The organism is Pseudomonas caricapapayae, assembly GCF_001400735.1.
Taxonomy (GTDB): domain Bacteria; phylum Pseudomonadota; class Gammaproteobacteria; order Pseudomonadales; family Pseudomonadaceae; genus Aquipseudomonas; species Aquipseudomonas caricapapayae.
Genome location: NZ_LJPW01000108.1, coordinates 1 through 55,803 on the forward strand (window position 1 = coordinate 1; position 55,803 = coordinate 55,803).

The 55,803-nt window shown below is 60.1% G+C and carries 55 protein-coding genes and 1 riboswitch; of the genes, 36 read left to right on the forward strand and 19 right to left on the reverse strand.

What is annotated here, in order from left to right:
- Positions 1–59: 59 nt before the first annotated feature.
- The 3 genes from ALO80_RS15200 to ALO80_RS15210 all read right to left on the reverse strand — a co-directional run bounded on the left by ALO80_RS15200 (position 60) and on the right by ALO80_RS15210 (position 3,884).
- On the reverse strand, positions 60–467 hold the full coding sequence (locus ALO80_RS15200) for an META domain-containing protein (protein ID WP_054986310.1): 408 nt from the start codon (positions 465–467) through the stop codon (positions 60–62).
- Positions 464–901, reverse strand: a complete 438-nt coding sequence (locus tag ALO80_RS15205; RefSeq protein WP_055006454.1) for a hypothetical protein — start codon at positions 899–901, stop codon at positions 464–466. The genes ALO80_RS15200 and ALO80_RS15205 overlap by 4 nt, the downstream gene beginning before the upstream one ends.
- Positions 902–1,130: 229 nt before the next feature.
- Positions 1,131–3,884 (reverse strand): response regulator, encoded by a 2,754-nt coding sequence (locus tag ALO80_RS15210; RefSeq protein ID WP_055009587.1) that lies wholly within the window; start codon positions 3,882–3,884, stop codon positions 1,131–1,133.
- 253 nt (positions 3,885–4,137) lie between these two features.
- Between ALO80_RS15210 and cysM the strand changes: the two genes are divergently transcribed.
- The 5 genes from cysM to ALO80_RS15235 all read left to right on the forward strand — a co-directional run bounded on the left by cysM (position 4,138) and on the right by ALO80_RS15235 (position 10,226).
- Positions 4,138–5,040, forward strand: coding sequence for a cysteine synthase CysM (gene cysM / locus ALO80_RS15215; RefSeq protein ID WP_055009588.1), 903 nt, complete (start codon positions 4,138–4,140; stop codon positions 5,038–5,040).
- A complete protein-coding gene (gene rlmD, locus ALO80_RS15220; protein ID WP_055009589.1) occupies positions 5,040–6,395 on the forward strand; it encodes a 23S rRNA (uracil(1939)-C(5))-methyltransferase RlmD in 1,356 nt (451 codons plus the stop codon). Before cysM ends, rlmD begins: the two co-directional genes overlap by 1 nt.
- 156 nt (positions 6,396–6,551) lie before the next feature.
- A complete protein-coding gene (relA, locus tag ALO80_RS15225) occupies positions 6,552–8,795 on the forward strand; it encodes a GTP diphosphokinase (protein ID WP_004657204.1) in 2,244 nt (747 codons plus the stop codon).
- Positions 8,796–8,822: 27 nt separating this feature from the next.
- Entirely contained in the window at positions 8,823–9,656 is an 834-nt protein-coding gene (gene mazG, locus ALO80_RS15230) for a nucleoside triphosphate pyrophosphohydrolase (protein ID WP_055009590.1), read from the forward strand.
- A gap of 30 nt (positions 9,657–9,686) precedes the next feature.
- A complete protein-coding gene (locus ALO80_RS15235) occupies positions 9,687–10,226 on the forward strand; it encodes a DUF2058 domain-containing protein (RefSeq protein ID WP_054986317.1) in 540 nt (179 codons plus the stop codon).
- A gap of 82 nt (positions 10,227–10,308) precedes the next feature.
- Here the strand turns inward: ALO80_RS15235 and ALO80_RS15240 are convergent, their stop codons facing one another.
- The 4 genes from ALO80_RS15240 to purM all read right to left on the reverse strand — a co-directional run bounded on the left by ALO80_RS15240 (position 10,309) and on the right by purM (position 13,419).
- Complete coding sequence (locus tag ALO80_RS15240; RefSeq protein WP_002554613.1) at positions 10,309–10,488, reverse strand: hypothetical protein; 180 nt, start codon at positions 10,486–10,488, stop codon at positions 10,309–10,311.
- Positions 10,489–10,988: 500 nt separating this feature from the next.
- Positions 10,989–11,702 (reverse strand): DUF3108 domain-containing protein, encoded by a 714-nt coding sequence (locus ALO80_RS15245; protein WP_054986318.1) that lies wholly within the window; start codon positions 11,700–11,702, stop codon positions 10,989–10,991.
- 8 nt (positions 11,703–11,710) lie between these two features.
- Positions 11,711–12,361 carry a phosphoribosylglycinamide formyltransferase gene (purN, locus tag ALO80_RS15250; RefSeq protein ID WP_055009591.1) on the reverse strand — a complete coding sequence of 217 codons (651 nt, stop codon included), beginning with the start codon at positions 12,359–12,361 and terminating at the stop codon, positions 11,711–11,713.
- Positions 12,361–13,419, reverse strand: coding sequence for a phosphoribosylformylglycinamidine cyclo-ligase (purM, locus tag ALO80_RS15255; protein ID WP_055009592.1), 1,059 nt, complete (start codon positions 13,417–13,419; stop codon positions 12,361–12,363). Before purM ends, purN begins: the two co-directional genes overlap by 1 nt.
- A 342-nt stretch (positions 13,420–13,761) precedes the next feature.
- Here purM and ALO80_RS15260 point away from each other — a divergent pair, with 342 nt between their 5' ends.
- From ALO80_RS15260 to ALO80_RS15285, 6 genes are all read left to right on the forward strand, one after another.
- Positions 13,762–14,862 (forward strand): DUF2066 domain-containing protein, encoded by a 1,101-nt coding sequence (locus tag ALO80_RS15260; protein ID WP_055009593.1) that lies wholly within the window; start codon positions 13,762–13,764, stop codon positions 14,860–14,862.
- A 39-nt stretch (positions 14,863–14,901) separates the two neighbouring features.
- Positions 14,902–15,975 (forward strand): AI-2E family transporter, encoded by a 1,074-nt coding sequence (locus ALO80_RS15265; RefSeq protein WP_054986325.1) that lies wholly within the window; start codon positions 14,902–14,904, stop codon positions 15,973–15,975.
- A 215-nt stretch (positions 15,976–16,190) separates the two neighbouring features.
- The gene (gene hda / locus ALO80_RS15270) at positions 16,191–16,895 is read left to right on the forward strand and encodes a DnaA regulatory inactivator Hda (RefSeq protein WP_055009594.1); all 705 of its coding nucleotides are present in this window, start codon (positions 16,191–16,193) and stop codon (positions 16,893–16,895) included.
- Complete coding sequence (locus ALO80_RS15275) at positions 16,889–17,653, forward strand: NAD-dependent deacylase (RefSeq protein ID WP_162491680.1); 765 nt, start codon at positions 16,889–16,891, stop codon at positions 17,651–17,653. The genes hda and ALO80_RS15275 overlap by 7 nt, the downstream gene beginning before the upstream one ends.
- A 75-nt stretch (positions 17,654–17,728) precedes the next feature.
- Complete coding sequence (locus ALO80_RS15280; RefSeq protein ID WP_055009595.1) at positions 17,729–18,457, forward strand: C40 family peptidase; 729 nt, start codon at positions 17,729–17,731, stop codon at positions 18,455–18,457.
- Positions 18,458–18,547: 90 nt separating this feature from the next.
- Positions 18,548–19,093: a C40 family peptidase gene (locus tag ALO80_RS15285; RefSeq protein ID WP_054986324.1), complete on the forward strand. Its 546-nt coding sequence runs from the start codon at positions 18,548–18,550 to the stop codon at positions 19,091–19,093.
- A gap of 515 nt (positions 19,094–19,608) precedes the next feature.
- On the opposite strand, the gene ALO80_RS15290 is transcribed toward ALO80_RS15285, so the two are convergent.
- A complete protein-coding gene (locus tag ALO80_RS15290) occupies positions 19,609–20,937 on the reverse strand; it encodes a PQQ-dependent sugar dehydrogenase (protein ID WP_055006448.1) in 1,329 nt (442 codons plus the stop codon).
- A 119-nt stretch (positions 20,938–21,056) separates the two neighbouring features.
- Positions 21,057–21,271: riboswitch (cobalamin riboswitch) on the forward strand.
- 91 nt (positions 21,272–21,362) lie between these two features.
- On the opposite strand from ALO80_RS15290, the gene cobO reads away from it, so the two are divergent.
- The 13 genes from cobO (at position 21,363) to ALO80_RS15350 (ending at position 32,215) form a co-directional block, all read left to right on the forward strand.
- Positions 21,363–21,974: a cob(I)yrinic acid a,c-diamide adenosyltransferase gene (gene cobO / locus ALO80_RS15295; RefSeq protein ID WP_055006447.1), complete on the forward strand. Its 612-nt coding sequence runs from the start codon at positions 21,363–21,365 to the stop codon at positions 21,972–21,974.
- Between the two features lie 25 nt (positions 21,975–21,999).
- Positions 22,000–23,295 (forward strand): cobyrinate a,c-diamide synthase, encoded by a 1,296-nt coding sequence (locus ALO80_RS15300; protein WP_055009596.1) that lies wholly within the window; start codon positions 22,000–22,002, stop codon positions 23,293–23,295.
- On the forward strand, positions 23,292–23,942 hold the full coding sequence (gene bluB / locus ALO80_RS15305) for a 5,6-dimethylbenzimidazole synthase (RefSeq protein ID WP_055009597.1): 651 nt from the start codon (positions 23,292–23,294) through the stop codon (positions 23,940–23,942). Before ALO80_RS15300 ends, bluB begins: the two co-directional genes overlap by 4 nt.
- The gene (gene cbiB / locus ALO80_RS15310) at positions 23,939–24,847 is read left to right on the forward strand and encodes an adenosylcobinamide-phosphate synthase CbiB (RefSeq protein ID WP_055009598.1); all 909 of its coding nucleotides are present in this window, start codon (positions 23,939–23,941) and stop codon (positions 24,845–24,847) included. The genes bluB and cbiB overlap by 4 nt, the downstream gene beginning before the upstream one ends.
- A complete protein-coding gene (gene cobD / locus ALO80_RS15315; RefSeq protein WP_055009599.1) occupies positions 24,840–25,844 on the forward strand; it encodes a threonine-phosphate decarboxylase CobD in 1,005 nt (334 codons plus the stop codon). Before cbiB ends, cobD begins: the two co-directional genes overlap by 8 nt.
- Complete coding sequence (locus tag ALO80_RS15320) at positions 25,841–27,301, forward strand: cobyric acid synthase (RefSeq protein ID WP_055009600.1); 1,461 nt, start codon at positions 25,841–25,843, stop codon at positions 27,299–27,301. The genes cobD and ALO80_RS15320 overlap by 4 nt, the downstream gene beginning before the upstream one ends.
- Before the next feature lies 1 nt (position 27,302).
- Entirely contained in the window at positions 27,303–27,824 is a 522-nt protein-coding gene (gene cobU, locus ALO80_RS15325; protein ID WP_055009601.1) for a bifunctional adenosylcobinamide kinase/adenosylcobinamide-phosphate guanylyltransferase, read from the forward strand.
- Positions 27,821–28,873: a nicotinate-nucleotide--dimethylbenzimidazole phosphoribosyltransferase gene (cobT, locus tag ALO80_RS15330; protein WP_055009602.1), complete on the forward strand. Its 1,053-nt coding sequence runs from the start codon at positions 27,821–27,823 to the stop codon at positions 28,871–28,873. Before cobU ends, cobT begins: the two co-directional genes overlap by 4 nt.
- Positions 28,870–29,442, forward strand: a complete 573-nt coding sequence (cobC, locus tag ALO80_RS15335; RefSeq protein ID WP_055009603.1) for an alpha-ribazole phosphatase family protein — start codon at positions 28,870–28,872, stop codon at positions 29,440–29,442. The genes cobT and cobC overlap by 4 nt, the downstream gene beginning before the upstream one ends.
- Before the next feature lies 1 nt (position 29,443).
- On the forward strand, positions 29,444–30,175 hold the full coding sequence (locus ALO80_RS15340; RefSeq protein ID WP_054987862.1) for an adenosylcobinamide-GDP ribazoletransferase: 732 nt from the start codon (positions 29,444–29,446) through the stop codon (positions 30,173–30,175).
- Between the two features lie 98 nt (positions 30,176–30,273).
- Positions 30,274–31,482, forward strand: coding sequence for an MFS transporter (locus ALO80_RS15345; RefSeq protein WP_055009604.1), 1,209 nt, complete (start codon positions 30,274–30,276; stop codon positions 31,480–31,482).
- Positions 31,479–31,601, forward strand: a complete 123-nt coding sequence (locus ALO80_RS32195) for a hypothetical protein (protein ID WP_061447440.1) — start codon at positions 31,479–31,481, stop codon at positions 31,599–31,601. Before ALO80_RS15345 ends, ALO80_RS32195 begins: the two co-directional genes overlap by 4 nt.
- Before the next feature lie 62 nt (positions 31,602–31,663).
- Complete coding sequence (locus tag ALO80_RS15350) at positions 31,664–32,215, forward strand: glutathione peroxidase (RefSeq protein ID WP_055009605.1); 552 nt, start codon at positions 31,664–31,666, stop codon at positions 32,213–32,215.
- A 257-nt stretch (positions 32,216–32,472) separates the two neighbouring features.
- On the opposite strand, the gene ALO80_RS15355 is transcribed toward ALO80_RS15350, so the two are convergent.
- The 3 genes from ALO80_RS15355 to ALO80_RS15365 all read right to left on the reverse strand — a co-directional run bounded on the left by ALO80_RS15355 (position 32,473) and on the right by ALO80_RS15365 (position 35,000).
- On the reverse strand, positions 32,473–33,756 hold the full coding sequence (locus tag ALO80_RS15355; RefSeq protein WP_082441248.1) for an OmpP1/FadL family transporter: 1,284 nt from the start codon (positions 33,754–33,756) through the stop codon (positions 32,473–32,475).
- A 238-nt stretch (positions 33,757–33,994) separates the two neighbouring features.
- Positions 33,995–34,213 carry a hypothetical protein gene (locus ALO80_RS15360; RefSeq protein ID WP_002554588.1) on the reverse strand — a complete coding sequence of 73 codons (219 nt, stop codon included), beginning with the start codon at positions 34,211–34,213 and terminating at the stop codon, positions 33,995–33,997.
- A 481-nt stretch (positions 34,214–34,694) separates the two neighbouring features.
- A complete protein-coding gene (locus ALO80_RS15365) occupies positions 34,695–35,000 on the reverse strand; it encodes a hypothetical protein (RefSeq protein WP_055009606.1) in 306 nt (101 codons plus the stop codon).
- A gap of 749 nt (positions 35,001–35,749) precedes the next feature.
- Here ALO80_RS15365 and rmuC point away from each other — a divergent pair.
- Together rmuC and ALO80_RS32200 are read left to right on the forward strand one after the other, a co-directional pair.
- A complete protein-coding gene (rmuC, locus tag ALO80_RS15370; RefSeq protein ID WP_162839044.1) occupies positions 35,750–37,114 on the forward strand; it encodes a DNA recombination protein RmuC in 1,365 nt (454 codons plus the stop codon).
- Between the two features lie 196 nt (positions 37,115–37,310).
- A complete protein-coding gene (locus tag ALO80_RS32200; protein WP_003418154.1) occupies positions 37,311–37,433 on the forward strand; it encodes a PA1414 family protein in 123 nt (40 codons plus the stop codon).
- Positions 37,434–37,520: 87 nt separating this feature from the next.
- On the opposite strand, the gene ALO80_RS30810 is transcribed toward ALO80_RS32200, so the two are convergent.
- A complete protein-coding gene (locus ALO80_RS30810; RefSeq protein ID WP_055009608.1) occupies positions 37,521–37,829 on the reverse strand; it encodes a hypothetical protein in 309 nt (102 codons plus the stop codon).
- A gap of 212 nt (positions 37,830–38,041) precedes the next feature.
- On the opposite strand from ALO80_RS30810, the gene ALO80_RS15380 reads away from it, so the two are divergent.
- On the forward strand, positions 38,042–38,641 hold the full coding sequence (locus tag ALO80_RS15380) for a tRNA-uridine aminocarboxypropyltransferase (RefSeq protein ID WP_055009609.1): 600 nt from the start codon (positions 38,042–38,044) through the stop codon (positions 38,639–38,641).
- Positions 38,642–38,741: 100 nt separating this feature from the next.
- Complete coding sequence (locus tag ALO80_RS15385; protein WP_055009610.1) at positions 38,742–39,701, forward strand: DMT family transporter; 960 nt, start codon at positions 38,742–38,744, stop codon at positions 39,699–39,701.
- A gap of 3 nt (positions 39,702–39,704) precedes the next feature.
- On the opposite strand, the gene ALO80_RS15390 is transcribed toward ALO80_RS15385, so the two are convergent.
- Complete coding sequence (locus ALO80_RS15390) at positions 39,705–40,319, reverse strand: NAD(P)H-dependent oxidoreductase (RefSeq protein WP_055009611.1); 615 nt, start codon at positions 40,317–40,319, stop codon at positions 39,705–39,707.
- Positions 40,312–41,706, reverse strand: a complete 1,395-nt coding sequence (locus ALO80_RS15395; RefSeq protein ID WP_055009612.1) for a class II fumarate hydratase — start codon at positions 41,704–41,706, stop codon at positions 40,312–40,314. Before ALO80_RS15395 ends, ALO80_RS15390 begins: the two co-directional genes overlap by 8 nt.
- Positions 41,707–41,875: 169 nt before the next feature.
- Between ALO80_RS15395 and ALO80_RS15400 the strand changes: the two genes are divergently transcribed.
- From ALO80_RS15400 to ALO80_RS15430, 7 genes are all read left to right on the forward strand, one after another.
- Entirely contained in the window at positions 41,876–42,403 is a 528-nt protein-coding gene (locus tag ALO80_RS15400) for a DUF2059 domain-containing protein (protein WP_003314637.1), read from the forward strand.
- A gap of 15 nt (positions 42,404–42,418) precedes the next feature.
- The gene (locus ALO80_RS15405) at positions 42,419–42,712 is read left to right on the forward strand and encodes a BolA family protein (RefSeq protein ID WP_055009613.1); all 294 of its coding nucleotides are present in this window, start codon (positions 42,419–42,421) and stop codon (positions 42,710–42,712) included.
- 186 nt (positions 42,713–42,898) lie between these two features.
- Positions 42,899–43,837 (forward strand): oxygen-dependent tRNA uridine(34) hydroxylase TrhO, encoded by a 939-nt coding sequence (gene trhO / locus ALO80_RS15410; protein WP_055009655.1) that lies wholly within the window; start codon positions 42,899–42,901, stop codon positions 43,835–43,837.
- 3 nt (positions 43,838–43,840) lie between these two features.
- On the forward strand, positions 43,841–44,473 hold the full coding sequence (locus tag ALO80_RS15415) for a DsbA family protein (RefSeq protein WP_054987873.1): 633 nt from the start codon (positions 43,841–43,843) through the stop codon (positions 44,471–44,473).
- Positions 44,466–46,292, forward strand: a complete 1,827-nt coding sequence (locus tag ALO80_RS15420) for an ABC transporter ATP-binding protein (RefSeq protein WP_055009614.1) — start codon at positions 44,466–44,468, stop codon at positions 46,290–46,292. Before ALO80_RS15415 ends, ALO80_RS15420 begins: the two co-directional genes overlap by 8 nt.
- 123 nt (positions 46,293–46,415) lie before the next feature.
- Positions 46,416–48,878, forward strand: a complete 2,463-nt coding sequence (locus ALO80_RS15425; RefSeq protein WP_055009615.1) for an EAL domain-containing protein — start codon at positions 46,416–46,418, stop codon at positions 48,876–48,878.
- Positions 48,879–48,905: 27 nt separating this feature from the next.
- The gene (locus ALO80_RS15430; protein ID WP_055009616.1) at positions 48,906–49,691 is read left to right on the forward strand and encodes a TenA family transcriptional regulator; all 786 of its coding nucleotides are present in this window, start codon (positions 48,906–48,908) and stop codon (positions 49,689–49,691) included.
- 29 nt (positions 49,692–49,720) lie between these two features.
- Here ALO80_RS15430 and ALO80_RS15435 read toward each other — a convergent pair whose 3' ends face one another.
- The 5 genes from ALO80_RS15435 to ALO80_RS15455 all read right to left on the reverse strand — a co-directional run bounded on the left by ALO80_RS15435 (position 49,721) and on the right by ALO80_RS15455 (position 54,403).
- Positions 49,721–50,647, reverse strand: coding sequence for a GGDEF domain-containing protein (locus ALO80_RS15435; protein WP_054987877.1), 927 nt, complete (start codon positions 50,645–50,647; stop codon positions 49,721–49,723).
- 213 nt (positions 50,648–50,860) lie between these two features.
- Positions 50,861–51,601, reverse strand: a complete 741-nt coding sequence (locus ALO80_RS15440; protein ID WP_055009617.1) for a YciK family oxidoreductase — start codon at positions 51,599–51,601, stop codon at positions 50,861–50,863.
- Between the two features lie 12 nt (positions 51,602–51,613).
- Positions 51,614–52,285, reverse strand: a complete 672-nt coding sequence (gene mupP / locus ALO80_RS15445) for an N-acetylmuramic acid 6-phosphate phosphatase MupP (RefSeq protein ID WP_055009618.1) — start codon at positions 52,283–52,285, stop codon at positions 51,614–51,616.
- Positions 52,286–52,288: 3 nt separating this feature from the next.
- Positions 52,289–52,987 (reverse strand): bifunctional 2-polyprenyl-6-hydroxyphenol methylase/3-demethylubiquinol 3-O-methyltransferase UbiG, encoded by a 699-nt coding sequence (ubiG, locus tag ALO80_RS15450; RefSeq protein ID WP_002554570.1) that lies wholly within the window; start codon positions 52,985–52,987, stop codon positions 52,289–52,291.
- Positions 52,988–53,071: 84 nt separating this feature from the next.
- The gene (locus tag ALO80_RS15455) at positions 53,072–54,403 is read right to left on the reverse strand and encodes a TRZ/ATZ family hydrolase (RefSeq protein ID WP_054987881.1); all 1,332 of its coding nucleotides are present in this window, start codon (positions 54,401–54,403) and stop codon (positions 53,072–53,074) included.
- 120 nt (positions 54,404–54,523) lie between these two features.
- Here ALO80_RS15455 and mtnA point away from each other — a divergent pair, with 120 nt between their 5' ends.
- Positions 54,524–55,600 (forward strand): S-methyl-5-thioribose-1-phosphate isomerase, encoded by a 1,077-nt coding sequence (mtnA, locus tag ALO80_RS15460; protein WP_055009619.1) that lies wholly within the window; start codon positions 54,524–54,526, stop codon positions 55,598–55,600.
- The last annotated feature ends 203 nt before the right edge of the window (positions 55,601–55,803 follow it).

The following is a 55,803-nucleotide window of genomic DNA, read 5'->3' on the forward strand; positions in this document are numbered from 1 at the left end:
ATTCCGACGCGGAGCGTCGGAACGATAGTCATCTAACTGACATCTCAAAATCGCAAGCGTCAGCTATCTTCCAGCCAGAAACGCAGCGGCTTACCCTGAGCAGGCCACAAGCGCAGTTGCTCGATGGGCGAAATGTCCCAGCGTTGCACACTGCTGATGGCTTTGATAAAGCGCTGCTCTTGCTCCATCAGCGCGGGGGCGCACATCTTGCGGGTCTTGCCCACCGGGCCGAAGCTGATACTGTGGTCGTTCAGCGTATAAGGCGCGAACCAGTGGTTGCAGCCTGCATTGCCATACGCTCGGCCATCGGCACCCAGGGTCATGGTCAGGTGACTGTTGTCGATCAGCGGACGTTCGCCGATCCATTCCATTACGTAGCTGTGGTCCTGGCGGATCGGCAGCGGGTCAGCGGTACAACCGGCCAGCAGCGCGCCGCCGATCAGGCTCAGGAGCGCAAACTGTTTCATGCCGCTTGCTCCTGGCACTTCTTGCACAAGTGCTTCTCGCCTTCGGTTTTCCAGCCCAGTTCCGCGATGCGCGCAATGGCCGCGGGTTTCTGCGCCTTGACGCCCAGCTTGCTCTCTACCATGAATTCGAAGTTCAGTTCGGCGGCGCAGCTGTCGCAATTCACTTTCCACTGATGAATCGCCAGCTCGTCGAATACCGGGCCCTTGGCCACTGCGATCCACTGGCCGGGCGGGTTGATCAGGTGCCGGACTTTCTCGACTGTCAGGCGCATGTGCAGGCTTTTGCTGCCCTTGATGGTCACCAGCAGCTGGTCACTGTCATGAATCGAGCCGCCGTTGCCGGTGACCTGATAGCGACCGGGGGCCAAGGTCCGGCATTCGGTCAATGTGTGCTGCGGGTTGAGCATGCTGTAGCGAAAATCGTGTTCGACCATGGGTCCTCCAAAATTGCGCGCATCCTATCACGCTCCGCGCCGATCGTTTCCTGGCGTGAGGCTATGACTGTGGTGGCAATGCTGCGCGTCACACCATGACCTAAGAATCGGACGCCGAGTGGTCAGAGCAGCATTTCTGCGCTGCGGACATCCCGGGACGTGTGTGTAGTGCAGGGCGCTGGCGCGTGAGGAACGACAGGTGTCAGTCCTGAGCGTGAGAGGTGATCCGTCACGCCGTCACCCGCGCCTCGGCTTCCAGACGAATGATGGCCTTGTCCAGATCGTCCAGAGCGTCCTCGGTGTGCGCAGCGTTCTGCTTGAGCAGGGTCTCGGCGCGCTGGCAGGCGGTGCGCAACTGCGGGACACCGCAGTAACGCGTTGCGCCGTGCAGACGATGAATGCGTTCGATCAGCGCCTGTACATCCTGACTGGCTCGCGCCACACGGATAGCCTCGCGGTCGGCGTCCAGCGAGGCCAGCAGCATGGCCAGCATGTCGGCGGCAAGATCCGGCTTGCCTGCGGCCAGGCGCAGCCCTTCTTCAGGGTCCAGCACCAACGGCCCGACATGCACTTCAAGCGCTTCATTCTGGCGTTCCGGTGCCGGGTTGCGCAGCGCCAGCCCCGTCCACTTGAGAACCACTTGCGCCAGTTGCCGTTCGCTGATCGGCTTGGTCAGGTAGCCGTCCATGCCGCTTTGCAGCAGCGAGCGTTTTTCATTGGCCATCGCGTGGGCCGTCAGCGCCACGATCGGCAGCGAGCTTTGATTGCGCTCGGCCTCCCAGGCGCGAATCGCTTCGGTAGCCTGGCGTCCGTCCATGCCGGGCATCTGCACATCCATCAACACTAGATCGAACGCCTCCTGCTGCACGGCATTGACCGCCGCATAGCCGCCCTCGACAGCCACGACTTCTGCGCCCATGTCCTCAAGCAGGGTCTGCACCAGCAACAGATTGGCCGGGTTGTCGTCCACGCACAGTACCCGCGGCGCACGGCTCGACAGTGGCGGGCCGATGTCGGCGCGGATCGCTCGCGGCGCGATCAGTTCGGACAAGGCTTTTTGCAGCTTGCGGGTACAGGCAGGCTTGGCCTGTAGCTGGGTATAGACATCGTGAACGGCCAACTGGAACAGCGCGTGCTCGGTGGTCGGGCACAGCACCATGACCTTGCAGTTGAGGTTTTCCAGGTCCCAGATGTGCTGGCGTAGCCGTTCCGGGGATATTTCCAGTGCGGTCACGCCGAGCACCGCCAGATCGATGGCTGCCGGAGTTTCGTGAGCCGCCGTCACCCCGTTGAGCAGGTTTTCGAGGTTGTTGAAGACGATGGTGTGCAGGCCGCAGTCTTCCAGTTGGTGCTCCAGCGCCTGACGCGCCAGGTCATGATGTTCAAGCACCGCGGCACGCAGCCCTTCCAGCGGAATATTGAGCGATTCTTCCTTGTCTTCACGGGCCTTGGGCAGTTTCAGGCTGATCCAGAATTCCGACCCTTCGCCCGGTGTGCTGTCGACACCGATTTCGCCGCCCATCTGTTCGATCAGACGCTTGGAAATCACCAGCCCCAGCCCGGTACCGCCCGGCTGGCGCGAGAGCGAGTTGTCGGCCTGACTGAACGCCTGGAACAGCGCCCGCACGTCCTGACTGGACAGCCCGATCCCGGTGTCCTGCACGCTGATGCGCAGTTGCGCGTGCTCTTCGGTTTCGTCCTCGAGCATGGCGCGGGCGACAATGGTGCCTTCACGGGTGAATTTGATGGCGTTGCTGACCAGATTGGTCAGGATCTGCCGCAGGCGCAGCGGGTCGCCGGAGAGCGCCAGTGGCGTGTCGCGGTACACCAGACTGACCAGTTCGAGCTGCTTGGCATGCGCCGCCGGGGCGAGGATGGTCAAGGTGTCCTGGAGCAGATCGCGCAGGTTGAACGGGATGTTATCGAGCACCAGCTTGCCGGCCTCGATCTTCGAGAAGTCGAGAATTTCGTTGATGATGCTCAACAGGTTGTCGGCGGACTTCTCGATAGTGCCCAGATAATCGAACTGACGCGGCGTCAGCTCGCTTTTTTGCAACAAATGGGTGAACCCCAGAATGCCATTCAGCGGCGTACGGATTTCATGGCTCATGTTGGCGAGGAATTCGGATTTGATGCGGCTTGCTTCAAGGGCTTCCTTGCGTGCCAGATCCAGCTCGATGTTCTGGATTTCAATGGTTTCCAGGTTCTGCCGGACGTCCTCGGTCGCCTGATCGATGCTCAGTTGCAGTTCTTCCTGCGCGTTCTGCAAGGTGGCTGCCATGCGGTTGATGCCCGACGCCAATTCGTCCAGCTCCCGGCTGCCCAGCGGCGGCAGGCGGGTTTCGAGATTGCCGTCCTTGAGCTGCGACACAGCCTGCTTGATCTGGCTCATTGGCCCGTTGATGGTACGGCTCATGCGTACGGCAAGGGTGGCGGTGCACGCCAGTCCGGCGAGGATCAGCAGCAGGCTGGCAAACAGGCTTCGATAGCCGCGCAGCAGCGTGCCGTTATGGGATATTTCCAGCTCGACCCAGCCCAGCAGCGTATCGGCTTCGGCTGGAATGATCGGGCTGGTCAGGTGGCGTTGATTGCCGAATACCGGCAGCAGGTAGCGCGTGGCGTCGGTCCCGGTCGAACTGAGCAACTGCGAGCCGCTGCCGATCGGTGACGGACTGATCATGGTCGGCCCGGCGTGGGCCAGTGGCGTGCGATCGACATCGAGAAACGACACGGCGCGCACGTCGCTTTGTTCCAGAGTCTGGGTCGCGATGCGACTCAGCAGCACCTTGTCCTTGCGCCCCAGTGCGTTGGCTGCCAATGGAGCAAGATCCTGAGCGATCATTTCGCCACGTTGCAGTAACTGACTTTGCAGCTCGCTCAACTGCATCCAGGTGAAATAACCACCGAGCATCGCAGCCATCAGGCTGGCGGGCAGGATTGTCAGTAGCAGCACACGGCCTTTTATACCCAGCTTGGTCAGCACGCTTTTTCTCCGGCAACACGTATCAGTCCGTCGATATCAGGCATCGGCTGCCCGGCGGTATCGGCACAAGGGGCTGAGTTTAGCCATTTACCGGGGGGTGGGCATATAACTCTGTGCTCAACGGCCAGCTGTCGGGGTTGGAAATACCTATGCTTATTCTTTTTGGGAATAAACAGCGCACTTTGCGTGATATGGGCTTTGGGCGTTTGCCGTTATGATAGGCACCCCCCGCAGTCTGGATTGCGAAGACGCCATGACCCTGCAGTATCAAACCATTGCCGATTGCGTCGGCAACACCCCGCTGGTGCGTCTGCAACGCATGGCGGGTAACACCAGCAATACCCTCTTGTTGAAGCTTGAAGGTAACAACCCCGCTGGCTCGGTAAAAGACCGCCCGGCATTGTCGATGATCACCCGTGCCGAGTTGCGCGGCCAGATTCATCCGGGCGACACGCTGATCGAAGCCACCTCCGGCAATACCGGCATCGCACTGGCCATGGCTGCCGCGATCAAAGGCTACCGCATGATCCTGATCATGCCGGACAACTCCAGTGCCGAGCGCAAGGCGGCGATGACCGCCTATGGCGCCGAGCTGATTTCGGTCAGCAAGGACGAAGGCATGGAAGGTGCTCGTGATCTGGCCGAGCGCATGCAGGCCGAGGGCCGCGGCAAGGTGCTCGATCAGTTCGCCAATGGTGACAACCCCGAGGCGCATTACACGTCCACCGGTCCGGAAATCTGGCGGCAGACGGCGGGTACCATTACTCATTTCGTCAGCTCGATGGGCACTACCGGCACCATCATGGGCACTTCACGCTACCTCAAGGAGCAGAATCCCGAGGTGCAGATCGTCGGTCTGCAACCGATGGAGGGCGCTTCGATCCCGGGTATTCGCCGCTGGCCGCACGAATACCTGCCGAAGATTTACCAGTCGGACCGCGTCGACCGCATCATCGACATGGGCCAGACCGAAGCCGAAGACACCATGCGCCGACTGGCACGCGAAGAGGGCATCTTCTGTGGCGTTTCGTCGGGAGGCTCAGTCGCTGGAGCATTGCGTATTTCCCGCGAAGTCGAAAACGCCGTGATTGTGGCGATCATCTGTGACCGAGGCGACCGTTACCTGTCGACCGGTATCTACGATTCGCCCAACTGATGGCCAGGCATGAACGAGGTCTGCGCTTTCAGCCCACGGGCGGCGTCAAGACCGCGCAGATTCCTGTCGGTAAAAAACAGCGGCTGAGCATTGAGCGACTGTCCGACGACGGCCGCGGTATTGCCTTTCTCGACGGCAAGACCTGGTTTGTCGCCGGGAGCCTCGCAGGCGAGGAGGTCGAGGCCCGGGTGCTCAATGCACGTGGCAAGATTGTCGAGGCCCGTACCGAGCGGGTCTTTGCCGCCAGCGACATGCGCCGCGCGCCGGCCTGTGATTATTTCGGTCGCTGCGGTGGCTGCAGTGTTCAACACGTGCCCCATGAAGAGCAGCTTGCCCTGAAACAGCGCATGCTCGCCGAGCAGTTGCTGCGCGTGGCGAACGTGGTGCCGGATGAATGGGCCGCGCCGTTGAGCGGGTCCGAACTGGCCTATCGTCGACGCGCGCGGGTCGCGGTGCGCTGGGATTCCAAGGCCAAAAGGCTGGACGTGGGCTTCCGCGCGGCCGCCAGCCAGGACATCGTCAACATCGAAGAATGTCCGGTGCTGGTACAGGCCTTGCAACCGATCATGAGCCAGTTGCCTGGCATGCTGAAAAGCTTCAGCAAACCGCAGGTGCTGGGTCACGTCGAGCTGTTCAGTGGTTCTTCGGCCGCCCTGTTGCTGCGCCATACCGCGCCGCTCGCCGATGCCGACCTGGCCAGCCTGCGGGCGTTCTGCTCGACGCACGGTGCGCAGCTCTGGCTGCATGGCGACGGCGAGCCCCAACCGGTCAGCGCGGGCGATACGCTGGGTTACCGGCTGGAGCCGTGGAACCTGCAACTGGCGTGGCGACCGGGAGATTTCATTCAGGTCAACGCGGCGGTCAATACCGCGATGATCGAGCAGGCCCTGCAATGGCTGGCACCTGCGAAAGATGAACGGGTGATGGATCTGTTCTGCGGTCTGGGCAATTTTGCCTTGCCGCTGGCCGGTCTGGTGAAGGAAGTGGTGGCGGTCGAAGGCGTTGCGACCATGGTCGAGCGTGCAGCCGTCAACGCAATGAGTAATGATTTGCACAATGTGCAGTTTTTTCAGGCGGACCTTTCCCAGCCGCTGACACATGCCGACTGGGCAGCGGAAGGGTTTTCTGCGGTACTCTTGGACCCGCCGCGTGACGGGGCCTTTGAAGTGGTTCGCCAGATCAGAAAAACAGGTGCCCGGCGACTGCTTTATGTTTCATGCAACCCGGCAACTTTGGCTCGTGACGCGGTCGAACTGATCAGTCAGGGCTACCGATTAAAACGTGCCGGAATTCTCGATATGTTTCCTCAGACGGCGCATGTCGAGGCGATGGCTTTATTTGAAATGAGTAAGTGAGCGGCGTTCACTGGAACGAGGTCGTTGCTGACAAGGAATCTCATTTAATCCGACTGGCCCGCGAATGCCGGTCCTTGCTTGCCCGGCAAGTGGCATTCGCTCAGAAGGCTGGCGACTGATGGCGCTATTCATCGCGCCGTAGGGAAGGTAAGCAGCATGGTACAGGTGAGAGCGAACCAGCCGATAAACACAGACGGCAGTATCAATCTCGACGCGTGGCTCGATCATATTGTCAGCGTCGACCTGGTCCTGGACCGGGAAGTCATGAAACAGGCCTGTGAATTTGCCCGGCAAGCCGAGCAGAACGACAAGGCCCACAAGAATCATTGGGCAGAGGGCACCTCCAGTTTCCAGACCGGTCTGGAAATCGCGGAGATCCTCGCTGACCTCAAGCTGGATCAGGACTCGCTGGTTGCGGCGGTTATTTACCGTGGCGTGCGTGAAGGCGTTATCCCCTTACCTGAAGTCGAGCAGCGTTTCGGCGCGACGGTCGCCAAGCTGATCGACGGCGTACTGCGCATGGCGGCGATCAGCGCCAGCCTCAGCCCTCGTCAGTCATTGGTGCTGGGCAGTCAGGCGCAGGTCGAAAACCTGCGCAAGATGCTGGTGGCGATGGTCGACGACGTTCGGGTTGCGCTGATCAAGCTGGCCGAGCGCACGTGTGCGATTCGGGCGGTAAAAAACGCCGACGACGAAAAACGCAACCGGGTGGCCCGGGAAGTCTTCGATATCTATGCGCCGCTGGCTCACCGTCTGGGCATCGGCCACATCAAATGGGAGCTGGAAGACCTGTCTTTCCGCTACCTGGAGCCTGATCAGTACAAGCAGATCGCCAAGCTGTTGCATGAGCGCAGGCTGGACCGCGAGCGCTTCATCAGCGACGTCATGTCCCAGCTCGACAACGAGCTGCAAGCGACCGGTGTGACGGCTGATATCAGCGGCCGTGCCAAGCATATCTATTCCATCTGGCGCAAAATGCAGCGCAAGGGGCTGGCGTTCAGCCAGATCTATGATGTGCGTGCGTTGCGTGTGCTGGTCCCGGAAATGCGCGACTGCTACACCGCCCTGGGCATCGTGCACACCTTGTGGCGGCATATTCCCAAGGAGTTCGACGACTACATCGCCAACCCCAAGGAAAACGGCTATCGCTCGCTGCACACTGCGGTCATCGGGCCTGAAGGCAAGGTGCTGGAAGTACAGATCCGCACCCATGCCATGCACGAAGAAGCCGAACTGGGCGTTTGCGCGCACTGGCGCTACAAAGGCACCGACGTCAAGTCCGGCTCCAATCATTACGAAGAGAAAATTTCCTGGCTGCGTCAGGTGCTCGAATGGCACGAAGAGCTGGGTGATATCGGCGGGCTGGCCGATCAGTTACGGGTCGATATCGAGCCGGACCGTGTCTACGTATTCACCCCTGACGGCCATGCCATTGACCTGCCGAAAGGCGCGACACCCCTCGATTTCGCCTATCGGGTGCACACCGAGATCGGCCATAACTGCCGTGGCGCGAAAATCAACGGTCGGATCGTACCGCTCAACTACAGTCTGCAGACCGGCGAGCAGGTCGAAATCATCACCAGCAAGCACGGCACGCCGAGCCGCGACTGGTTGAACTCGAACCTGGGCTATATCACCACGTCCCGCGCGCGGGCCAAGATCGTTCACTGGTTCAAGTTGCAGGCCCGCGACCAGAACGTCGCCGCTGGCAAAACCCTGATCGAGCGTGAACTGGCGCGCCTTGCGCTGCCACAGGTTGATTTCGACAAACTGGCGGACAAAGCCAATCACAAGACTGCCGACGACATGTTTGCAGCTCTGGGTGCGGGTGATCTGCGTCTGGCGCAACTGGTCAACCTGGCTCAGCAGCAGGTTGAGCCTGATCGCGTCAACGAACAGCTGGAGTTGATTCCGCGCAAGGCCACCGGTTACAAGCCCGGCAAGCGTGGCGATATCCAGATTCAGGGCGTTGGCAACCTGATGACACAAATGGCCGGCTGCTGCCAGCCGCTGCCGGGCGATGCGATTGTCGGTTACATCACTCAAGGCCGTGGCGTCAGCATCCACCGTCAGGATTGCGCTTCAGTGCTGCAATTGGGCGGTCGTGAGCCCGAGCGGATCATTCAGGTCAGTTGGGGGCCGGTGCCGGTGCTCACTTATCCGGTGGACATCATTATCCGCGCCTACGACCGTTCCGGCCTGCTGCGTGACGTGACTCAGGTGCTGCTCAACGAGCGGATCAACGTGCTGGCGGTCAATACCCGCTCGAACAAAGAGGACAACACCGCGCTCATGTCGCTGACCATCGAGATTCCGGGTCTGGACGCGCTGGGGCGGTTGCTGGGGCGTATTTCCCAGTTGCCGAACATCATTGAAACGCGCAGGAACAGGACGCCATAAGCGTTGCCTGCGCTCACAGGGAGCCCCATGTATACAGTTCAAGACCTGCTGAACCTCATGAGCCGTCTGCGTGATCCGCAATCCGGCTGTCCATGGGATCTGAAACAGACGTACGCCAGCATCGTGCCGCATACGCTGGAAGAGGCCTACGAAGTGGCCGATGCCATCGAGCAGGGCGATCTTGACCACCTGAAGGGCGAGCTGGGTGATCTGCTGTTTCAGGTGGTTTTTTACGCGCAACTGGCCAAGGAAGAAGGCCGGTTTGAATTCGACGCTGTGGTCGACGGCATTACCCGCAAGTTGCTGCGTCGCCATCCCCACGTGTTTCCGACCGGTGAGCTGTACGCGCCAGCAGAGACGCCGCGCCTGACCGATGAGCAGGTTAACCGGCGCTGGGACGAGATCAAGGCCGAGGAACGTGCCGAAAAGTCTGGCGCGCCCGAACAGTTGTCGTTGCTCGATGACGTGCCGGTGGCCTTGCCTGCGTTGAGCCGCGCAGCCAAACTGCAGAAACGTGCCTCTCAGGTGGGTTTCGACTGGCCTGCGGCGCTGCCGGTGGTCGACAAGGTGCGTGAAGAACTCGATGAAATTCTCGAAGCCATGGTCGACAATGACGCCGCGGGCATTGCCGAGGAAGTCGGCGATCTGCTGTTCAGCGTCGTGAACCTGGCCCGGCACCTTAAAGTTGACCCGGAAACTGCGCTACGCTCGGCTAATAGCAAGTTCGACAGACGCTTCCGATTCATTGAACAGGCATTGCGCCACATCCAGCGTCCTATCGAAGAGTGCTCGCTCGAAGAAATGGACGCGTTGTGGGGTGAAGCCAAACGTCAGGAAAAAAGCACGCCCGGCTGTGGCTGAGTGTGCGGTAACGGTATAAGTGAGTAGACAATGAGCCTTTCCCTTCGCGATCAGTTGCTCAAGGCAGGTCTGGTCAACCAAAAGCAGGCCAAGCAGGTCGGCAAAGAAAAGCAGAAAGAGCAGCGTCTCGTGCACAAGGGGCAGGCTCAGGCCGACGACTCGCAAAAGCGTGCAGCTCAGGAAGCCATGGCCGAAAAGGCCAGACGTGACCAGGAACTCAATCGTCAGCAGCAAGAGAAGGTCGAGCAGAAGGCGCGCACGGCTCAGGTCAAGCAACTGATCGAAGTGTCGCGCCTGCCCAAGCTGATCACCGAGGATTACTACAACTTCGTTGACGACAAGAAGGTCAAGCGGATCTCGGTCAATGCGCTGGTGCGTAACAAGCTCAGCAGCGGTTCACTGGCTATCGTTCACCACGGCGGTGGTTACGAGATCATTCCGCGCGAAGCTGCGCTGAAGATCCAGGAGCGCGACCCGCGCCGTATCGTGTTGCTCAACACCCCGACCGAAGCCCCGGATGCCGATGATCCGTATGCGGCGTATCAGGTGCCCGATGATTTGATGTGGTAAACGGCTGACCCGTCATGACAAAACCCGCATTCAGCGGGTTTTGTCGTTTATGGGGCTGGTGCTTCCGGCTCGGAAGCGTTGCTCAGTGGTTACCCTGGCTTTCCAGCGCTTCCAGCTCTTCCTTGTAGCGAAGGGCATCGGACTCTACGTGGAACATGCCCACCAGTTGATCCTGTTGATGCACGTCCCAGATCTGGATGCCGTCGGCCACGGCTTCGTGAGAGAGGTGGGCGTCGTCGCGTTCAGTAACTCTGACAGTCATAGTAGTAAGCTCCTGACTTTGATGGCCTTGATGGTTAGGCCTCTGGATACTGCGGCGATGTGTCGCAGGACTCTTTTATAGAATTTGTTAGCTCCCTAAGTAAATAGGCTGTTCAGGTTCATCCGTGATCAAAAAATGACCGTTTGCCTACAGCCCTTGCATGGCGAGGCCTGCAGAGTAACAGCGGCAAAGTGAAGGATTTTTCATGTGCTTCGGCGTGGCGCAGAACCATGACGCAGAGCGTCAGGAAAGGCATTCCCACGCTGGAGCGTAGGAACGATAACCCACCCAACCATCGTGCGACGCTCTGCGTCGCATGCCGTTCCGGACGCACCTGCGTCCTCTTTGTGACGCGGAGCGTCGAGAACTGCATTCCCACGCTGGAGCGTAGGAACGATAATCAGCCCAACCATCGTGCGAAGCTCTGCGTCCTCGATCCTCGTGGCCAATAAAAAGCCCCGCTGAAAAGCGGAGCTCTGTGTGGCGATGGGTCAGGGCAATCAGCTGCCTTTGACGGCCTTGCCGTTGACGGTGCCGTCGAGCAAGACGATGTTGTATTCCTTGCCGTCGGTTTCGACCTGTTGCAAGCGCACCAACAGGTAATCCCAGTCTTTGGCGAACCACAGCACGGTAGTGCGCTTGCTTTGCGTCGGATCACGCACGCGCTCGACCTTGATTGCATCGACCTGGCCGGTCTTGGTGGTGACTTTTTCCGAACCCAGCACGCGGAAGTCGTAGGTGTCTACTTCATCACCGTCGACCACCTGATAGCTCATGCTCTTCTTGCCGTCGGCGATGTCATGTTGCAACGCCAGCTGATACGTGGACTTGTCGAGGATGCCACGGTTGAGCGGCAGCTTGATCGCATCGCCACGGTCGGTGCCGGTAACGAATTTGGTATTCCAGTCGAACGCCAGATCAACCTTCTTGGACTTGCCCAGACCGCTGCGCTCGAAGCTGTAGGTCTGTGGTAACAACGTGTCCTTGTCGACTTTCAATGTGCTGACTTCGGTCAGGCTGGCGATCATCATCGATGCCTTGAAACTCAGTGTCCAGGTGCCATTGGCCCCGGCTTCCAGGCTGCGTTCGGCAGTACCGCTCATCGGCAGCTGCTTCCAGTCGGCGGTGTAGCTGGCGGAGAAAGGTTGAAGGTCTGCAGCCTGTACCGCAGGCAATGCGAGCAGAGCGAAAGCGAAGAGCAGAGCGCGACGCATAATATCTCCTAATGTCGAATCAGATGGCCGCTGGCCGGGAGTAGCTGGCTATCCAGTAACGCACCTTGTTCGCCAAGGCTCAATCGGCCTTCGGCAAACCAGCGAATGGCCAGTGGGTAAATACGGTGCTCTTGAACATGAACCCGTTGCGCGAGCGCTGCTGGCGTGTCGTGCAACTGTACCGAAATAACTGCCTGTACGACCAGCGGCCCGCCATCGAGTTCCTCGGTGACAAAATGCACGCTGCAACCATGCTCGGTGTCGCCGGCTTCCAGCGCACGCTTGTGCGTGTGCAGACCTTTGTATCGCGGCAGCAGGGAAGGGTGAATGTTCAGCAGGCGGCCATGATAGTGGCGGACGAACCCTGCGCTGAGGATGCGCATGAATCCGGCCAGTACCACCAACTGTGGCTGGAATGTGTCGATCAGTTCGATCAGCGCTGCATCGAAGGCCTCACGGCCTTCATACGCGGTGTGATCCAGCACGCAGGTGTCGATGCCAGCGTCTTTGGCGCGTTGCAGGCCGAACGCATCCGCACGGTTGGAAATCACTGCGCGGATGCGGACGGGGCTGGCCCCGTCCTTGAAACTGTCGATCATCGCTTGCAGGTTGCCGCCGGTGCCGGACAGCAGCACCACGACATCGCAGATGGCCGGCATCAATGCGCCTTGAGGTTTTTCAGCTCGACCTGTGCCGCACCTTCGGCAGCGTCAGCGATCTGGCCGATCACCCATGGCTGCTCGCCAGCTTCGCGCAGAACCGTCAAGGCGGCTTCGACGTGTTCCTGAGCAACGCAGATGACCATGCCCACGCCGCAGTTCAGTACGCGGTGCATTTCGTTTTCGGCGACGTTGCCTTGCTGCTGCAGCCAGTCAAACACGGCCGGACGCTGCCAGCTGGCGACATCGACCACCGCCTGAGCGCCTTCCGGCAGAACGCGCGGGATGTTGTCGAGCAGGCCGCCACCGGTGATGTGCGCCATGGCTTTGACTGCGCCGGTTTCCTTGATCAGCTTGAGCAACGGCTTGACGTAGATGCGGGTTGGCGCCATCAGCAGTTCGGTCAGCGGTTTGCCGTCCAGCTGGATGTTTTCGATATCGGCACCGGCTACTTCGATGATCTTGCGGATCAGCGAATAACCGTTGGAGTGCGGGCCGGACGAGGGCAGGGCGAGCAGCGCGTCACCGGCAGCGACTTTCGAGCCGTCGATGATTTCGGCCTTTTCCACGACGCCGACGCAAAAGCCTGCCAGGTCGTAGTCTTCGCCTTCGTACATACCCGGCATTTCAGCGGTTTCGCCGCCTACCAGCGAGCAGCCGGCCAATTCGCAGCCAGCGCCAATACCGGTCACCACCTGAGCGGCAGTGTCGACGTTCAGCTTGCCGGTGGCGTAGTAGTCGAGGAAGAACAGCGGCTCTGCGCCGCAGACCACCAGGTCATTGACGCACATGGCGACCAGATCGATGCCGATGGTGTCGTGCTTGTTCAGGTTCAGCGCCAGACGCAGCTTGGTGCCCACGCCGTCTGTGCCGGACACCAGCACTGGCTGCTTGTAGCCAGCCGGGATTTCGCAGAGGGCGCCGAAGCCTCCCAGGCCGCCCATGACTTCCGGACGCTTGGTGCGCTTGGCGACGCTCTTGATGCGTTCGACCAATGCTTCACCGGCGTCGATGTCTACACCGGCGTCTTTATAGCTCAGGGAGGGTTGCTTGCTCATAAAAAATCCAGGCCTTTAGGGGGGATTCGGAGGTATCGACCGCTGCGTTGGGACCCGTTCAGCACCGCGCTGTCATGCGGTGGTAATGTTGGGCCGTGGCGATTGCCGGTCTGCGAAGGCGCGCGATTTTATCAGGCTTGCTCCCCAGGGGCCATCCTTGCGCCGACAACAGGGCGGTGTTGCACCAAATAAACCTGATGTGGCGTCAGCTGTCAGTGCGAGTGCAGACGTTTAAGGTGTACTTTATGCGCAAATTGAATGATTGGTGGCTCAAGGCTGTCCCAGACTTGCACACCTCCTGAAACAGCTTCTTTTTTACTTTTTTCCGTTCGGGAACTGTCCATGCGTTTTTCCAGAATTATTCTAGCCGGCTGTCTGTCCTTGATCAGCCTCCCCAGCCTCGCTGAAACGGTCAGCAACCTTTATCAGGTTCGTGAACCGGTCAATGGCCAGTCGCCCGATGAGCGCACGCGGGCCACGCAGGCCGCCGTCGACACCCTGGTGCTGCGTCTGACCGGCGACGCCAAAGCTGCGCAGGGTTCGGCCATCGCCGCGCTGCGCAAGGATCCGCAGCAGATCATCAGCCAGTACGGCTACGAGGCCGGCCCACCGGAGACCCTGCTGGTGGACTTCGATCCGGCCACCACCGACCGTGCCCTGCGCGATGCCGGTTTGTCGATCTGGGGCAGTAATCGACCGTCGATTCTCGGCTGGTGGCTGAATGACTCGGTCGAAGGCTCGAATCTGGTCGGTGACGGGCAGGCGGCGGCCGAGCCGTTGCGGCGTGCTGCCCAGCACCGCGGCCTGCCGTTGCGTCTGCCACTGGCTGATTTGAGTGAACAGGGTATCGGTAACGCGAAAACGCTGGAGGGCACTGATCCTGCGCCGCTCAAGGAGGCTTCCGAGCGCTACGGTGCCGACGCGATACTGGCCGTGCACGCCAAGGAAGACGCTGGTCAGTGGCAGGGCAAGTGGCGCTTGTGGCTGGGCGATCAGCGTGAGCAGGGCACGGCGACCGGCGTTACCCCGGAGGCGCTGGCTGATGCGGTGCTGCTGTCGGTGAGTCAGCGTCTGGCGCCGCGTTTCGTCGCCAAGCCCGGTGCCTCCACCGGTCTGCTGGTGCAGGTCCAAGGCATGACGCTCGAGCGTTATGCACAACTGCTTCAGTTACTTGATCCGTTCGGCGTGCGTCTGAGCTCTGTCGACGGCGATAAAGTGGTGTTTGAAGTCAGTGGCAGCACCGAGCAACTGCGCTCGCAACTGTCGCTGGCCAAATTGCAGGAAGTGCCTGCAAGTGAAGCAGTTGCTGCGACACCGCCCGCCGCACCTGTCGATGCTGCGGCTCCGGTTGCGCCTGCTGCAGGTGCTGCTCCTGTGCCCGCACCCGCACCTGCCCCGATGATTGTCCCGGCGTCTGCGCCACAGCTTTATTTCCGCTGGTAATCCGGCAAAAACGCTTTTCCATTGGGTTGAGGGATGTTGATGACTGATACGCGGCGTTGGTTCTGGATCGGCGGCCTGGCCTTGCTGGTCGCTTTCGTGGTGCTGCTGCACACGATCCTCACCCCCTTCCTGGTGGCATTGCTGCTGGCTTATATGGGCGATCCGCTGGTGGATCGCCTGGAACGCGCCGGCCTGTCCAGAACCTTGAGCGTGGTGGCCGTTTTCGGGCTATTCACACTGGTGCTCATGGCGTTGCTGCTGGTGCTGGTGCCAATGCTGGCAAAGCAACTGTTCCGTCTTTACGAGCTGGCCCCGCAGATCCTCGACTGGCTGCAACACTCGGCGCTGCCGTGGGTACAGGCCAAGTTCGGTCTGGCAGACGGGTTCTGGAAGTTCGACAAGATCAAGGCTGCCATTTCCGAGCATATGGGCCAGGCCGGGGATATAGTTTCCGTCGTGCTGTCTCAGGCTACGGCCTCCAGTCTGGCGCTGATCGGCTGGCTGACCAATCTGGTGCTGATCCCGGTGGTGTGCTTCTACCTGCTGCGTGACTGGGACATCATGACCGGCAAGATCCGTGGTCTGCTGCCGCGTCAGCGTGAAGGTCAAATCGTCAAGCTGGCGGGCGAGTGCCACGAGGTGCTGGGCGCGTTCATACGTGGACAGCTACTGGTCATGGTCGGCCTCGGCGTGATCTACGCAGCCGGCCTGATGCTGGTCGGACTGGAGCTGGGTCTGTTGATCGGGGTGATTGCCGGTCTGGCAGCCATCGTTCCTTATATGGGCTTTGTGATCGGTATTGGTTCGGCGTTGGTAGCCGGTCTGTTCCAGTTTGGCGGCGACCTGTACCCGATGATGGGTATCGTTGCTGTATTCATGATCGGTCAGGCCCTTGAAGGGATGGTGCTGACGCCATTGCTGGTAGGGGATCGTATCGGTCTGCACCCGGTGGCGGTGATCTTTGCGATTCTGGCGGGCGGTGAACTGTTCGGGTTTACCGGGATTCTGCTGGCACTGCCGGTTGCCGCAGTGATCATGGTGCTGGTGCGCCATATGCATGATGTTTACAAAGACTCGGAAATCTACGCAGGCGCGGACGATCCCGAGCTGTAAGGGTAATCCGGGCTTCCTCGCTCACCGGCGAGAGGCCCGGACAGGCAATGCATGCATCCCGTCAATCGGTCCTGCCCGACCCGCGCTTTACTCACTTTGACGCAAACCTTTGATTTTGCTTGAGGTCTGTCGCATTGTGCGACCAGCCTCACGGGTATAAACTTTGCGCTCTTTACACAGAGGCCCTTGACGGTTTGCATGAGCCGTTAGTCAGCATGAAACCGATTCAGCTGCCCCTGAGTGTGCGTCTGCGTGATGACGCCACTTTCATCAACTACTACCCAGGCGCCAACGCCGCTGCACTCGGCTATGTCGAGCGGCTGTGCGAAGCCGACGCCGGCTGGACCGAAAGCCTCATCTATTTGTGGGGCAAGGACGGGGTAGGGCGCACGCACTTGCTGCAGGCTGCGTGCCTGCGTTTCGAGCAGATGGGCGAGCCTGCGGTTTACCTGCCACTGGCCGAAGTCATAGATGAAGGTATCGAGCTGTTCGACCATCTCGAACAGTACGAGCTGGTGTGTCTGGACGACCTGCAGGCCGTGGTCGGCAAGCCGGACTGGGAAGAAGCCCTGTTTCATCTGTTCAATCGTCTGCGTGACAGCGGGCGTCGTCTGCTTATTGCTGCGTCGAAATCGCCCCGCGAACTGCCGGTCAAACTCCCTGATCTGAAATCCCGCCTGACCATGGCGCTGGTATTCCAGATGCGCGGACTGTCTGACGAAGACAAGTTGCGTGCGCTGCAACTGCGTGCTTCGCGGCGCGGCCTGCACCTGACTGACGAGGTCGGCCATTTTATCCTCACCCGCGGTACGCGCAGCATGAGCGCCCTGTTCGAGTTGCTCGAGCGTCTCGATCAGGCGTCACTCCAGGAAAAGCGCAAACTGACCATTCCCTTCCTTAAAGAGACGCTCGGGTGGTAGATCAGGCGCTGGTGATGCAGACGGCGGCAGCGCTGCGCCATGCACAACGGATTCTGGTAATCACCGGAGCCGGCCTGTCGGCTGATTCGGGGCTGCCGACCTATCGCGGCACAGGTGGTCTCTACAACGGCAAGACCGATGATGGCCTGCCGATAGAAGTGGCCTTGTCCGGGCCGATGCTGCGCCGTGACCCTGAGCTGTGCTGGAAGTACATCGCCGAATTGGGCAAGGCCTGTCTTGGCGGTGAGCCCAATAGTGCGCATTACGCCATCGCTCAGTTGCAGCGCATCAAGCCCGAGTGCTGGGTACTGACCCAGAACGTCGACGGTTATCATCGTGCTGCCGGGAGCCCGCCGGAGCGTTTGATCGAGATTCACGGGCAACTTTCGCCCTTGTTCTGTCAATCCTGCGGAGCTGAAGATCCTCAGCTGAGTGAGCACTTGCAGCGACCATTGCCGCCTTTGTGCCGGATATGTAGTGGCATTCTGCGACCGTCCGTCGTTCTTTTTCAGGAAATGCTCCCCGATGGGGCACTGAAAACACTGTATGAACAACTGGCTAAAGGCTATGACGCAGTATTGAGTATCGGCACTACGGCAAGCTTCCCCTACATTCACGAGCCTGTCATTCGCACCAGAGTTTCCGGGGGTTTTACGGCAGAAATCAATCCGCAGCCGACCGATCACAGTGCGCAGATGGACGTCTTTTTGCAGTGCCGGGCGTCACATGTCATGGCCGAACTCATAAGTCACATCTAGTTCGATTGAATTTGCAAATCACCTTCATAAAAGGCATAGTCTCGCCATCTTAACTAGTCAGCCACGGTTGTGCCCATGCAGGTTGTTCGCTTCGCACCCCTCGTGCCTCTCGCACTCGTTACATTCCTCTTCGGTTGCTCGGCCAATATGCCGGTCGCACAGCATGAACAGGCCCAGCCCGTTCCGCGTTATCAGAGCGCCAACGCTGTGAATGCCCAGTCCGCAGCCCGTCGTGCCGACGCAGCAGCCTTGCAGGACGAGATGGCCACCGAAGACGAGTTGGCCCAGTTCTCCGACAACAAGTCTTACCAGCTGCCGGTTCTGGCCGACAGTATCCTGGAACGTGGCAAATCCCTGATCGGTACCCGCTACAAGTTCGGCGGCACGTCGACTTCTTCGGGGTTCGATTGCAGCGGCTTTATCGGTTACCTGTTTCGCGAGGAGGCTGGCATGAGCCTGCCGCGTTCCACGCGTGAAATGATCAACGTCGATGCACCGCTGGTCTCGCGCAAGAACCTTCAACCTGGCGACGTGCTGTTCTTCAGCACCCGCGGCCGCGGCCGTGTCAGCCATGCAGCGATCTATGCCGGTAATCAGCAGTTCATCCACTCCAGCAGTCGCCGCAGCGGCGGTGTGCGCATCGACAGCCTTGATGACGCCTACTGGAGCAAGACATTCATCGAGGCCAAGCGGCCTCTGGCAATGGCGCCAGGCACTGTCGCTGTAAAGTCGACGCCTGAGGCCACGCAGACAACGGCGATGACTTCGACTACAGTCAAGACCGCGCCAAAGCGGCGTAAATAAAATAGAACGCGCAGAACAAGGCCTTCGGGTCTTTCTGCGTTTTTGAGCTTCTCGGCAGCGTAAGCCGCATCCGGATAGGTTGTTGTGGTTATGTCGATTGCGTTGCGCCTGATAGTCATCTCTGTTGCTGCGTTGCTGGGGGCTTGTGCCAGCGCGCCGCCACCGCCCAAAGCACCCCGGATCGTTCAGCGTCCGGTGGTTACTGCTCCTCCCCAGATTCTTTCTCCAGCCGCCGAAGACGTGCTGTTTCGCGCGCTGGGGCTGGTCGGCACGCCTTATCGCTGGGGCGGCAACACGCCAGACTCCGGTTTTGACTGCAGCGGTCTTATAGGTTATGTCTATCGTGATGCGGCGGGTATCTCTCTGCCGCGCTCCACGCGCGAGATGATCGTGATGGGCGCACCGAATATTCGGCGCGAGCAATTGCAGTCGGGGGATCTGGTGTTTTTCGCCACATCGGGCGGTTCGCAGGTTTCCCATGCGGGGATCTATGTCGGCGAAGGCCGCTTCGTGCATGCCCCGGCCAGCGGCGGCACGGTCAAGCTCGATAGCCTCGACAAGCCCTACTGGCAGAAAGCCTACCTCAACGCCAAGCGCGTCATTCAGCCAGCCAATCTGGCACAGATTCGGCCGTAGCGCTCTGGCCAAAACTTATCATCGTAACTATCGTGCGACGCTCTACGTCGCACGCCGTTCCGGACGCTTCGCGTCCTCTTGCGACGCAGAGCGTCGAGAACTGCATTCCCACGCTGGAGCGTAGGAACGATCATCGTAACTATCGTGCGACGCTCTGCGTCGCATGCCGTTCCGGACGCTCCGCGTCCTCTTGCGACGCGGAGCTTCGAGAACTGCATTCCCACGCTGGAGCGTAGGAACGATCATCGTAACTATCGTGCGACGCTCTGCGTCGCATGCCGCTCCGGATGCTTCGCGTCCTCTTGCGACGCGGAGCTTCGAGAACTGCATTCCCACGCTGGAGCGTAGGAACGATCATCGTAACTATCGTGCGACGCTCTGCGTCGCATGCCGCTCCGGACGCTCCGCGTCCTCTTGCGACGCAGAGCGTCGAGAACTGCATTCCCACGCTGGAGCGTAGGAACGATCATCGTAACTATCGTGCGGCGCTCTGCGTCGCACCCCTGCACTCGGCGTTACTGCGCAGCCTTGGCTGACGTCACGCGCCATATCTTGTTGCCCACATCATCCGCCACCAGCAACCCGCCGCGCTGGTCATTGACCACGCCAACCGGGCGGCCCATGGCTTTTTCGTCCTTGTTGAGAAAGCCGGTCAGCACGTCGACGGGTGCGCCGTTGGGCTTGCCGCCACTAAAGGGCACAAATACCACTTTATAGCCGCTGTGCGGTTTGCGGTTCCATGAGCCGTGCTGACCGATGAACAGGCCTTCATTGAACGGTGCGGCCAGGGTTTTGCCGTCGGCGAACACCAGGCCCAGCGAAGCCGTGTGCGGACCGACTGCATAATCCGGCGCGATGGCTTTGGCGACCAGTGCCGGATTCTGCGGCTTGACGCGTTCGTCGACGTGTTGGCCATAGTAGCTGTAAGGCCAGCCGTAGAAGGCGCCGTCCTGTACCGAGGTCACGTAGTCCGGCACCAGATCGCTGCCGATTTCGTCACGCTCGTTGACCGCCGTCCATAGCTTGCCGGTTTTGGGCTCCCAGTCCATGCCGTTGGGATTGCGCAGTCCGGAGGCGAAGATACGGTGGTTGCCGGTGGCGGCGTCCACTTCCCAGATCGCTGCGCGACCTTCTTCCTTGTCCATGCCGTTCTCGGCCACGTTGCTGTTCGAGCCCACGGTGACGTACAGCTTGCTGCCGTCCTTGCTGGCGATGACGTTCTTGGTCCAGTGATGATTGAGCGTGCCGCCCGGCAGGTCGACCACTTTGGTCGGCTGCGCGCTGATCGAGGTCTGGCCTGTTTCGTACGGGAAGCTGATCAGGCGATCGGTGTCGGCCACATAGAGCTTGTTGCCCACCAGCGTCATGCCGAACGGCGAATTAAGGTTTTGTAGGAAAACGGTACGGGTTTCTGCAACGCCGTCCTTGTCCAGGTCGCGCAGCAAGGTAATCCGGTTGGCGCTTGGCACGCCGGCACCGGCTCGGCCCATGACCTTTTCCATCACCCAGCCGCGAATCCCCTTGGAGTCATCCGGTTTGGCCGGGGAATTGGTTTCTGCCACCAGCACATCACCATTGGGCAGTACATAGAGCCAGCGTGGGTGGTCCAGATTTTCAGCGAACGCGGCCACCTGTGTGCCCGGCGCGGCGACCGGCCTGGCACCTTTTTCCCAGCCTATGGCGGGGGCAATGTTGACGGTCGGGATCAGCGTCTTGTTGGGCTCCGGCAACTTGGGCGAGGGGCCTGTTCCATCCGAGACTTGCAAGGTCGAAGACTCGCCGCAGGCAGCGAGGCCGCCGGCAACCAGAAGCAACACTGCGTAGTGGGGTCTGAGTTTGAACATGGTGAATCTCCATAAACAAGGGCGTGGTCCAGTAACTGATAGAGGCACTGCCAACCATCTAGGTTCAATCACGTTCCAGAGCGACGGTGTCGATTGACGCTCCCAGCCCAACCCTCTACCCTTCGCGGTTTGTTTCAGGTGCTCTGCAATCCTTGATTGGCAGGGTGAAACAGGGAAGCCGGTGTGGATCCCCAGATCCGATCCCGGCGCTGCCCCCGCAACGGTAAATGAGTCAAGGCTGTGCCTGACGCCACTGTGTTTCGACATGGGAAGGCGCGCAGCCGGGGGTGACCCGCTCATGAGCCCGGAGACCGGCCTGAACCACTCAATGGCATCACGGAGGGTGATGTTCTGTGCAGGGCGTTGCCGTGCTGTTCAGTGCTGTCCTTCCGTCTGTTGTCGCCTGCCCCGAGCGGAGAACCCAGATGAACGAATCCCCCGAACGCGACGAACGCCATCTGGCGCGCATGCAGCGCAAGAAAGCCGTGATGGATGAGCGTATTGCCAGCTCGCCCAACGAGTGCGGCCTGCTGCTGGTGTTGACCGGCAATGGCAAAGGCAAGAGCAGCTCGGCATTCGGCATGCTCGCCCGGGCCATGGGCCATGATATGCAGTGCGGCGTGGTGCAGTTCATCAAAGGTCGCAACAGCACGGGCGAAGAGCTGTTCTTCCGGCGTTTCCCCGAGCAGGTGCGCTATCACGTGATGGGCGAGGGCTTCACCTGGGAAACCCAGGATCGCCAGCGTGACATCGCCGCCGCCGAAGCCGCCTGGGCGGTGTCTCGGGAGATGCTCCGCGATCCGCGCATCGGCCTGGTGGTGCTCGATGAACTGAACATCGCCCTCAAGCATGGCTACCTCGACCTTGAACAGGTGTTGAGCGATCTGCAGGCCCGCCCGCCGATGCAGCATGTGCTGGTTACTGGCCGCGGTGCCAAGCCCGAATTGATTGACCTGGCTGATACGGTTTCCGACATCGGCGTGGTCAAGCATGCGTTCCAGGCTGGCATCCGGGCGCAGAAAGGTATCGAGCTGTGAGCCATTCCTTATTGAGAACTGCGTTATGAGAGCTCCGCGTGATTGCCCTGCAGTTTTGATCGCCGCGCCAGCGTCCGGACAAGGCAAGACCACCGTCACGGCTGCGCTGGCACGTTTGCATCGCAACCAAGGGCGCAAGGTCAGGGTATTCAAGTGCGGCCCTGACTTTCTCGACCCGATGATTCTCGAGCGGGCCAGCGGTTCGCCTGTCTACCAGCTGGACATGTGGATGGTGGGTGCCGACGAAAGCCGTCGCCTGTTGTGGGAGGCTGCGGATGAAGCAGACCTGATCCTGATCGAAGGCGTTATGGGGCTGTTCGACGGCACACCGTCCAGCGCCGACCTGGCCCGTCATTTCGGCGTGCCGGTCCTCGGGGTGATCGACGGCACGGCCATGGCGCAGACGTTTGGTGCGCTGGCGCTGGGCCTGGCGCGCTATCAGCCTGATCTGCCGTTTGCCGGCGTGCTGGCCAACCGCGTCGGCACCGTACGCCATGCGCAGTTACTGGAGAACAGCCTGACCGAAGGCCTGCGCTGGTACGGCGCACTGTCCCGTGAGGTCGGTTTCGAATTGCCCAGTCGCCATCTGGGGCTGGTTCAGGCCAGTGAACTCAACGATCTGGACGTGCGTCTGGACATGGCCGCCGCGGCGCTGGCCAGCACCTGCGAAGTGGCCTTGCCGCCCGCCGTGACCTTTACTGCGCCCGATCCGATTCAGGTCGAGCCGCTGCTCGCCGGTGTGCGTATTGCTATCTCCCGCGACGAAGCCTTTGCCTTTATGTATGGCGCAAGCCTGGACCTGCTGCGAAACATGGGCGCGGAACTGAGCTTCTTTTCGCCGATCCATGACCGCGTGCTGCCGGAGGCCGACAGCCTCTATCTGCCGGGCGGCTACCCGGAACTGCACCACGTCGCGCTGGCGGAAAACCTGGCCATGCAGGCATCGATCAGGGCGCACCATATCGCCGGCAAGCCGATTCTGGCCGAGTGCGGTGGCATGCTCTATCTGCTCGAAGCCTTGACCGACGTGGAGGGTGTTCGCGCCGAACTGGTCGGCTTGCTGTCCGGTGAAGCGGTCATGCAGAAGCGTCTGGCGGCGCTGGCCTTGCAAGCGGTCGAGCTGCCCGAGGGCACGTTGCACGGCCACACCTATCATCATTCATTGACCAGCACCGAGTTGCAGCCGATTGCCCGAGGCGTCAGCCCCAATGGCGGACGCGGAGCAGAGGCGGTCTACCGTCTCGGTCGCCTGACGGCGTCCTACGTGCACTTCTATTTTCCTTCCTGCCCCCAGGCGATTGCGGCGCTGTTCAAACCATGACCGAGCAAGCGTTCAGCCCGCAAGAGCGGGCTGCGGTGTACCGCGCTATCGCCAAACGCCGCGACATGCGTCACTTCATTGGCGGCACTGTGGCCCCCGAGTTGCTGGCGCGGGTGCTGGAAGCCGCCCATCAGGCGCCTAGCGTCGGGCTGATGCAGCCGTGGCGCTTCATTCGCATCAGCGACCCGTTGTTGCGCGGCAAGATGCAGGCGCAAGTGGAAGAGGAGCGCATTCGCACCGCCGAGGCATTGGGCGAGCGCTCCGACGAGTTCATGAAGCTCAAGGTCGAAGGGATCAATGACTGCGCAGAGGTACTGGTCGCTGCCCTGATGGAAGGACGTGAGCAGCACATTTTCGGCCGTCGCACCTTGCCGGAAATGGATCTGGCCTCACTGTCCTGCGCCATCCAGAACCTCTGGCTGGCGTCCCGTGCAGAAGGTCTGGGCATGGGCTGGGTGTCGCTGTTCGATCCCGAGGCGCTGGCCGAATTGCTGGGCATGCCCGACGGTGCCAAGCCGCTGGCAATCATCTGCCTGGGGCCGGTCAAAGAGTTTTATCCGACGCCGATGCTGGTAATGGAAGGCTGGGCGCAAGCGCGTCCGCTGCATGAGCTGCTGTATGAGAATCAATGGGGAGTGAGTCAATGAGTGTGGCGCTGTTGAGCGTTGCCGGTGTCGCGCTGGATGCGTTACTCGGTGAGCCGAAACGATGGCATCCGCTGGTGGCATTCGGGGGCCTTGCCAATCGGGTCGAGCAGCGTTTCAACAGTGGTGGCCGCGGCTGGCGCAGTCATGGCGTTACCGCGTGGGTTATCACCGTCGTGCCGTTTACGCTGCTGGCGACGCTGCTGAGCTGGTTGCCCGGTATCGGCTGGCTGTTCGAGATACTGGCGCTGTATGGCGCGCTGGGTATGCGCAGCCTGGGCGAGCACGTTCAACCCGTGGCGCAAGCGCTGCGCAGTGACGATCTGGTCGAGGCGCGTCAGCGGGTCGGTTATCTGGTCAGTCGCCAGACCAGCGAGCTGGATGCCACTGAAGTGGCCCGCGCAGCCACCGAGTCAGTGCTGGAGAACGGCAGTGATGCGGTATTCGCGGCGCTGTTCTGGTTTGTTGTCGCCGGTGCGCCGGGCGTTGTGCTGTACCGGCTGAGCAATACGCTGGACGCCATGTGGGGATACCGCAACGAGCGCTTTGAGCGTTTCGGCTGGGCTGCGGCAAAGATCGACGATGTGCTCAACTACGTGCCTGCGCGGCTGGTGGCATTGACCTACGCGTTGCTGGGCAAGACCCGCCTGGCGCTGCGCTGCTGGCACACTCAGGGACCGACCTGGGACAGCCCCAACGCCGGTCCGGTCATGGCGGCCGGCGCGGGCGCGCTGGGCGTCGAACTGGGCGGGGCGGCGATCTATCATGGTGAGCTGCATCAGCGTCCGCCATTGGGTGAGGGTGCGCCTGCCGATGCCGACTCGATTGATCGCGGCTGGCAACTGGTGCAGCGCGGCGTCTGGTTGTGGCTGCTGGTCATCTGCCTGGCAGCTGAATTTTATGCTTGAGCACGGCGGCCGGCTGCGCGCGGCGGCGCAGCATTACGGGATTGATCTGGCCGAATGGCTGGACCTGTCCACCGGCATCGCGCCCTGGGCGTGGTCCATCCCGGAGATCCCGGCGCGCGCCTGGGCGCGTCTGCCCGAGACCGATGATGGCCTTGAAGCGGCGGCCTGCGCCTATTACGGGGTGTCGCGCTTGTTGCCGGTGTCTGGTTCGCAGGCCGCGATTCAGGCATTGCCTCGGGTGCGCAGCGGGGGGCGGGTCGGCGTGCTGTCGCCATGCTACGCCGAGCATGCACATGCGTGGCGCAAGAACGGTTTTGTGGTACGTGAGGTCGGTGAGCAGGAGGTCGAGTACTTTCTCGACAGCCTTGACGTGCTGGTGGTGGTCAACCCGAATAATCCGACCGGCCTGCACCTGAGCGCCGAGCGTCTGCTGGAGTGGCATGCTCGACTGGCAGAGCGCGGTGGCTGGCTGGTCATTGACGAGGCGTTCATGGATACCACGCCAGGCATTAGCCTGGCTGCCGAAACGTGGCGCATCGGGCTGATTGTGCTGCGCTCGTTCGGCAAGTTCTTCGGCCTGGCGGGCGTCAGGCTCGGCTTTGTCATGGCCGAACCGGTCTTGTTGAGGATGCTGGCGCAGGAAATAGGCCCCTGGTCTGTCAGCGGACCGACCCGGATCGTCGGTCAGATGTGCCTGAGCGATAAGGCGGGACAAGCCCGGCAGCGTGAACGCAGTGAACGGGCCCGCGACCGTCTGGTGGCCTTGCTCGATCGGTTTGGTTTGAGCCCGCAGGGAGGCTGCGCGCTGTTCCAATGGTTGGTGACCCCTGAAGCGCAAACGCTCTATGAGTTCTGTGCGCGCCGAGGCGTACTGTTGCGCCTGTTCAAGGGCGGCACTCCCGAGTCGGCCAGCCTGCGCTTCGGTCTGCCCCGTGACGAGGCCGACTGGGTGCGGCTGCATACTGTTCTGCTTGAATACCGCAAGGAATACCCATGACCACGTTGATGGTACAAGGCACCACCTCCGATGCCGGTAAAAGCACGCTGGTGACTGCGCTGTGTCGCTGGCTGACCCGGCAGGGCGTCGAGGTTGTACCGTTCAAGCCGCAGAACATGGCGCTCAACAGCGCAGTGACGGCGGACGGCGGCGAGATCGGCCGTGCGCAGGCGGTGCAGGCGCAGGCGTGCCATCTCGAACCGCACACCGACATGAACCCGGTGCTGCTCAAGCCCAACAGTGATACAGGCGCGCAGGTGATCATTCATGGTCGCGCCGTCACCACCATGAATGCTGTGGCCTATCACGGCTATAAAGAGATCGCCATGCAGGCGGTACTGGAGTCGCATCGGCGGCTGGGCCAGCGCTACCCGGTGATCGTGGTCGAGGGCGCGGGTTCGCCGGCCGAAATCAACCTGCGCGCCAATGACATCGCCAACATGGGCTTTGCCGAGGCGGTCGACTGCCCGGTGCTGTTGATCGCCGACATCAATCGCGGCGGCGTCTTCGCCCATCTGGTCGGCACGCTGGAGTTGCTGTCGCCCAGTGAGCAGGCGCGGGTCAAGGGTTTCATCATCAACCGTTTTCGCGGTGACATCGCCTTGCTGCAACCGGGTCTGGACTGGCTGGAGGCACGCACAGGCAAGCCGGTAGTGGGCGTACTGCCTTACGTGATGGATCTGCACCTGGAAGCCGAAGACGGTCTGGATCAGCGTCAGACCGACAAGCTCGAACAGGTCCTCAACGTGGTCGTTCCGGTGCTGCCGCGCATCAGCAATCACACCGATTTCGACCCGTTGCGCCTGCATCCGCAGGTCAACCTGCAATTCGTCGGCCCCGGCCAGGACATTCCGCCCGCTGACCTGATCATCCTGCCCGGCTCGAAGAGCGTGCGCAGCGATCTGCAGTACCTGCGCCGCAATGGCTGGGACACGGCCATCGAGCGGCATTTGCGCTACGGCGGCAAACTGATGGGGATCTGCGGCGGCCTGCAAATGCTCGGTGATCAGGTGCACGACCCGCTGGGTCTGGAAGGCGCGCCCGGTTCCAGTCCAGGCCTTGGTTTACTGGCGATGAGCACGGTGCTGGAAGCGGAAAAGCAATTACGCAACGTGCGTGGCCGTCTGACGCTGGAAGACGCCGACGTCAGCGGTTACGAAATTCATGCCGGCGTGACAACCGGGGCAGCGCTGCAACAGGCAGCCGTCCGGCTGGACGATGGTCGTTGTGACGGCGCGCAAAGTGTCGACGGACAGATTCTGGGCACGTATCTGCATGGTTTGTTCGAAGCGCCTGCCGCCTGCAGTGCCTTGTTGCGCTGGGCGGGCCTGGAGAACGTCCAGTCGGTCGACTATCACGCGTTGCGCGAGCGCGACATCGAACGTCTTGCGGATCTGGTAGAAAAACATCTGGACGGCGCGTTGCTTCGCGAACTGTGCGGTCTGGAGGCGAACTGAAATGCTGCAACTGATCCTTGGGGGCGCGCGGTCCGGCAAGAGTCGGCTGGCTGAGAAACTGGCTGCAGACTCGGCGCTGAACGTGATCTACATCGCCACCAGCCAGCCTGTCGATGGCGAAATGAATCAGCGTGTTGCCAGCCATCGCGCCCGTCGTCCCGAACACTGGGGGCTGGTCGAAGAACCGGTCGAACTGGCACGGGTGCTGCGCGAAAATGCTGCGTCCGACCGCTGTCTGCTGGTCGATTGCCTGACCCTCTGGCTGACCAGTCTGCTGATGCTCGACGACCCCGAGCGTCTGTTTCAAGAACGTGAATCCCTGCTCGAAAGCCTGGCGGAGCTGCCGGGCGAAATCATTTTTGTCAGCAACGAAACCGGACTTGGCATTGTGCCGCTCGGCGAGCTTACGCGCCGCTACGTCGATGAGGCCGGTCTGTTGCATCAGGCACTGGCCGAGCGTTGCCAGCGTGTCGTGTTGACCGTTGCCGGCTTGCCCCTGACTTTGAAAGGAACCCCGCTATGAGCAATTCCTGGTGGCTCACGCCTGCACGGGCCATTGATGTGCCGATGCGCGAGGCGGCACTCGCCCGTCAGCAACAACTGACCAAGCCTGCCGGTTCTCTCGCGCAACTGGAGCGGCTGGCGGTTCAACTGGCCGGCCTGCAAGGGCGGGAGCGCCCGGCTGTGGATAAGCTATGGATCGCAATCTTTGCCGGCGATCATGGCGTGGTAGCGGAAGGTGTATCGGCCTATCCGCAGGAAGTCACCGGCCAGATGCTGCACAACTTCGTTAATGGAGGCGCAGCGATCAGCGTGCTGGCGCGTCAGCTTTCGGCGCAGCTGGACGTGGTCGATCTGGGTACTGTGGCGCCAGTCGATCTGCCCGGCGTGCGCCATCTGCACATCGGTGCGGGCACCGCCAATTTCGCCCAAGGCCCTGCCATGAGCGCTGAGCAGGGGCTCGCTGCTCTGCAGGCCGGGCGTGACAGTGTGCTGCGCGCCAAGGCGCTCGGCACCGAGCTGTTCATCGGTGGCGAGATGGGTATCGGCAATACCACAGCGGCCAGCGCCGTTGCCTGCTCGGTGCTGGAATGCGCTGCGCCGTTGCTGGTAGGGCCCGGCACCGGGCTGAACGCCCAGGGTATCGAGCACAAGACCCGTGTCATCGAGCGCGCGCTGGCGCTGCATGCCGAGCACGCCGGCGATCCGTTGCGCAGCCTGTTCAGCCTGGGTGGTTTCGAAATTGCCGCGCTGACCGGCGCCTACCTGGCCTGCGCGCAGGAAGGTATTGCGGCACTGGTCGACGGCTTTATTTGCAGCGTGGCCGCGCTGGTGGCCGTGCGTCTGAATCCGTCCTGCCGCAACTGGCTGCTGTTTGGCCATCGGGGCGCTGAGCCCGGCCATCGGCATTTGCTGGAAACACTGCAGGCCGAGCCGCTGCTGGACCTCGGTTTGCGTCTGGGCGAGGGCAGTGGTGCGGCGCTGGCAGTACCACTGGTGCGCCTGGCTTGCGAGTTGCACAACGGCATGGCGACATTTGCCGAAGCAGCGGTGGCGGATCGCCCCGCATGACCTTGCATCTGGACCTGCTGCGTCATGGCGAAACCGAGCTGGGCGGCGGTCTGCGCGGCAGCCTTGATGACGCCTTGACCGAAAATGGCTGGCAGCAGATGCGTTCGGCGGTGGCCAGTGCAGGTCCCTGGGAGCGGATTGTCAGTTCGCCTTTGCAGCGTTGCGCGCGTTTCTCCGAAGAGCTGGCGCAGCGCTTGTCGCTGCCCATGCAACTGGAGCCGGGGTTGCAGGAACTGCATTTCGGCGACTGGGAAGGACATAGTCCTGCGCAACTGATGGAAACCGATGCCGAAGGTCTGGGCCTGTTCTGGGCCGATCCCTATGCATTTACACCGCCCAACGGCGAGACGGTGATCGACTTTTCGACACGCGTGCTGAGTGCGGTGCAGCGTCTGCATCAGGCGTATGCCGGTGAGCGGGTGTTGCTGGTCAGCCACGGTGGTGTGATGCGCTTGTTATTGGCTCGGGCGCGTGGTCTGCCGCGTGAGCAACTGTTGCAGGTGGTGGTTGGTCATGGCGCGCTGTTGTCGATTCAGGTCGCCGCTGATGGCGCGTTCGTGGAGATCTGAGATGCTGCCGTTCTGGATCGCCCTGCAATTTCTCGGCAGTCTGCCGATCAGCCTTCCCGGTATGCCACGCCCCGAAGAGTCGGGACGTTCGTTGCTGTTCTATCCACTGGTAGGCGCGTTGTTCGGCACGCTGCTGCTGGGTTTCAGCGCAGTGCTCGACGGCGCTCCGCTCGTGCTGCACGCCGCGCTGGTGCTCTGTGCCTGGGTGCTGCTCAGCGGCGGTCTGCACCTGGACGGGCTGGCCGACAGTGCCGACGCTTGGCTGGGCGGTTTTGGTGATCGTGAGCGGACCTTGAAGATCATGAAGGACCCGCGCAGCGGGCCTATCGCGGTGGTTACGCTGGTATTGGTGCTGCTGCTCAAGTTTGCAGCGATTCTGGCGCTGCTCGACAGTCAGAGCAGTATCGGGCTGCTGCTGGCTCCGTTGATCGGGCGGGCTGCCATGCTTGCGCTTTTTCTGGGCACGCCGTACGTACGGGCAGGCGGCCTGGGGCAGGCGCTGGCGGATCATCTGCCGCGTAGTGCCGGGCGTAAAGTGTTGTTGGCCAGTGCATTCGCATGTGTCCTGCTGGCTGGCTGGTCGGGTGCAGCGGCGCTGCTGGTCTGCTCGGTGTGTTTCTTCTGGTTGCGGCAGGCAATGATGCGCCGTCTGGGCGGTAGCACCGGCGACACAGCCGGGGCATTGCTTGAGCTGTTGGAGCTGGCGGTACTGCTGACGCTGGCGTTGCTTTAGCGGCCATGCCAATGCTTTGTTGACAGCTTTTACCGGCAGCGCGTAGTTTCGCGATTCGCAGGTAAAACCATGTAACACAAAGGGCAGGTAGCTAAACCATGACATCGATCTGGCGTACCAGTGGCTGGGTTCTGCTGGGCAGTGCGTTGATCCTTGCGCTTTCGCTCGGCACTCGACACGGTTTCGGCCTGTTTCTGGCACCCATGAGTGCAGATTTTGGCTGGGGGCGGGAGGTTTTTGCCTTTGCAATTGCCTTGCAGAACCTGATGTGGGGGCTGGCTCAACCATTCGCCGGGGCGCTGGCAGATCGATTTGGCGCGGCAAAAGTCGTCTTCGTCGGCGGCGTGCTGTATGCCGCAGGGTTGCTGTGCATGAGCATGGCCGACTCGTCCCTCAGTCTTTCATTAAGCGCTGGTTTGTTGATCGGTATCGGTCTGTCCGGCACGTCGTTTTCAGTCATCCTCGGTGTCGTAGGGCGTGCGCTGCCTGCGGAAAAACGCAGCATGGGCATGGGTATCGCCAGTGCGGCGGGCTCATTCGGCCAGTTCGCCATGCTGCCCGGCACACTGGGTTTGATCAGTTGGCTGGGCTGGTCCGGTGCCTTGCTGGTACTGGGCGTGATGGTGGCGCTTATCCTGCCGCTGGTCAGTATGCTCAAGGACACGCCGAGCGTGTCCACCGGCGTCGAGCTGACACTGGGCGAGGCGCTGCGTGAGGCCTGCTCGCATTCGGGGTTCTGGTTGCTGGCACTGGGTTTCTTCGTCTGCGGCTTTCAGGTGGTGTTCATTGGCGTGCATTTGCCCGCCTATCTGGTGGATCAGCACCTGCCCGCCAAGGTCGGTACAACGGTGCTGGCCTTGATCGGTCTGTTCAATATCTTTGGCACTTACACCGCTGGCTGGCTGGGCGGGCGCATGTCCAAACCTCGGCTGTTGACCACGCTTTATCTGCTGCGCGCAGTGGTGATCGTGTTGTTTCTCTGGATACCGCTGAGCCAGACCACTGCCTATCTGTTCGGCGTGGCGATGGGCCTGCTATGGCTCTCCACTGTCCCGCTGACCAACGGCACGGTCGCGACGCTGTTTGGCGTACGCAACCTGTCTATGCTGGGCGGTATCGTCTTTCTGTTTCACCAGTTGGGCGCATTCCTAGGGGGGTGGCTGGGCGGACTGGTGTATGACCATACCGGCAGTTATGACCTGATCTGGCAAGTATCGGTGCTGCTGAGTCTGTTGGCGGCTGCGCTCAACTGGCCGGTGCACGAGCGCCCGGTGGCCAGATTGCAGGCGCAAGGCAGCTTGGCATGAGTCGGCGCTGGCCTCTGCTGGCGGCGCTGCTGGTTGGTGCGGTGCTGCTGGGGCTGGTCTGGTGGGCCTGGCAGCATGTCGGACTGGCTGCACTGCAACTGGGCCTGGGTGCTTGCTAGGCAGGCGGCGTGGCATGGGGTAGCGTGTCTGCAGACCACAACAATATTCCAGGGCCACCATGATGAAGATTCGCTTTGTTTCCATCCCTCTACTGCTGCTGGCCATAAGTGGCGCTGCAATGGCTGCCGACTGTCCGCCGTTGCTGCAAGGCGAGTTGCCCAAGCTGCGTGCCAAGGAGAACATAGATCTGTGCAAGCGCTTCGCCGGCAAGCCGCTGGTGGTGGTCAATACCGCCAGTTTTTGTGGCTTTGCCCCGCAGTTCAAAGGGCTTGAAGAGCTGAGTCAGCGCTACAAGGGGCAGGGGCTCGAGGTTCTGGGCGTGCCGTCCAACGACTTCAAGCAGGAAGCCAAAGATGGCGAGGAGACCGCCAAGGTCTGTTACGTCAACTACGGCGTCACCTTCACCATGACCGAGCCGCAGGCCGTACGCGGCGACGATGCAACCCACCTGTTCAAGGTGCTGGCCGAACAAAGCAGCGCGCCGCGCTGGAACTTTTACAAGTATGTAGTAGATCGCCAGGGCAAGGTCGTCGCCAATTTCTCCAGCATGACCAAGCCGGATGATCCGGAACTGATCGCGGCCATTGAAAAGGCGATTGCGTCGAAGCCTTAGGGGGCGAAAAGGGAGGGCTTGAGTCTTGGCTGAATCTACCTGGCATCGCTGAACCCTTGTGTGACGCGAAGCGCCACAAAGAGGACGCAGAGCGTCCAGAACTGCATGCCGACGCGGAGCATCGGCACGATAGTCAATCAATGACGTGGAGTACCTGCACGCTAGTCAGTCAATGCGGGTCTGAGCGCACCAGGCACGCAATAAAAAGCCCGCAACCATTACTGGTTGCGGGCTTTTTTCAGCCTGGCAGTTGCGTATCAGAAGCGATAGGTAACTGAGGTGCCGAGGCCGTGTGCGGTGTTGCGGTAGTCGGCGCTGTACGAACCTTTGGTCGCGCTGGAGTCGCGGATCTTGGTTTCGTCTTCACGCAGGTACGAATACGCCACGTCGATGGTCAGGTCGTCGGTCGGGCTCCAGCCTGCACCGAAGCTGATGATCTTGCGGTCGCCTGTCGGAATGCGCGGGGAGCGGTTGACGTTGTTGGTCGGCGATTGATCAACGGAGAAACCTGTGCGCAGCGTCCACTCTTTGTTGACCTTGTACGAAGCGCCGATGGCGTGCGCCCAGGTGTCGTGCCAGTTCTGTTCTTCGCTGATGGTGCCGATCGGGCCGGCTGAGCCGCCCAGCAGGGCTGGAACGCCATCGTTGTTGACGGTGATGTCTTGCAGGCGGCTCCAGCGAGTCCAGGTGCTGCCGGCATAGACCGTCCAGTTCTCGTCGATCTGCTGGGTGATGGAGAAGTCCACAGACTCGGGCGTGGAGATGTCCAGCGAAGCGTCATACTTCTGACCGCCGAAAGGACCGAAGCCCGAACCTTCGATCTTGGTCTTGCCTTTGAGCTTGTAATCGACCTTTGAGTGGTAAGTCAGGCCCAGGCGAGTGGTGTCGGTGGCCTGAACCAGAATGCCGGCATTGAAGCCGACTGCGGTGTCATCGCCTTCGATCTTCACCTTGCCGTCATTACGGCCCGGTGTTGCGGCGTTCAATGTTGCCGAGGTCAGCTCGCCGTCGATACGGTTGATCGTCGGACCGAAACCGATGGAAACCTTGTCATTGAATGCATAGCTGACAGTCGGCTGGAAGGTCACGATCTGGACGTGACTCTTGTCACCCCAGTAGCGGCCAGCGAAGCCTTTTTCGTAATCAGTGACCAGGCCGAACGGTACGTACACGCCCAGACCAAATGCCCAGTGATCGTCGATGGGTTTGACGTAGTAGCCCATAGGCACGCCGACCACCGGAACCATGTCGCCGTCGTTGCTGCCGCCAAATGTGCCACGACCGTTGTCGATATCGGTCTTGGCGATCACGGCAGCTGCACCCACACTGATTTGTTCGCGTTTGAGGCGGGACATACCGGCAGGGTTGCCGAATACGGTACTTGCGTCATCCGCTGACGAGGAGCGACCAGCAAAACCGGTGCCCATGCCGCTGATACTTTGTTCGTTGAGGGCAAAGCCGGCAGCGAGCAGTTGAGAAGATGCCAGACCCAGTGCGAGTCCAAGCGTTGTCCGGTTCAGTGCTTTTGTCATTATTTTCATTATTTGAACTCCTTGTTGTTCACCGGTCGAAAATTACCAACATTTTCGATGGCGCGCTATAGGCTGAAGAGCCCGATTTAGAGCTATTCTTGTAGGACAATCCGGTTTTGCCAGCAGGAATAGTAATCAGCACGAAGTTCCAGCGCCGCACGTTTGAGTAATGCCGCCACTATAAACGCGGGCATAAAAAAGCCCCGCCTTGCAGGGCGGGGCTTTTCGCTTGCGATGAACTGTTTCGTCAGGCGATGAGGGCCTGGCGGGTACGCTCGATAACAGCTTGCAGCGGCTCGGCGCTCGCGTACTGATCGGGGTACAGGCGTTCGCTGTGACGGGCGATGCCGTGTTCGTTGACAATGGTAAAACTGAAGCAACCTTTGCGAGCGGCCATGATCAGGCAGTTCATCGGAGCAAAAGCGTTGGTCAATGTGTGAATGGCGTGTTGAGTCTGAGTATTCATATTCAAGGTGTTTCCTGAAACAACACGGAACAATACCGTGCATAAATAAAGATTCCAGTAAACGCGGGCCGGCATTTGATATAAAAGCCTGGCTGGGCGGAGAACCTGACTGGAACAAAGACAGGCAGTTGAAGCGCGCTTTAGCGTATGGCGCTCTGGCTGACCGGTAGGTACTTAGGAGGGCAGGCAACACAACAGGAGCAAAGGTTCGACGCTCCGGGTGAAGATCCTGATCAATTGCAGGCTGGTTGAAGCAGACCATGAGAGCCGTGACTGCACTGTCACCCCAAATGGTGCATCAGCGCGAAAGGTTCATGTCTGGAAACCATCGAGGTGGTCGATCCCTTGTTGCCAACATTCTCGTCGCATGGAGGAGTGTCTGTCGGGGGACTTGTCGACCGGAATTGATTTTCAGCTTGGTACTAACGGCGGTGATAGTACTCGCAGTACCGAAACATTGCAAGGGGCGGCAAAGAACGTTTTACCAGTGCCCCGCCAGACGGTAAATCAATACGGTCACCGACGCGACCATTGAGCATCCGAGCAGGTACGCGGCGATGGTAAGGCGCAGTGATCTGCGGCTTTCGATGGCGCGCATGATGTCGCCCGTCTCATTGATACGGCCCTTGCTGAGGTCGCTGCAGATAATCAGCATCACGGCAATTGCAGACAGCAGAACAGTGTACGCGAAGACGCCGCCGTCTGGTGGCGGCAGTACGATGCTGACTGCCAGGGCGACGATGCAGATGGTCAGCAACAGGAGCAAGAACTTGGCTATCTCCTTCATGGGTCCCTTTACTGATTGATGGGTGGCATCGGGCGTGGTCCTTTTGGGCAGTGCTTGGACCGCAAGAATGACGATTTGTCGTCAGTGTTGTTTTCAGGGTGCAGGGTGAGGCACGAAATGCCTTGGATACAAGCCGTTTCCAGCGGTTCGAAACCTGCTGAAGACCGCGAATTCATTGAGAATAAGATGCAATCTGGCGAGAATCATATGACGACCGAAATAGCTGAAAAGTACGTGGGCAAGGAGTTGTGCACATTAGCGGCACAAGCTGCCATATCACTGTCATAAGCGTGGCTAAGGGTTTGATTTATGATGGTGAATTATTAAGTCAATGAAAAACATCGTTTTTTTTAGCTGGTGAAAAAATCGTCAGTTTGAGTGCAGGCCGCATCCTGCTTGCGTTTGCGGAAGTTAAAGGGGGGTTGTCCACTGAGTTATCCACAGCTTCTGTGGATTGTCCCGAATGAAATGTCCCTGGAATAGGGGCTGTGCGCTGCGCTGAAAGCGCGTACAATTCGTTCCCCCGATTTGCCCCCGCCTGTTGATCTCGCCTCACCCGAGACGATGTTTCTGCTGCACTGTCACGCTCTAATCCGAACAGCCGCTGGCGATGATTCAGCCCGCATGGAGTCTTTATGGCACTGGACCTGAACAGCCTGTTACTGGGGCTTGCTGCAGCCGCATTGCCCTTGTTGGCATTGCTCTGGCAGTTGCAGCGTCGTCTGGCACTTCGTCAGGCCGAAAGCGCGCTGCTGGACGAGCGTCTGAGCATGGCGCAAATGGCGCAGGAAGGCCTCAATGCCCAGCTGGATGCCAGCCGTGACGAGGTCAGTGACCTCAGTCAGGCCAATGCGGCAAAGCAGGCCGATCTTGCCGCACTGCGGCGCGAGGTCGAGTTGCTGCGTCAGGAAAGCGATAACGCTCGCCAAACGGCTCAGGACTGGAATCAGGAGCGTGCTGGCAGAGAAGCAGAGCTACGTCGCCTGGATGCGCAATGCGCAGCGTTGAACGCCGAACTGCGTGAGCAACAGGACAGTCATCAGCAGCGCCTGAACGATCTGCAGGGCTCACGCGATGAACTGCGCGCGCAGTTTGCCGAGTTGGCAGGCAAGATTTTCGATGAGCGTGAACAGCGCTTCGCGGAAACCAGCCAGCAGCAGTTGGGGCAATTGCTCACGCCGCTGAAGGAGCGTATCCAGTCGTTCGAAAAGCGTGTCGAGGAAAGTTATCAGAACGAAGCCCGCGAACGCTTTTCGCTGGCCAGGGAGCTGGAACGTCTGCAGCAGTTGAATCAACGCTTGAGCGATGAAGCCACCAACCTGACACGCGCTTTGAAGGGGCAGAAGACCCAGGGCAATTGGGGGGAGCTGATCCTTGAGCGAGTGCTGGAGCACGCGGGGCTTGAAAAGGGCCGTGAGTACCAGACGCAAATAAGCCTGAAGGGGCCGGATGGCGAGCGTTTTCAGCCTGACGTGCTGATCATGTTGCCAGGTGACAAGCAGGTGGTGGTCGATGCCAAGGTCAGCCTGACGGCCTATCAGCAATACGTATCCGCGGACGACGATGTTATCGGTCAGGCTGCGCTGAAACAGCATGTGCTGTCGCTGCGCAATCACGTCAAAGGCCTTTCGGGCAAGGATTACAAACGTCTCGAAGGGCTTCACAGCCTGGATTTCGTTTTGCTTTTCGTGCCTATCGAGGCTGCTTTTTCCGCCGCACTGCAGGCTGAGCCCAATCTGTTTCAGGAAGCCTTCGACCGTAACATTGTGATTGTCAGCCCTACCACGCTGCTTGCCACATTGCGGGTTATCGACAGTTTGTGGAAGCAGGAGCGTCAGAGCCAGAACGCGAGGGAGATCGCCGAGCGGGCGGGCTGGCTGTATGACAAGTTTGTGTTGTTCATTCAGGATCTGGACGAGGTCGGCAACCGCCTGCAGCAGCTGGACAAGGCTTATTCTGCGGCGCGCAACAAGTTGACCGAGGGGCGTGGCAACCTGATCAGCCGCAGCGAGCAACTGAAGCTGCTGGGTGCGCGTGCCAGCAAGAGCCTGCCAGCCGATTTGCTTGAGCGGGCGATGACTGACGGTGAGGGGCTGATCAGTCCGCCTGACTGAGTCGCTTGTGTATTGGCGCAACGTTCAGTAACAGGCCGTCCGTCGCAAAGACTAGAAGCGCGTCTGCACAAATGTCACATTGACGCTATCGGAAAATTGTTTCCGTAGCACTCGGCTAACAGTTCATTTGCTTCTATGATCTCTAGTGAGTGATGAGTACAGATTGACTGCCGGGTATTTCCCTCAAGGGGGCTTTATGAATAGCAAACTGCAAGAATGGCTCCATGACGTCGGCGTTGCGCTGGGTCTGATAGAACGACCAAAGCTGCAACCCATTCCGGTTCGTGCCGATGACGATCGTCGTCGCCAGCGCCGGTAAACCTCTCGCCTGACTCCGTTCACGGGGCAGAGCACATGCTGAATCTTGTCGGGATGCACAGGAGCGTCCCGATGCCAGGGCGGGCACTTAACACCGATGCCCTTCGTCTCGCGTCGATTTCTCGCCTCCCTCCGACAGTGTTTTCTTCCCCATCAACAAGATCAGCTCAACAATCATCTGCAGGGAGAAGTCATCAGGCTTTTCTATCGCCTGCTCCTTGATCTGAACAGGGAATGTGAAGTGGAATACCTCCCCCAGCGCCGTGAACAGGCGTTCGATGTCTTCGTCATCGAGCTTCAGGGAGGTGAGGGTGGCACCTTCGTGAATATCGCTTTTGTCCACTAATATGATGCCCAGCGCATCAAACACCTTCTGTTTGATTTCTTCGCGATTCATGAAAGCCCCTGAGATTGATCTCGTCAGATTCAGCAGGCGTACTCCATTTAACCAGCCCAGAACCATGAGGCTAGCTCAAATCGCTCTTGCAACTAAGGATTGCCCCGTCCTGACAGCGTTGAATTGTCTAAAATGGGCAACTGTTCGACAGGCGGTTTGCCACGGCCCGGATTCATCGTGCTGCGCTGTCATTTCCCACTGAGTAATAATTGATGTCCCGCGCCCGTTGTGACCGTTGCCTGCGTCCTGTTCCGCACTGTCTTTGCACCTTGATTCCGCAACTGGACAGCCGCACGCGGGTGTTGATCCTGCAGCATCCTGGCGAAGTGAGTCATGCCTTGAACACGGCGCGACTGGCCGCGTTGGGGCTGGTCAATGCGCAACTGCGAGTGGGCGAAGTGTTTGACGACCTGCAAACGCTGCTCAGACCGCCCGGTTATGAGGCGCGATTGCTGTTTCCGGGCGAAGCTGCCGAGACGTTGATGCCTTACGCGCACAACTCGCAGCCCATGTTGCTGGTGGTTCCGGACGGCACCTGGCGCAAGGCGCGCAAACTGCTGCACCTCAACCCCTTGCTTGCCGAGCTGCCCAGGGTTACGCCAGGCGCTGTGCCTGTTTCTCGTTATCGATTGCGCAAAGCGCCAGGCCCGGATGCTTTGTCGACACTGGAGGCGATCGCCCATGCGTTGCAGACGCTGGAAGCACCACGCTCCTTCGAGGCTCTGTTGAAGCCGTTCGATGCGTTGATCGACGGTCAGATTCAGGCAATGGGCAGCGAAACGTATCGGCGCAATCACGGCGGGCAGGCGTAAAGAAAACAATTCGCAGCGTTAACCGCGCCCAGCTGTAACTGTTGCTTTGCCGTTCAGCGCCTAGAATGAATCGCGTGTTCCATCTCTTGCGGAAATTCCGATGCACATTTCTTCCGGTCGCTGGGTCTATGGCCTCTGTCTGTCACTGTTGACTGCGCTGCTGTGGGGCATTTTGCCGATCAAGCTCAAGCAGGTTCTGCAGGTGATGGACCCGGTGACGGTTACCTGGTTTCGCCTGTCTGTTTCCGGTGCACTGTTGTTCATCTGGCTGGCGTCGGTCAAGCGCCTGCCCAGGTTCAAGGTCCTGGGGCGCAAGGGCAAGGTGCTGGTAGGACTGGCCGTGTTCGGCCTGGTAGGCAATTATGTGCTGTATCTCATTGGCTTGCGGCTGCTGAGCCCCGGCACCACGCAGTTGCTGGTTCAGGTCGGTCCGATTTTTCTGTTGATCAGCAGTATCTTCCTGTTCAAAGAGCGTTTCAGCGTTGGTCAGGGGATTGGTCTGATCGTATTGCTGATTGGCTTCGGGTTTTTTTTCAACCAGCGTCTGGTGGAGCTGTTCACCTCACTGGGTGATTACACGCTGGGTGTGCTGGTGGTGTTGCTGGCATCGACCATCTGGACCTTCTACGGATTGAGCCAGAAGCAGCTTCTGACGGTCTGGAATTCGCTGCAGGTCATGATGGTGATCTACCTGTTCTGCGCCTTGTTGCTCACCCCTTGGGCACACCCTGCCGAGGCGTTGTTATTGAGCCCGTTGCAAGGCTGGCTGCTGCTTGCCTGCTGTCTGAACACGCTGGTGGCCTATGGCGCGTTTGCCGAAGCGCTGGCGCATTGGGAAGCGTCGCGGGTCAGTGCGACCCTTGCGCTGACGCCGTTGGTCACGTTGGCCGCTGTGGCTGCTGCTGCCTGGTTATGGCCGGATTATGTGCAGGCTGAAGAATTGAACGTGCTGGGTTACGGCGGGGCGCTGCTGGTAGTGGCGGGGTCGGCGCTGACTGCGCTGGGCCCCTCGCTGGTTGCCGGTCTGAGGGCGCGCAAGGCAAGGCTGGCGCAGGCCTGACTATCAGCGCTTGCCCAGTGCCTGCGCCTGAACAATCCATTCCTGACGCTGCTGTTCGCTGGCGCTGTGCACAGGGGCGAATTCGGTCAGGCGCCGAGTCTTTATTCCACAAAAGCCCAGTATGGTCCGCACCATCTGTCGGTGAGCGGGCGCGCCATAGATCCAGTGAAAATAGCGCGGCGGGGTGTCCATAGCGACCAGCAGCTCCGCAGTGCGGCCCCGGAGCAACTCATTGGAAGGGTGCTTGCGGCCGTGGGCCTTGAACGCAAAACCGGGCGTCAGCACCCGGTCGAAAAAACCGCTCAGCAGTGCAGGCAAGCCGCCCCACCAGACCGGATAGACGAATACCAGATGTTCGGCCCAGTGAATCTGGCGCTGGGCGTCGAGCAGATCGGGCTCGAGTGTCTGGGTCTGATCGTAGCCGTTGTGCAGAATAGGGTCGAAATTCAGCTCGCCAAGTTTGAGTACCCGCACCACATGCCCCTTGCCGCGCGCAGCCTGGGCATAGGCTTCGCCAAGAGCATGGCAGAGACTGATGGCTTTCGGCGTACCGTAAACCATCAGAATCCGTTTGCCGTTGCCCTCCAGCGGTGTTGCGCCGCTTCTGGCATCAGCCATTGCTGCCTGCCTCAAGCATTTTGTCCGGGCGCACCCAGGCGTCGAACTCCTCGTCGGTCAGATAACCCAATGCCAATGCGGCTTCACGCAGGGTCAGACCTTCGGTGTAAGCCTTCTTGGCAATCTGTGCCGATTTGTCGTAGCCGATATGCGGATTGAGTGCAGTGACCAGCATCAGTCCGCGTTCCAGGTGTTCGGCCATTTTTTCGCCGTCGGGCTCCATGCCTGCGATGCAGTGTTCATTGAAGTTGCTGCAACCGTCGGCCAGCAGCCGGATCGATTGCAGAACGTTATGAATGATCACTGGCTTGTAAACGTTCAACTGCAAATGACCCTGGCTGGCTGCGAAACCGATGGTCACGTCGTTGCCCATGACCTGGCAGGCGAGCATCGACAGGGCTTCACATTGGGTCGGATTGACCTTGCCGGGCATGATCGAGCTTCCCGGCTCGTTGGCCGGCAGTCTGACTTCTGCCAGCCCTGCACGTGGGCCGGAGCCCAGCAGGCGCAGGTCATTGGCGATTTTCATCAGGGTCCCGGCCAGCGTCTTGAGTGCGCCGGAAAGCGCGGCAAGCGGCTCATGCCCGGCAAGCGCGGCAAACTTGTTGGGCGCGGTGACGAACGGCAGTCCAGACAATGCGGCCAGTTCTGCTGCAATGGCCTCGGCAAAGCCTTTCGGTGAGTTGAGCCCGGTGCCGACTGCAGTCCCGCCCTGAGCCAGTTCATAGACGGCGGGCAGGGCAGCACGAATGGCTTTTTCCGCGTAATCAAGCTGCGCGACAAACCCCGAAAGCTCTTGGCCAAAGGTGATCGGCGTCGCATCCATCATGTGCGTGCGTCCGGTCTTGACCAATTTCATGTGTCGCGCAGCCTGTTCGGCCAGCCCGCTGGAAAGCTCTGCAATGGCTGGCAGTAGCTGTTCCTTGACCGCTTGGGCAGTGGCGATATGCATGGCCGTCGGAAAGCAGTCGTTGGAGCTCTGCGAACGATTGACGTGATCGTTGGGGTGGACCGGCGACTTGCCGCCACGGCCCTGGCCGGCCAGTTCGTTGGCGCGGCCTGCGATCACTTCGTTGACGTTCATGTTGCTTTGCGTGCCACTGCCGGTCTGCCAGACCACCAGCGGAAATTGCGCGTCGTGCTGGCCATCGAGCACTTCATCGGCGGCCTGCTCGATCAAGCGCGCGATGTCGGCAGGCAGATCGCCGTTACGGTCGTTGACGCGTGCGGCGGCTTTCTTGATCAGGGTCAGCGCGTGCAGAACCGGCAATGGCATACGCTGGTCGCCAATCGCAAAATTGATCAGTGAGCGTTGGGTCTGCGCGCCCCAGTAGGCATCTTCGGGGACTTCGATCGGGCCAATGCTGTCGGTTTCGGTGCGGCTCACTGGTCTTACTCCTTTAAGTACGTTGCAAGGTTAGGTGTCCATATGCGGAGAGGGTTCCCGTGCAGTGCTTTTTAACCGCTGGGTGAACCGGGGGTTGAGCCAAAAGCCCAGATAAGCGCAGAATGGTCGGCCCTGGGGTAATGCCTCGTTTGCTAGATAAGGAAACTCGATGACCCGTCTTCGTGCCATTTGTACCGCGGTAGCCCTGGTCTGTGCCAGCGGCCAGGTCTTCGCCGACACCGCCAGTCACAACGCGAGCGCCGAAACGTTCCTGAAGCTTGCCAACGCCGATCGCCTGGGCGCTCCGGTCTATGCGCAGGTTCAGCAGATGTTCGCCCAGCGTTTTGCTGAAACCAAGGCACCTGCATCGAAAAAAGCCCTGCTTGAAACCTACCAGGCCAAGGCCAACACCGCTCTGGACCAGGCTATTGGCTGGAACAAGCTCAAGCCTGAAATGGTCAAGCTGTACACGGCCAACTTCACTGAAAGCGAGCTGAAGGATCTGGTTGCATTCTACCAGTCGCCACTGGGCAAGAAAGTGATGACCAAAATGCCTGAACTGGCTCAGCAATCGGCCCAATTGACCCAGAGCAAGCTGGAAAGCGCAGTGCCGGTCGTCAACAAGCTTCTGGCTGACATGACTGCCGAGCTGGAACCTGCCAAGGCCGCTGCTCCTGCGCCGGCCAAGAAGCCCTGACAGGCGATCGCTATCATGACCATGCAACAACGAATCGAGTCGGCGCTTGCGCTGCTGCAGCCGCACCACCTGCAAGTGCTCGATGAGAGTCACATGCACAGTCGTGGCCAGCAGACCCATTACAAGGCTGTGCTGGTCAGTGATCAGTTTCAGGGCCTGAATTCGGTCAAGCGGCACCAGAAGGTTTACGCCACGCTCGGTGCGCTCATGGGCGAATTTCATGCGCTGGCATTGCACACCTACACGCCTGAAGAATGGTCGAAGATCGGTGCAGCGCCTGCTTCGCCGACCTGTGCCGGTGGTCATTGATCAGGGCTTTTGGCTGATTACGCCCCTTTGCCGGGGCAATTGATCCGCAGGCCTGCCTGCTTCACTCCGGTTTTTGCTAGAATCCGCACCGCGCCGCCTGGCCGGTGCGTTTTTTTGTCCGCAATTTTATACCCGGTAGGCCCTTTGCGAGGGTCGCCACTGGAGAGACACATGACTCAAGAGCCGATGACTCAGCCGATCGTCGTGGCTGCGCTATACAAGTTCGTTACCCTGAGCGACTACGTGGCACTGCGCGAGCCGCTGTTGCAGGCGATGGTCGACAACGGCATCAAGGGCACCCTGCTGATCGCCGATGAAGGCATCAACGGCACGGTATCCGGCAGCCGTGAAGGCATCGACGGGCTTATGGCGTGGCTGAAGAACGACCCGCGCCTGATCGACATCGACCATAAGGAATCCTACTGCGACGAGCAGCCGTTCTACCGCACCAAGGTCAAACTCAAGAAAGAGATCGTGACCCTCGGCGTGGAGGGTGTCGACCCTAACAAGAGCGTGGGTACTTATGTCGAGCCAAAAGACTGGAACGACCTGATCACCGACCCTGAAGTGCTGCTGATCGATACCCGTAACGACTACGAAGTGTCGATTGGCACCTTCGAGGGGGCCATCGATCCGAAAACCACCTCTTTTCGCGAGTTTCCGGAATACATCAAGGCGCATTTCGACCCTGCCGTGCACAAAAAGGTCGCGATGTTCTGTACCGGTGGCATTCGCTGTGAAAAAGCTTCGAGCTATATGCTGGGCGAGGGTTTCGAAGAGGTGTATCACCTCAAGGGCGGGATTCTCAAGTATCTGGAAGAGGTTCCCGAGCAGGAAAGTCAGTGGCGCGGCGAATGCTTTGTGTTCGACAACCGGGTCACGGTGCGCCATGACCTGACTGAAGGCGATTACGATCAGTGTCATGCCTGCCGCACGCCGATCAGTGCCGAGGACCGTGCCAGCGAGCATTATTCGCCGGGTGTAAGCTGCCTGCATTGCTGGGATTCGCTGAGCGAGAAGACTCGGCGCAGCGCCATCGACCGGCAAAAGCAGATCGAGCTGGCCAAGGCACGTAACCAGCCTCATCCGATCGGTCGCAACTATCGTTTACCCTCCGAGGCCTGAGCCATGTCTGCCCGCCTGATCTATGTCATGGACCCGATGTGCTCTTGGTGCTGGGGCTTTGCTCCGGTTGCCGACGCGTTGGTGCAGCAGGCTCGGGCGGCAGGCGTGCCGCTGCATCTGGTCATGGGCGGTCTGCGCTCTGAGGGTGCTGCGCTGGAGCCTGCCAAGCGTCGTTACATTCTTGAGCATTGGCAGGCGGTCGAGGAGGCCACCGGTCAGCCGTTTCTTCGCGAAGGGGCGCTGCCGGAAGGGTTTGTCTACGACACCACGCCAGCCTGCCTTGCTGTCACTGCGGCACGGCAACTGGACCCGGACCGCGCCTGGGAGCTGGTCGGACTCATCCAGCGGGCGTTCTACAGCGAGGGCCGTGACGTGACGCGCCCGTCACTGCTGGCTGAACTGGCGGAGCAGACGGGGCTGTCGCGCCAGGCATTTGCCGATCAATTCGAGAGTCCGGAGCGGCAAGCCGCCACGGCAGCCGATTTCGCCTGGGCGCAGGATCTGGGCATCGCCGGCTTTCCGACCCTGCTCGCCGAGCGCAACGGTCAGTTGGCGCTGCTGACCAACGGTTACCAGCCATTGAGCAGCCTTTCGCCTCTGCTCGGACGATGGCTGGAGCGTGCAGCCAGTGCGTGACGAATCGCCCGAGACTGCCCGACAGCCTCAAGCCACACGTAGCGATGCGCTGAGCTGGGCCGAGATCCGTCGTCTCGCGCTGCGTCATAAAAAAGCCTTGTGGCTGGCCAATGGTGTCGCGGTTCTGGCGACGCTGTGCAGCGTGCCTATCCCGTTGCTGCTCCCGTTGCTGGTCGACGAGGTGCTATTGGGGCGTGGCGATGCGGCGCTGAAAGTCATGAACCACTTGCTGCCCGACGGCCTGCAAAAGGCGGCGGGCTACATCGGCCTGATGCTCTTGCTGACGCTGGTGCTGCGTGTCGGGGCGCTGGTTTTCAATGTGCTGCAGGCGCGGTTGTTTGCCGGTCTGGCCAAGGACATCGTCTACCGTATCCGGCTACGCCTGATCGAACGACTCAAGCGTATCTCCCTGCGTGAATACGAAAGCCTCGGTAGCGGCACCGTGACCACGCATCTGGTGACCGACCTGGACACGCTGGACAAGTTTGTCGGCGAAACCCTCAGCCGACTGCTGGTGGCCACGCTGACGCTGGCAGGCACTGCGGGCATTCTGATGTGGATGCACTGGAAGCTGGCGCTGTTGATCATGCTGTTCAATCCGCTGGTGATTCTGCTTACGGTGAAGCTGGGCAAGCGCGTCAAGCACCTCAAAAAGCTCGAAAATGACAGCACGTCGCGTTTTACCCAGGCATTGAGCGAAACGCTGGACGCCATTCAGGAAGTCAGGGCCGGTAATCGACAGGGCTTTTTCCTTGGCCGTCTTGGCATGCGGGCACAGGAAGTGCGTGATTATGCAATCAATTCGCAATGGAAAAGCGACGCCTCGGGCCGTGCCAGCGGGTTGTTGTTTCAATTCGGCATCGATATCTTTCGCGCCGCAGCGATGCTCACCGTGCTGTTCTCCGACCTGTCCATCGGGCAGATGCTCGCAGTGTTCAGCTACCTGTGGTTCATGATGACGCCAGTGGAGCAATTGCTGAATCTGCAATATGCCTACTACGCGGCAGGCGGTGCTCTGACCCGCATCAACGAGCTGCTGGCGCGTGCCGACGAGCCGCAGTACGTCGGCGGCACCGACCCGTTCGAAGGTAAGGAAACGGTGGGCGTCGACGTGCGCGGCCTGAGTTTCGGTTATGGCGAAGATCTGGTCCTGGACCAGTTGAACCTGAGCATTGCAGCGGGTGAAAAAGTCGCCATCGTCGGTGCCAGTGGTGGTGGCAAGAGCACGTTGGTGCAGTTGCTGCTTGGCCTCTACACCGCCCGCACCGGAGTGATCCGTTTCGGCGGTGTCAGTCAGCAGGATATCGGTCTGGACACCGTGCGCGAGAATGTTGCCGTGGTGCTCCAGCATCCGGCCTTGTTCAACGACACCGTGCGCGCCAACCTGACCATGGGGCGTGACTGCAGCGATGAAGCGTGCTGGCGTGCGCTCGAGGTCGCGCAACTGGAATCAGCCATTCGCGATCTGCCGCAAGGGCTGGACAGCGTGGTAGGGCGTTCCGGTGTCAGAATGTCCGGCGGGCAGCGTCAGCGCATGGCCATCGCGCGCATGGTGTTGTCCGATCCGAAAGTGGTCATCCTCGATGAGGCCACCTCGGCGCTGGATGCGGCCACCGAGTACAACCTGCATCAGGCTCTCGCACGTTTTCTGCGCAGCCGCACGACGCTGATCATTGCCCACCGCCTGTCCGCCGTGAAGCAGGCTGACCGGGTGCTGGTGTTCGATGGCGGGCGAATCGTGGAAGACGGCGGCCATCAACAGCTGATTGCCGATGGAGGTCTGTACGCCAAGCTGTACGGGCATTTGCAACAAATCTGATGCGCCTTGCCCCGATCGACGCACAGGCTGGCTTAATTGCGGGAGAATCACCTGCCATCATTCACGAATTTAGCCTAGTCTCTGCGCTAGGCGTTTATTCAGGCATGTGGTGACGTGAAACCCATGAAGCAATCATGGACCTTCTCCAAGCCCCGTCTGTTGGGCATCGTGTGGCCTTTCATTGCTGTCGCTCTGTTTCAGGCACTGCTGGGGTGCGTCAGCCTTTACACCATGTCTGCGGTGCGCAGCTATGTGGCGGGCGAGAGTCTCTGGTCCAAGGGGCAAAAGGACGCTATTCACTACCTGAGCCTGTACGCCAATACGCACGACGAGCGTGACTATCTGAAGTATCAAGCTGCCTTCTCTATCCCGCAGGGTGGTTACGCCCTGCGCAAGGCGCTTGATCAGCCCATTCCGTCCATGTCGGACGCCAGAGCCGCGATCATTCAGGGTGGCAATCACCCTGATGATACGAACGGCATCATCTGGATGTACTTGAACTTCCACAACTTCAGCTTCATGAAACAGGCTATTCACTTCTGGGGGGTGGGTGATGGCTACCTCATGCAGCTCAATGACCTGGCCCGGCGTATTCATGAGCGGGTCGGTCAGGGCGGCGTGACTGCTGCCGATGTCGATCAATGGCGCGAGCAGATCAACGTCATCAACGAAGGGGTGACGCCTGCGGCCCGCGCGTTCAGCGATGCGTTGGGCGAGGGGTCAAGGTTTATCCTTAACCTGCTGATAGCGGTCAATCTGGTCACCGCCGTTGTGCTGATCCTTCTGGCGCTGCTGCGAGTGCGTCGCCTGATCGTCCAGCGACGCGTGTTTGCCGATGCTCTGCAACTGGAGAAAGAGCGCGCACAGATCACCCTTGAGTCCATCGGCGACGGAGTGATCACCATTGATGTTGCCGGTGCCATTGTCTACATGAACCCGGCAGCCGAGGGCCTGACGCACTGGAAAAGCACTCAGGCCAGCGGACTGCCGCTGGCGGCGCTGTTTAATCTGCTGGATGAAAACGATCAGAAGGACAGCTCGACGCTGGTCGAGCAGATCGTCACCGGCAAGCTCAAGGGCGGCAGCGCCAATAGCAAGCTCATCCAGCGGCTGGATGGCAGTACAGTCTCGGTGGCGCTGGTCGGTACACCGATTTATACCGAAGGGGAGATCAGTGGTGCGGTGCTGGTGTTGCACGACATGACCCAGGAGCTTCAGTACATCGCTGATCTGTCATGGCAGGCTGCCCATGATCCGCTGACCGGGCTGGTCAATCGCAGTGAGTTCGAGCACCGGCTGCAGCGGGTACTGGATGGCGATGACGGTCGGACGGGCAGCCATTGCCTGATGTTTCTCGATCTGGACCAATTCAAGCTGGTCAACGACACCGGTGGTCATGCGGCGGGTGATGAGCTGCTGCGTCAGCTTTGCCGGGCACTCCCGCAGGGGTTGCGCGACGCAGACACGCTGGCCCGGCTGGGAGGGGACGAGTTCGGTGTGTTACTGGTCGATTGCCCTGCCGGCATCGCGCTCGATATTGCCGAGGCGTTGCGCGAGATCGTGCAGCGCCTGCATTTCATGTGGAAAGGTCGGCCATTCATGACTACCGTCAGTATTGGTCTGGTGCATCTCGGCGACATCCCCGCCACCCTTGAAGGGTCGCTGTCTGCTGCAGACATGGCCTGTTACATGGCCAAGGAGCGAGGGCGCAACCGGGTTCAGGTCTATAGCGTCGACGATCTGACCCTGTCGATGCGGTTTGGCGAGATGGCCTGGATACAGCGGCTGCACATGGCAATGGATGAAAATCGCTTTTGTCTTTATGCACAGGAAATCGCCTCGATCAGCGGCGAAGGCGATGAGGTGCGGCACATTGAGATCCTCCTGCGCCTTCGTGATGAGTCCGGACGAATGGTTGTCCCGGACAACTTCATTCCGGCTGCTGAGCGTTACGGGCTGATGACCACACTGGATCGCTGGGTGGTGCACAATGTGTTCAAAGTGATTGCCCAGTGCCAGAGCGATGACCGGCATCAGGTGCCGCAAGCGCTATGTGCTATAAATTTGTCCGGCTCCAGTATCGGAGACGATACCTTTCTCGAATACCTGAAGCAGCAGTTCCAGGCGTTTGCCGTTTCACCCGGGATGATCTGTTTCGAGATCACTGAAACCAGCGCCATTGCCGATCTGGACAGCGCGATTCGTTTCATCAATGAGTTGAAGGGGCTGGGGTGTCAGTTTTCCCTTGATGACTTCTGTTCGGGCATGTCGTCCTTTGCCTATCTCAAGCACCTGCCAGTGGATTTTCTGAAAATCGATGGCAGTTTTGTAAAGGACATGCTCGATAATCCGATCAACAAGGCAATGGTCGAGGTCATTAATAACATCGGTCATGTAATGGGCAAGCGCACTATTGCCGAGTACGTTGAAACACCGCAGATAGAGTCTGCGCTGCAGGAAATGGGCGTGGATTTTGCACAAGGGTATCTGATTGCCCGTCCTGAATTATTTACGTGCGAGAGTCTTTACATTCAGCCTGTACGGCCTGACCCCCTGATGTTCGGCGCGCCAGGAACGCTACGTTAATCAGTTGAAACCTATAAGGAGATACCAGTGATCGACACTTTCGAGAGAACCGGTCCGCTCATGGAAGCCAGCAGTTATCCCGCCTGGGCGCAGCAGTTGATCAAGGATTGCAGCGCCGCAAAGGCACGCGTGGTCGAGCACGAGCTGTACCAGCAGATGCGTGACGCGAAACTGAGTCCGCAGATCATGCGTCATTACCTGATCGGCGGGTGGCCGGTTGTCGAGCAGTTTGCGGTGTACATGGCCAAGAACCTTACCAAGACCCGTTTTGGTCGCCATCCCGGTGAAGACATGGCGCGGCGCTGGCTGATGCGCAATATTCGCGTGGAACTCAATCATGCCGATTATTGGGTCAACTGGTGTGCGGCGCACGACGTGACACTTGAAGATCTCCACGATCAGCGGGTTGCGCCCGAGCTGCACGCACTCAGCCATTGGTGCTGGCAGACCAGTTCTTCTGATTCGCTGGCGGTCGCAATGGCTGCCACCAACTATGCCATTGAAGGGGCTACGGGTGAGTGGTCGGCAGTGGTCTGTTCCAATGGTGTCTATGCCGAGGCATTCCCCGAAGCGTCCCGCAAAAAGGCCATGAAGTGGCTCAAGATGCATGCACAGTATGACGACGCGCACCCTTGGGAAGCGCTCGAGATTATTTGCACACTGGTGGGGAATAAACCAAGCCCGCAATTGCAGGCCGAACTGCGTCAGGCCGTTAACAAAAGTTACGACTACATGTTCCTGTTCCTTGAGCGCTGCATGCAGCTGGAAAAGGTCAAGCCTGCGCGTGGGCGTGTTGCCGCGCTGGAAGTGTAGGGGCTGGGCGAAAAAGGCAGGAAAAAGTGCTAGCTGGCCATGGCAAGACGATTACGGCCTTCGCGCTTGGCGACATACAGGGCGTTGTCGGCACGGCGCAACAGGCTGTCGGCAGTTTCCGCGGGCAGCAGTGTCGAGCACCCCAGGCTGACGGTCATGGTCAGCGCCGGGTCAAGTTCGCGAAACTCAAGATTTCGCACGGCCTGGCGTAGACGTTCGCCAATCAGCTCGGCCGAATTGGAACCGGTGTTGGAGAGAATCACTACAAACTCCTCGCCACCATAGCGGAACACGCGATCGATGTTGCGCAATTGCGCTTTCAGGCTTTGCGCGACGGTTTTCAGTACATCATCGCCCGTGTGATGGCCGTATTCATCGTTCACTTTCTTGAAGTGATCGATATCCAGCATCAGCAGTGACAACGGCTGCTTGTGGCGGCGTGATATCTCTATCTCGCGGGCCAGACCCTGATCCATCGCGATACGGTTGCCGGTACTGGTCAGTGGGTCACGCAGCGCAGTCTGAGTGGCGATGCGATACAGCAGCGCATTCAGCAGCGGATAGACGAGGCAGACCAGCAGGGATTCCAGGTCGCTCAGCTGACGGGGATCAAATGGCCTCGCGCCCTGAAACTCCAGCTCGCCGATGCATTTACCTTCATGGCGCAGATGAAAGGTGGCGCTGTCGGATGACATCTCGCCCAAACGCAGATTCAGGTCGCTTTCGGCGTGCCGATAGACCAGGCCGCTCAATGGCAGGAACCGCTGCACCCCCTGAAAGAAAAGGGTCAGTATCCGCTCGGCTTCCAGGCTGGTCTGCAATTGTCGCCCAAGCTGGTAAACCAGCTCGGGCAGTGACGGGGGTGGAAGTATGGCGTCGGGTCGATTTCGAAAACCCAGGCGTTGCAGTTCAGCCGTATCGAAATCGATTGCATGGGTCTGGGTAGGAAAATTCATCTCTTCGCTCCTCAGCACATATTGCTGGCTTGGCTGGGTTAGAGGGGATGTGGTGCCATTCGGTTCATTTTTGCCCAGACTTATTAAAATCAGTGGTTTAGCTGACGCCATCTCTCTGACAGTAAGGCTGGATCGGCAATTCCTTGACTTAAAACGGAGCAAAAAATGGCTGCCGTGACGGTTTTTCGTCACGGCAACGCCTGTCATTTTCGGTTAGCGGGCATTCAGCGCCTGCCCATTGATGCCTTTGCTGTCCGGCCCCATCAGGTACAGATAAACCGGCATGATGTCTTCGGGAGCCGGGTTGTTCTGCGGGTTTTCGTCAGGGTAGGCCTGCGCACGCATGCTGGTGCGGGTAGCGCCTGGATTGATGCTGTTGGCCCGTACATTGGCAACACCTTCAAGCTCGTCGGCCAGGGTTTGCATCAGGCCTTCGGTAGCAAATTTCGACACCCCGTACGCACCCCATTGCGCGCGGCCTTTGCGTCCGACGCTGCTGGAAGTGAAGGCCACCGATGCATCTGTCGAGCGCTGAAGCAGCGGCAGCAGCGCCTGGGTGAGCATGAAGGTCGCGTTGACGTTGATGTGCATGACCTGCATGAAGTCCGCACCGGACAGGTTTTCCAGCGGCGTACGCGGGCCGATGATCGAGGCGTTGTGCAGCAGGCCGTCAAGGTGGTCGAATGTGCTTTCGATCATGGCCGCCAGCGCGTGGTATTGCTCCGGCTCGGCGCTTTCCAGATCGAACGGTATGACCATTGGTTGCGGCAGTCCCGCCATCCTGATTTCATCGTGAATCGGCGCGAGGCTGGCTTCTGTCCTGCCCAGCAGCAAAACGGTCGCGCCGTGGGCTGCGTAGGTCTTTGCGGCTGCCGCGCCGATGCCGCGCGCAGCGCCAGTGACCAGAATGATCCGGCCCTTTAGCAGTTCCGGGGGCGCAGAGTAATCAAACATGTAGAACCTCGTTTAACAGCTGCACAGTGCATTATCCAGCACCTTGCGCAGTTCCAGCGGATGGTCGACCACCACGTCGGCACCCCAGTGGGCGGGGTTGTCGTCAGGGTGAATGTAACCGTAACGCACGGCTGCGGTCCTGGTGCCTGCATCCCGCCCGGACTCGATGTCGCGCAGATCGTCGCCCACGAACAGGACGCTGGCCGGGTCGAGGTCGAGCATCCTGCAAGCCAGAATCATTGGCTCGGGGTGGGGCTTGCTGTGGGTGACGTGGTCCGGACAGATCAGTACAGCCGAACGTTCGGCCAGTCCGAGCTGTTCCATGATCGGCTGAGCGAATCGCACTGGCTTGTTGGTCACCACGCCCCAGATCAGGCCAGCCTTCTCGATGTCGGCCAGCAACTCGCCCATGCCGTCGAACAGCCTGCTGTGGACGGCACAGTCACGCTGATAGCGCTCCAGAAACTCCAGGCGTAACGCTTCGAATTGCGGTGCCTCAGGCGACAGCGAGAACGTGGCTGCCACCATCGCCCTGGCACCCCCTGAAATTTCGTCGCGTATCAGTTTGTCCGGTACGGGCGGGAGACCGCGGTCGGCCAGCATCGCCTGAGCAATGGCGATGAAGTCCGGGGCGGTGTCGAGCAGGGTACCGTCCATGTCGAATAAAACTGCTCTCAAACGCATGTATCACGCCTCTCGCAGGGTCTGGATCATGTAGTTGACGTCGACGTCGGAAGCCAGCTTGTAATGCTTGGTCAGCGGGTTGTAGGTCAGGCCGATGATGTCCTTTACCTGCAAGCCTGCGTCACGGCTCCACGCACCCAGTTCGGAGGGACGGATGAATTTCTTGAAGTCGTGGGTCCCGCGCGGCAGCAGGTTGAGGATGTATTCGGCACCGACCACGGCGAACAGATAAGCTTTCGGGTTGCGGTTGATGGTCGAGAAAAACACCTGGCCACCGGGCTTGACCATGCGGTAGCAGGCGCGGATTACCGAAGACGGATCCGGTACGTGCTCAAGCATTTCCAGGCATGTCACGACATCGAACTGCTCGGGCATTTCTTCGGCCATGTCCTCGGCGGTAATCTGCCGATATTCGACGCTGACGCCTGATTCGAGCTGATGCAGTTGCGCCACTGCCAGTGGCGCTTCGCCCATGTCTATACCGGTCACCGTTGCGCCGCGCAGGGCCATCGCTTCGCTGAGAATGCCGCCGCCGCAACCGACGTCCAGCACTTTTTTGCCTGCCAGACCAACGCGCTCGTCAATCCAGTTGACGCGCAGCGGATTGATGTCATGCAGCGGCTTGAATTCGCTTTCGCGGTCCCACCAGCGATGGGCCAGGGCCTCGAATTTGGCGATTTCTGCGCGGTCGACGTTGCTCATGGGTGTCCCTCTTGAACTCAAAATTCTTTTCATCAGTCAGGCTTATAGATAAGCCTGACCGGCATGTGTTCGGTCCGAATCGAATTATTCGGCTTTACCGGAAATACGCTGGCCCCACGCGATCGCGGTGTCTCGCAAAGCGTGTTCGTCCATGCGGGTCAGCTGGCGAGCGTCGAGCAATTGCTTGCCGGCCACCCAGACATGGCTTACGCAATCGCGGCCAGTGGCATATATAAGCTGCGATACCGGGTCATAAATCGGTTGCTGGGCCAGACCCGACAGGTCGAAAGCGACCATGTCCGCAGCCTTGCCGATCTCCAGCGAGCCAGTCTCGGCCTGAATGCCCAGTGCACGGGCACCATTGAGGGTTGCCATGCGCAGCGCGCGGTGCGCATCCAGCGCCGTGGCAGAGCCGGCGACAGCCTTGGCCAGCAACGCAGCGGTGCGGGTTTCTCCAAGCAGGTCCAGGTCGTTATTGCTGGCCGCGCCGTCGGTACCCACTGCAACGTTCACACCGGCCTGCCACAATCGTTCGACCGGGCAGAAGCCGCTGGCCAGCTTGAGGTTGGATTCAGGGCAATGAATCACGCTGGTATTGCTTTCCACCAGCAGGGTCAGGTCGTCATCGCTAATCTGCGTCATATGTACAGCCTGAAAGCGCGGACCCAGCATGCCCAGGCGGTTCAGTCGGGCAAGAGGGCGCTCCTGACGCTGTTCGACAGCCTGTTCGACTTCAAATGCGGTCTCGTGGACGTGCATCTGAATCATGGCGTCCAGTTCGTCGGCGATCACCCGGACCTTTTCGAGGTTCTCATCACCTACGGTGTAGGGTGCGTGCGGGCCGAAGGCGATCTTGATGCGTGGATGATGAGCAAGATCGTTGAACAGCTCGATGCCGTTGTGCAGTGCTTCATCGGTGGTGTGAGCACCTGGAATCGGAAAGTCCAGTACCGGCACGGTGATCTGTGCGCGCATGCCGCTGGCGTGGACGCGCTCGGCAGCCACCTTCGGATAGAAATACATGTCCGAAAAGCAGGTGATGCCGCCTTTGAGCTGCTCGGCGATGGCCAGATCGGTGCCGTCGCGTACGAAGTCTTCATTGACCCACTTGCCTTCGGCGGGCCAGATGTGGTCCTGCAGCCAGGTCATCAGTGGCAGGTCGTCGGCCAGCCCGCGAAACAGCGTCATCGCCGCATGGCCGTGAGCGTTGATCAGGCCGGGGCTGAGCAGCATGCCGGGCAACTCCTGCACCTGCGCGGCGTTTTGTCGGAGAGCTTCGGCCCGTGGGCCTATATAGACAATACAGCCGTCGCGGATACCGATGCCGTGGTCCTGGAGCACGACGCCTGCGGGCTCGACCGGCACCAGCCAGGCGGGCAGGAGCAAAAGGTCGAGCGGTGCTGTGGCGTTCGGCATGAGAAGGTTTCCATCGTTTATTACGTTGATGGCGAAGTATACCCGAGCGTCTTCGCAGGCGGCTCGCTATAATCAGCGGCTTTTGATGCTGGGTTTCCGATGTTCAAGATGGAGTTGGCGATGCGCGATCGACTGTTGGCTGCGGAGAAGGTTAAGGCCATCGATTGGCGAGACGACGCTCTGTACCTGCTGGACCAGCGGGTACTGCCGTTCGAGGAAGTCTGGCACCGCTATACCACTGCCGAGGGAGTCGCCGAAGCGATTCGCACGATGGTGGTGCGCGGCGCACCGGCTATCGGTATCAGCGCCGCCTATGGTGCGGTGCTGGGTGCGCGTGCGCGGATTGCCGAAGGTGCAGACTGGTATCCGGCACTGGAAGAGGATCTGCAATTGCTCGCCGATTCGCGGCCGACAGCCGTGAACCTGTTCTGGGCGCTGAACCGGATGCGTGATCGTCTGATGCGCGTGAAGGACGGCGACGATCCGCTTGCAGCCCTCGAGGCTGAAGCCGTGGCGATTCACCTGAGTGATCGCGAGGCCAATCTGACCATGGCGCAACTGGGGGCCGACCTGATCCGCAGGCATCAAGGCAACCTGCAGACGGTGCTCACTCACTGCAATACCGGAGCGCTGGCCACCGGCGGCTTCGGCACTGCGCTGGGCGTGATTCGTGCCGCGCATCTGGAAGGCATGATCGAGCGGGTCTACGCCGATGAAACGCGGCCCTGGCTGCAAGGGTCGCGGCTCACCGCATGGGAGCTGGCCAATGAAGGCATCCCGGTGACCTTGAACGCAGACTCTGCCGCCGCGCATCTCATGCGTACCAAAGGCATCACCTGGGTCATCGTCGGGGCTGACCGCATCACCGCAAATGGCGATGTGGCGAACAAGATCGGCACGTATCAGCTTGCCGTGGCCGCCATGCATCATGGCGTGCGCTTCATGGTGGTGGCACCGAGTTCGACCATCGACATGGAGATGGCCAGCGGCGATGACATCATCATTGAAGAGCGCGACGGTCGCGAACTGCTCGAAGTGGGCGGTCAGCGGGTCGGTGCCGAGGTCGAGGCCTTCAATCCGGTGTTCGATGTAACACCGGCGGACCTGATCGATGCCATCGTGACCGAAAAGGGCATCGTCGAGCGTCCTGATACCGCCCGCATGGCTCAATTGATGAGCCGCAAGCACCTTCACTGATGCTGCACGGCCTGCCTGACGCCGCTGTGCAATGCGGCTGGGCGGGCCTGTAAGCGTCTCTCAGGCGTCCTGTGCGTAGATGGCTCGTTTTCAGCGCCTGCAAAGGATGTGAGCGCCTCGGCGATTGTGGTAATATCCGGCGGTTATCGGGGGCACTGGTTGTAGCCGCCCACACTGCATAGATTCATGGCATAACTCGTTGA

What these genes read in the sequence shown, in the direction of transcription:
- cobD (WP_055009599.1), top strand. Translation starts at nt 24,840, where the DNA reads ATGCTTGAGCACGGCGGCCGGCTGCGCGCGGCGGCGCAGCATTACGGG.
- ALO80_RS15345 (WP_055009604.1), top strand. Translation starts at nt 30,274, where the DNA reads ATGACATCGATCTGGCGTACCAGTGGCTGGGTTCTGCTGGGCAGTGCG.
- ALO80_RS15200 (WP_054986310.1), bottom strand. Translation starts at nt 467, where the DNA reads ATGAAACAGTTTGCGCTCCTGAGCCTGATCGGCGGCGCGCTGCTGGCC.
- trhO (WP_055009655.1), top strand. Translation starts at nt 42,899, where the DNA reads ATGACTCAGCCGATCGTCGTGGCTGCGCTATACAAGTTCGTTACCCTG.
- cobU (WP_055009601.1), top strand. Translation starts at nt 27,303, where the DNA reads ATGCTGCAACTGATCCTTGGGGGCGCGCGGTCCGGCAAGAGTCGGCTG.
- ALO80_RS15340 (WP_054987862.1), top strand. Translation starts at nt 29,444, where the DNA reads ATGCTGCCGTTCTGGATCGCCCTGCAATTTCTCGGCAGTCTGCCGATC.
- ALO80_RS15405 (WP_055009613.1), top strand. Translation starts at nt 42,419, where the DNA reads ATGACCATGCAACAACGAATCGAGTCGGCGCTTGCGCTGCTGCAGCCG.
- ALO80_RS15235 (WP_054986317.1), top strand. Translation starts at nt 9,687, where the DNA reads ATGAGCCTTTCCCTTCGCGATCAGTTGCTCAAGGCAGGTCTGGTCAAC.
- cysM (WP_055009588.1), top strand. Translation starts at nt 4,138, where the DNA reads ATGACCCTGCAGTATCAAACCATTGCCGATTGCGTCGGCAACACCCCG.
- ALO80_RS15415 (WP_054987873.1), top strand. Translation starts at nt 43,841, where the DNA reads ATGTCTGCCCGCCTGATCTATGTCATGGACCCGATGTGCTCTTGGTGC.
- ALO80_RS15400 (WP_003314637.1), top strand. Translation starts at nt 41,876, where the DNA reads ATGACCCGTCTTCGTGCCATTTGTACCGCGGTAGCCCTGGTCTGTGCC.
- ALO80_RS30810 (WP_055009608.1), bottom strand. Translation starts at nt 37,829, where the DNA reads ATGAATCGCGAAGAAATCAAACAGAAGGTGTTTGATGCGCTGGGCATC.
- ALO80_RS15265 (WP_054986325.1), top strand. Translation starts at nt 14,902, where the DNA reads ATGACTGATACGCGGCGTTGGTTCTGGATCGGCGGCCTGGCCTTGCTG.
- mtnA (WP_055009619.1), top strand. Translation starts at nt 54,524, where the DNA reads ATGCGCGATCGACTGTTGGCTGCGGAGAAGGTTAAGGCCATCGATTGG.
- bluB (WP_055009597.1), top strand. Translation starts at nt 23,292, where the DNA reads ATGACCGAGCAAGCGTTCAGCCCGCAAGAGCGGGCTGCGGTGTACCGC.
- cobT (WP_055009602.1), top strand. Translation starts at nt 27,821, where the DNA reads ATGAGCAATTCCTGGTGGCTCACGCCTGCACGGGCCATTGATGTGCCG.
- ALO80_RS15260 (WP_055009593.1), top strand. Translation starts at nt 13,762, where the DNA reads ATGCGTTTTTCCAGAATTATTCTAGCCGGCTGTCTGTCCTTGATCAGC.
- ALO80_RS15205 (WP_055006454.1), bottom strand. Translation starts at nt 901, where the DNA reads ATGGTCGAACACGATTTTCGCTACAGCATGCTCAACCCGCAGCACACA.
- ALO80_RS15360 (WP_002554588.1), bottom strand. Translation starts at nt 34,213, where the DNA reads ATGAATACTCAGACTCAACACGCCATTCACACATTGACCAACGCTTTT.
- cbiB (WP_055009598.1), top strand. Translation starts at nt 23,939, where the DNA reads ATGAGTGTGGCGCTGTTGAGCGTTGCCGGTGTCGCGCTGGATGCGTTA.
- mupP (WP_055009618.1), bottom strand. Translation starts at nt 52,285, where the DNA reads ATGCGTTTGAGAGCAGTTTTATTCGACATGGACGGTACCCTGCTCGAC.
- mazG (WP_055009590.1), top strand. Translation starts at nt 8,823, where the DNA reads ATGTATACAGTTCAAGACCTGCTGAACCTCATGAGCCGTCTGCGTGAT.
- ALO80_RS15365 (WP_055009606.1), bottom strand. Translation starts at nt 35,000, where the DNA reads ATGAAGGAGATAGCCAAGTTCTTGCTCCTGTTGCTGACCATCTGCATC.
- ALO80_RS15240 (WP_002554613.1), bottom strand. Translation starts at nt 10,488, where the DNA reads ATGACTGTCAGAGTTACTGAACGCGACGACGCCCACCTCTCTCACGAA.
- cobO (WP_055006447.1), top strand. Translation starts at nt 21,363, where the DNA reads ATGAACGAATCCCCCGAACGCGACGAACGCCATCTGGCGCGCATGCAG.
- ALO80_RS32200 (WP_003418154.1), top strand. Translation starts at nt 37,311, where the DNA reads ATGAATAGCAAACTGCAAGAATGGCTCCATGACGTCGGCGTTGCGCTG.
- ALO80_RS15455 (WP_054987881.1), bottom strand. Translation starts at nt 54,403, where the DNA reads ATGCCGAACGCCACAGCACCGCTCGACCTTTTGCTCCTGCCCGCCTGG.
- ALO80_RS15280 (WP_055009595.1), top strand. Translation starts at nt 17,729, where the DNA reads ATGCAGGTTGTTCGCTTCGCACCCCTCGTGCCTCTCGCACTCGTTACA.
- ALO80_RS15300 (WP_055009596.1), top strand. Translation starts at nt 22,000, where the DNA reads ATGAGAGCTCCGCGTGATTGCCCTGCAGTTTTGATCGCCGCGCCAGCG.
- ALO80_RS15385 (WP_055009610.1), top strand. Translation starts at nt 38,742, where the DNA reads ATGCACATTTCTTCCGGTCGCTGGGTCTATGGCCTCTGTCTGTCACTG.
- ALO80_RS15355 (WP_082441248.1), bottom strand. Translation starts at nt 33,756, where the DNA reads ATGAAAATAATGACAAAAGCACTGAACCGGACAACGCTTGGACTCGCA.
- ubiG (WP_002554570.1), bottom strand. Translation starts at nt 52,987, where the DNA reads ATGAGCAACGTCGACCGCGCAGAAATCGCCAAATTCGAGGCCCTGGCC.
- ALO80_RS15245 (WP_054986318.1), bottom strand. Translation starts at nt 11,702, where the DNA reads ATGCGTCGCGCTCTGCTCTTCGCTTTCGCTCTGCTCGCATTGCCTGCG.
- ALO80_RS15290 (WP_055006448.1), bottom strand. Translation starts at nt 20,937, where the DNA reads ATGTTCAAACTCAGACCCCACTACGCAGTGTTGCTTCTGGTTGCCGGC.
- ALO80_RS15285 (WP_054986324.1), top strand. Translation starts at nt 18,548, where the DNA reads ATGTCGATTGCGTTGCGCCTGATAGTCATCTCTGTTGCTGCGTTGCTG.
- hda (WP_055009594.1), top strand. Translation starts at nt 16,191, where the DNA reads ATGAAACCGATTCAGCTGCCCCTGAGTGTGCGTCTGCGTGATGACGCC.
- ALO80_RS15390 (WP_055009611.1), bottom strand. Translation starts at nt 40,319, where the DNA reads ATGGCTGATGCCAGAAGCGGCGCAACACCGCTGGAGGGCAACGGCAAA.
- ALO80_RS15350 (WP_055009605.1), top strand. Translation starts at nt 31,664, where the DNA reads ATGAAGATTCGCTTTGTTTCCATCCCTCTACTGCTGCTGGCCATAAGT.
- relA (WP_004657204.1), top strand. Translation starts at nt 6,552, where the DNA reads ATGGTACAGGTGAGAGCGAACCAGCCGATAAACACAGACGGCAGTATC.
- ALO80_RS15440 (WP_055009617.1), bottom strand. Translation starts at nt 51,601, where the DNA reads ATGTTTGATTACTCTGCGCCCCCGGAACTGCTAAAGGGCCGGATCATT.
- ALO80_RS15435 (WP_054987877.1), bottom strand. Translation starts at nt 50,647, where the DNA reads ATGAATTTTCCTACCCAGACCCATGCAATCGATTTCGATACGGCTGAA.
- ALO80_RS15380 (WP_055009609.1), top strand. Translation starts at nt 38,042, where the DNA reads ATGTCCCGCGCCCGTTGTGACCGTTGCCTGCGTCCTGTTCCGCACTGT.
- ALO80_RS15320 (WP_055009600.1), top strand. Translation starts at nt 25,841, where the DNA reads ATGACCACGTTGATGGTACAAGGCACCACCTCCGATGCCGGTAAAAGC.
- purM (WP_055009592.1), bottom strand. Translation starts at nt 13,419, where the DNA reads ATGAGCAAGCAACCCTCCCTGAGCTATAAAGACGCCGGTGTAGACATC.
- ALO80_RS32195 (WP_061447440.1), top strand. Translation starts at nt 31,479, where the DNA reads ATGAGTCGGCGCTGGCCTCTGCTGGCGGCGCTGCTGGTTGGTGCGGTG.
- rlmD (WP_055009589.1), top strand. Translation starts at nt 5,040, where the DNA reads ATGGCCAGGCATGAACGAGGTCTGCGCTTTCAGCCCACGGGCGGCGTC.
- purN (WP_055009591.1), bottom strand. Translation starts at nt 12,361, where the DNA reads ATGCCGGCCATCTGCGATGTCGTGGTGCTGCTGTCCGGCACCGGCGGC.
- cobC (WP_055009603.1), top strand. Translation starts at nt 28,870, where the DNA reads ATGACCTTGCATCTGGACCTGCTGCGTCATGGCGAAACCGAGCTGGGC.
- ALO80_RS15425 (WP_055009615.1), top strand. Translation starts at nt 46,416, where the DNA reads ATGAAGCAATCATGGACCTTCTCCAAGCCCCGTCTGTTGGGCATCGTG.